Source organism: Kitasatospora sp. NPDC096147 (assembly GCF_044763225.1).
Lineage (GTDB): Bacteria > Actinomycetota > Actinomycetes > Streptomycetales > Streptomycetaceae > Kitasatospora.
In genome coordinates this window covers 1-55127 of record NZ_JBIWFX010000010.1, presented here as the reverse complement: position 1 = coordinate 55127, position 55127 = coordinate 1, and the positions used below count along the sequence as shown (strand labels likewise).

54 protein-coding genes and 1 rRNA gene (1 of these 55 running past the window's edge) are annotated in these 55127 nt (G+C 73.5%); 38 read left to right on the top strand and 17 right to left on the bottom strand.

Translation table 11 applies throughout. From position 1 onward, the window contains the following. The 7 genes from ACIRBX_RS27385 to ACIRBX_RS27355 all read left to right on the top strand — a co-directional run. Nucleotides 1-418, top strand: the 3' portion of a protein-coding gene (locus ACIRBX_RS27385; protein ID WP_402300487.1) for a sugar transferase. The gene continues 1073 nt to the left of window position 1, outside the view; the window shows 418 of its 1491 coding nt (coding positions 1074-1491); its start codon lies off the left edge, out of view; its stop codon occupies nt 416-418. Nucleotides 419-467: 49 nt separating this feature from the next. Next, nucleotides 468-1988, top strand: a complete 1521-nt coding sequence (locus ACIRBX_RS27380; protein WP_402300484.1) for an O-antigen ligase family protein — start codon at nt 468-470, stop codon at nt 1986-1988. After that, the gene (locus tag ACIRBX_RS27375; protein WP_402300481.1) at nt 1985-3664 is read left to right on the top strand and encodes a lipid II flippase MurJ; all 1680 of its coding nucleotides are present in this window, start codon (nt 1985-1987) and stop codon (nt 3662-3664) included. Before ACIRBX_RS27380 ends, ACIRBX_RS27375 begins: the two co-directional genes overlap by 4 nt. Beyond that, the gene (locus ACIRBX_RS27370) at nt 3654-4466 is read left to right on the top strand and encodes a polysaccharide deacetylase family protein (protein ID WP_402300478.1); all 813 of its coding nucleotides are present in this window, start codon (nt 3654-3656) and stop codon (nt 4464-4466) included. The genes ACIRBX_RS27375 and ACIRBX_RS27370 overlap by 11 nt, the downstream gene beginning before the upstream one ends. Then, the gene (locus ACIRBX_RS27365; RefSeq protein ID WP_402300476.1) at nt 4463-5680 is read left to right on the top strand and encodes a glycosyltransferase; all 1218 of its coding nucleotides are present in this window, start codon (nt 4463-4465) and stop codon (nt 5678-5680) included. The genes ACIRBX_RS27370 and ACIRBX_RS27365 overlap by 4 nt, the downstream gene beginning before the upstream one ends. Before the next feature lie 78 nt (nt 5681-5758). Then, complete coding sequence (locus ACIRBX_RS27360) at nt 5759-6508, top strand: lipopolysaccharide biosynthesis protein (RefSeq protein WP_402300475.1); 750 nt, start codon at nt 5759-5761, stop codon at nt 6506-6508. After that, nucleotides 6505-7668 carry a GNAT family N-acetyltransferase gene (locus ACIRBX_RS27355; protein ID WP_402300472.1) on the top strand — a complete coding sequence of 388 codons (1164 nt, stop codon included), beginning with the start codon at nt 6505-6507 and terminating at the stop codon, nt 7666-7668. Before ACIRBX_RS27360 ends, ACIRBX_RS27355 begins: the two co-directional genes overlap by 4 nt. On the opposite strand, the gene ACIRBX_RS27350 is transcribed toward ACIRBX_RS27355, so the two are convergent. Next, nucleotides 7645-8718 carry a glycoside hydrolase family 26 protein gene (locus ACIRBX_RS27350; RefSeq protein ID WP_402300469.1) on the bottom strand — a complete coding sequence of 358 codons (1074 nt, stop codon included), beginning with the start codon at nt 8716-8718 and terminating at the stop codon, nt 7645-7647. The two genes, ACIRBX_RS27355 and ACIRBX_RS27350, sit on opposite strands and share 24 nt — an antisense overlap. A 220-nt stretch (nt 8719-8938) precedes the next feature. Next, entirely contained in the window at nt 8939-9829 is an 891-nt protein-coding gene (locus tag ACIRBX_RS27345) for a neutral zinc metallopeptidase (protein ID WP_402300468.1), read from the bottom strand. A gap of 185 nt (nt 9830-10014) precedes the next feature. Here ACIRBX_RS27345 and ACIRBX_RS27340 point away from each other — a divergent pair, with 185 nt between their 5' ends. The 10 genes from ACIRBX_RS27340 to ACIRBX_RS27295 all read left to right on the top strand — a co-directional run bounded on the left by ACIRBX_RS27340 (nt 10015) and on the right by ACIRBX_RS27295 (nt 17693). Next, complete coding sequence (locus ACIRBX_RS27340; protein WP_402300466.1) at nt 10015-10923, top strand: hypothetical protein; 909 nt, start codon at nt 10015-10017, stop codon at nt 10921-10923. Nucleotides 10924-11112: 189 nt separating this feature from the next. Continuing rightward, nucleotides 11113-12711 carry an ABC-F family ATP-binding cassette domain-containing protein gene (locus tag ACIRBX_RS27335; RefSeq protein WP_402300464.1) on the top strand — a complete coding sequence of 533 codons (1599 nt, stop codon included), beginning with the start codon at nt 11113-11115 and terminating at the stop codon, nt 12709-12711. A 358-nt stretch (nt 12712-13069) separates the two neighbouring features. Beyond that, complete coding sequence (locus ACIRBX_RS27330) at nt 13070-13303, top strand: helix-turn-helix domain-containing protein (RefSeq protein ID WP_402300461.1); 234 nt, start codon at nt 13070-13072, stop codon at nt 13301-13303. A 297-nt stretch (nt 13304-13600) separates the two neighbouring features. Next, nucleotides 13601-14407 carry an enoyl-CoA hydratase/isomerase family protein gene (locus ACIRBX_RS27325; RefSeq protein ID WP_402300458.1) on the top strand — a complete coding sequence of 269 codons (807 nt, stop codon included), beginning with the start codon at nt 13601-13603 and terminating at the stop codon, nt 14405-14407. 205 nt (nt 14408-14612) lie between these two features. Further along, complete coding sequence (locus ACIRBX_RS27320; RefSeq protein WP_402300455.1) at nt 14613-15086, top strand: Asp23/Gls24 family envelope stress response protein; 474 nt, start codon at nt 14613-14615, stop codon at nt 15084-15086. Between the two features lie 25 nt (nt 15087-15111). Continuing rightward, complete coding sequence (locus ACIRBX_RS27315; protein WP_345290762.1) at nt 15112-15303, top strand: hypothetical protein; 192 nt, start codon at nt 15112-15114, stop codon at nt 15301-15303. Between the two features lie 14 nt (nt 15304-15317). Then, nucleotides 15318-15665, top strand: a complete 348-nt coding sequence (locus tag ACIRBX_RS27310; protein WP_402300452.1) for an Asp23/Gls24 family envelope stress response protein — start codon at nt 15318-15320, stop codon at nt 15663-15665. A gap of 40 nt (nt 15666-15705) precedes the next feature. Continuing rightward, complete coding sequence (locus ACIRBX_RS27305) at nt 15706-16203, top strand: DUF6286 domain-containing protein (RefSeq protein ID WP_402300450.1); 498 nt, start codon at nt 15706-15708, stop codon at nt 16201-16203. After that, on the top strand, nt 16200-16823 hold the full coding sequence (locus ACIRBX_RS27300) for an alkaline shock response membrane anchor protein AmaP (RefSeq protein WP_402300448.1): 624 nt from the start codon (nt 16200-16202) through the stop codon (nt 16821-16823). Before ACIRBX_RS27305 ends, ACIRBX_RS27300 begins: the two co-directional genes overlap by 4 nt. A gap of 78 nt (nt 16824-16901) precedes the next feature. Then, nucleotides 16902-17693, top strand: a complete 792-nt coding sequence (locus tag ACIRBX_RS27295) for a hypothetical protein (protein ID WP_402300445.1) — start codon at nt 16902-16904, stop codon at nt 17691-17693. A gap of 20 nt (nt 17694-17713) precedes the next feature. Here the strand turns inward: ACIRBX_RS27295 and ACIRBX_RS27290 are convergent, their stop codons facing one another. The 3 genes from ACIRBX_RS27290 to ACIRBX_RS27280 all read right to left on the bottom strand — a co-directional run bounded on the left by ACIRBX_RS27290 (nt 17714) and on the right by ACIRBX_RS27280 (nt 20719). Beyond that, entirely contained in the window at nt 17714-18475 is a 762-nt protein-coding gene (locus ACIRBX_RS27290) for an SDR family oxidoreductase (RefSeq protein ID WP_402300442.1), read from the bottom strand. A 38-nt stretch (nt 18476-18513) separates the two neighbouring features. Then, a complete protein-coding gene (locus ACIRBX_RS27285) occupies nt 18514-19323 on the bottom strand; it encodes an SURF1 family protein (protein ID WP_402300439.1) in 810 nt (269 codons plus the stop codon). 394 nt (nt 19324-19717) lie between these two features. Further along, on the bottom strand, nt 19718-20719 hold the full coding sequence (locus ACIRBX_RS27280; protein WP_402300437.1) for a DEDDh family exonuclease: 1002 nt from the start codon (nt 20717-20719) through the stop codon (nt 19718-19720). 166 nt (nt 20720-20885) lie between these two features. Here ACIRBX_RS27280 and ACIRBX_RS27275 point away from each other — a divergent pair, with 166 nt between their 5' ends. From ACIRBX_RS27275 to moaA, 4 genes are all read left to right on the top strand, one after another. Beyond that, nucleotides 20886-21929, top strand: coding sequence for a zinc-dependent alcohol dehydrogenase family protein (locus ACIRBX_RS27275; protein WP_402300436.1), 1044 nt, complete (start codon nt 20886-20888; stop codon nt 21927-21929). A 186-nt stretch (nt 21930-22115) separates the two neighbouring features. Beyond that, the gene (locus ACIRBX_RS27270; protein ID WP_402300433.1) at nt 22116-22469 is read left to right on the top strand and encodes a DUF485 domain-containing protein; all 354 of its coding nucleotides are present in this window, start codon (nt 22116-22118) and stop codon (nt 22467-22469) included. Next, nucleotides 22466-24106, top strand: coding sequence for a cation acetate symporter (locus ACIRBX_RS27265; RefSeq protein WP_402300431.1), 1641 nt, complete (start codon nt 22466-22468; stop codon nt 24104-24106). The genes ACIRBX_RS27270 and ACIRBX_RS27265 overlap by 4 nt, the downstream gene beginning before the upstream one ends. Nucleotides 24107-24257: 151 nt before the next feature. Further along, a complete protein-coding gene (moaA, locus tag ACIRBX_RS27260) occupies nt 24258-25247 on the top strand; it encodes a GTP 3',8-cyclase MoaA (RefSeq protein WP_402300429.1) in 990 nt (329 codons plus the stop codon). A 67-nt stretch (nt 25248-25314) separates the two neighbouring features. Here the strand turns inward: moaA and ACIRBX_RS27255 are convergent, their stop codons facing one another. Continuing rightward, a complete protein-coding gene (locus ACIRBX_RS27255) occupies nt 25315-25572 on the bottom strand; it encodes a hypothetical protein (protein ID WP_402300427.1) in 258 nt (85 codons plus the stop codon). Nucleotides 25573-25791: 219 nt separating this feature from the next. Then, entirely contained in the window at nt 25792-26121 is a 330-nt protein-coding gene (locus ACIRBX_RS27250; protein WP_402300425.1) for a DUF3099 domain-containing protein, read from the bottom strand. Between the two features lie 199 nt (nt 26122-26320). Between ACIRBX_RS27250 and ACIRBX_RS27245 the strand changes: the two genes are divergently transcribed. Further along, on the top strand, nt 26321-26587 hold the full coding sequence (locus ACIRBX_RS27245) for a GlsB/YeaQ/YmgE family stress response membrane protein (RefSeq protein ID WP_402300423.1): 267 nt from the start codon (nt 26321-26323) through the stop codon (nt 26585-26587). A gap of 22 nt (nt 26588-26609) precedes the next feature. On the opposite strand, the gene ACIRBX_RS27240 is transcribed toward ACIRBX_RS27245, so the two are convergent. The 5 genes from ACIRBX_RS27240 to ACIRBX_RS27220 all read right to left on the bottom strand — a co-directional run bounded on the left by ACIRBX_RS27240 (nt 26610) and on the right by ACIRBX_RS27220 (nt 33015). Next, nucleotides 26610-27161 carry an RNA 2'-phosphotransferase gene (locus ACIRBX_RS27240; RefSeq protein WP_402300422.1) on the bottom strand — a complete coding sequence of 184 codons (552 nt, stop codon included), beginning with the start codon at nt 27159-27161 and terminating at the stop codon, nt 26610-26612. Between the two features lie 15 nt (nt 27162-27176). Next, nucleotides 27177-28574, bottom strand: a complete 1398-nt coding sequence (locus tag ACIRBX_RS27235; protein WP_402300420.1) for a metallopeptidase TldD-related protein — start codon at nt 28572-28574, stop codon at nt 27177-27179. Beyond that, on the bottom strand, nt 28574-30127 hold the full coding sequence (locus ACIRBX_RS27230) for a TldD/PmbA family protein (protein ID WP_402300417.1): 1554 nt from the start codon (nt 30125-30127) through the stop codon (nt 28574-28576). The genes ACIRBX_RS27235 and ACIRBX_RS27230 overlap by 1 nt, the downstream gene beginning before the upstream one ends. Before the next feature lie 113 nt (nt 30128-30240). Next, nucleotides 30241-31782 (bottom strand): serine/threonine-protein kinase, encoded by a 1542-nt coding sequence (locus tag ACIRBX_RS27225; protein WP_402300415.1) that lies wholly within the window; start codon nt 31780-31782, stop codon nt 30241-30243. A gap of 105 nt (nt 31783-31887) precedes the next feature. Beyond that, complete coding sequence (locus ACIRBX_RS27220) at nt 31888-33015, bottom strand: MBL fold metallo-hydrolase (RefSeq protein WP_402300413.1); 1128 nt, start codon at nt 33013-33015, stop codon at nt 31888-31890. Nucleotides 33016-33389: 374 nt separating this feature from the next. Between ACIRBX_RS27220 and fabG the strand changes: the two genes are divergently transcribed. Continuing rightward, on the top strand, nt 33390-34109 hold the full coding sequence (fabG, locus tag ACIRBX_RS27215) for a 3-oxoacyl-[acyl-carrier-protein] reductase (RefSeq protein ID WP_345290744.1): 720 nt from the start codon (nt 33390-33392) through the stop codon (nt 34107-34109). Between the two features lie 2 nt (nt 34110-34111). Then, complete coding sequence (gene fabI, locus ACIRBX_RS27210; protein ID WP_402300412.1) at nt 34112-34882, top strand: enoyl-ACP reductase FabI; 771 nt, start codon at nt 34112-34114, stop codon at nt 34880-34882. Between the two features lie 226 nt (nt 34883-35108). On the opposite strand, the gene ACIRBX_RS27205 is transcribed toward fabI, so the two are convergent. Further along, nucleotides 35109-35777 carry a FadR/GntR family transcriptional regulator gene (locus ACIRBX_RS27205; protein WP_402300410.1) on the bottom strand — a complete coding sequence of 223 codons (669 nt, stop codon included), beginning with the start codon at nt 35775-35777 and terminating at the stop codon, nt 35109-35111. Between the two features lie 83 nt (nt 35778-35860). Between ACIRBX_RS27205 and ACIRBX_RS27200 the strand changes: the two genes are divergently transcribed. From ACIRBX_RS27200 to ACIRBX_RS27190, 3 genes are all read left to right on the top strand, one after another. Next, nucleotides 35861-37168 carry an MFS transporter gene (locus tag ACIRBX_RS27200; RefSeq protein ID WP_402300408.1) on the top strand — a complete coding sequence of 436 codons (1308 nt, stop codon included), beginning with the start codon at nt 35861-35863 and terminating at the stop codon, nt 37166-37168. 43 nt (nt 37169-37211) lie between these two features. Further along, nucleotides 37212-37334 carry an SGM_5486 family transporter-associated protein gene (locus tag ACIRBX_RS27195; RefSeq protein ID WP_402300405.1) on the top strand — a complete coding sequence of 41 codons (123 nt, stop codon included), beginning with the start codon at nt 37212-37214 and terminating at the stop codon, nt 37332-37334. Nucleotides 37335-37407: 73 nt separating this feature from the next. Then, nucleotides 37408-37938: a SixA phosphatase family protein gene (locus tag ACIRBX_RS27190; protein WP_402300403.1), complete on the top strand. Its 531-nt coding sequence runs from the start codon at nt 37408-37410 to the stop codon at nt 37936-37938. Between the two features lie 142 nt (nt 37939-38080). Here the strand turns inward: ACIRBX_RS27190 and serB are convergent, their stop codons facing one another. Then, on the bottom strand, nt 38081-39331 hold the full coding sequence (serB, locus tag ACIRBX_RS27185; protein ID WP_402300401.1) for a phosphoserine phosphatase SerB: 1251 nt from the start codon (nt 39329-39331) through the stop codon (nt 38081-38083). Nucleotides 39332-39502: 171 nt separating this feature from the next. Between serB and ACIRBX_RS27180 the strand changes: the two genes are divergently transcribed. The 3 genes from ACIRBX_RS27180 to ACIRBX_RS27170 all read left to right on the top strand — a co-directional run bounded on the left by ACIRBX_RS27180 (nt 39503) and on the right by ACIRBX_RS27170 (nt 43804). Then, nucleotides 39503-41887, top strand: coding sequence for an ATP-binding cassette domain-containing protein (locus ACIRBX_RS27180; RefSeq protein WP_402300400.1), 2385 nt, complete (start codon nt 39503-39505; stop codon nt 41885-41887). Nucleotides 41888-42090: 203 nt separating this feature from the next. After that, nucleotides 42091-43164 carry a GAF domain-containing sensor histidine kinase gene (locus ACIRBX_RS27175; RefSeq protein WP_402300780.1) on the top strand — a complete coding sequence of 358 codons (1074 nt, stop codon included), beginning with the start codon at nt 42091-42093 and terminating at the stop codon, nt 43162-43164. Further along, nucleotides 43157-43804, top strand: a complete 648-nt coding sequence (locus tag ACIRBX_RS27170) for a response regulator (protein ID WP_402300397.1) — start codon at nt 43157-43159, stop codon at nt 43802-43804. The genes ACIRBX_RS27175 and ACIRBX_RS27170 overlap by 8 nt, the downstream gene beginning before the upstream one ends. Nucleotides 43805-43873: 69 nt before the next feature. Here the strand turns inward: ACIRBX_RS27170 and ACIRBX_RS27165 are convergent, their stop codons facing one another. Both ACIRBX_RS27165 and ACIRBX_RS27160 read right to left on the bottom strand, forming a co-directional pair. Then, a complete protein-coding gene (locus tag ACIRBX_RS27165) occupies nt 43874-45634 on the bottom strand; it encodes a glycosyl hydrolase family 28-related protein (RefSeq protein WP_402300394.1) in 1761 nt (586 codons plus the stop codon). A gap of 76 nt (nt 45635-45710) precedes the next feature. Then, complete coding sequence (locus tag ACIRBX_RS27160) at nt 45711-46523, bottom strand: hypothetical protein (protein ID WP_402300392.1); 813 nt, start codon at nt 46521-46523, stop codon at nt 45711-45713. Between the two features lie 122 nt (nt 46524-46645). Here ACIRBX_RS27160 and ACIRBX_RS27155 point away from each other — a divergent pair, with 122 nt between their 5' ends. The 6 genes from ACIRBX_RS27155 to ACIRBX_RS27130 all read left to right on the top strand — a co-directional run bounded on the left by ACIRBX_RS27155 (nt 46646) and on the right by ACIRBX_RS27130 (nt 52218). Continuing rightward, a complete protein-coding gene (locus ACIRBX_RS27155; RefSeq protein ID WP_402300390.1) occupies nt 46646-47437 on the top strand; it encodes an ABC transporter ATP-binding protein in 792 nt (263 codons plus the stop codon). Nucleotides 47438-47584: 147 nt separating this feature from the next. Further along, a complete protein-coding gene (locus ACIRBX_RS27150) occupies nt 47585-48007 on the top strand; it encodes an NfeD family protein (protein WP_402300388.1) in 423 nt (140 codons plus the stop codon). 10 nt (nt 48008-48017) lie between these two features. Next, nucleotides 48018-49043 (top strand): SPFH domain-containing protein, encoded by a 1026-nt coding sequence (locus tag ACIRBX_RS27145; RefSeq protein WP_402300386.1) that lies wholly within the window; start codon nt 48018-48020, stop codon nt 49041-49043. A gap of 185 nt (nt 49044-49228) precedes the next feature. After that, a complete protein-coding gene (locus ACIRBX_RS27140) occupies nt 49229-49987 on the top strand; it encodes a sulfite exporter TauE/SafE family protein (protein WP_402300384.1) in 759 nt (252 codons plus the stop codon). A gap of 34 nt (nt 49988-50021) precedes the next feature. Further along, a complete protein-coding gene (locus tag ACIRBX_RS27135) occupies nt 50022-50318 on the top strand; it encodes a 4a-hydroxytetrahydrobiopterin dehydratase (protein ID WP_402300383.1) in 297 nt (98 codons plus the stop codon). Between the two features lie 112 nt (nt 50319-50430). Continuing rightward, complete coding sequence (locus ACIRBX_RS27130) at nt 50431-52218, top strand: PQQ-binding-like beta-propeller repeat protein (protein ID WP_402300380.1); 1788 nt, start codon at nt 50431-50433, stop codon at nt 52216-52218. A gap of 227 nt (nt 52219-52445) precedes the next feature. On the opposite strand, the gene ACIRBX_RS27125 is transcribed toward ACIRBX_RS27130, so the two are convergent. Next, nucleotides 52446-52967: an HNH endonuclease gene (locus ACIRBX_RS27125; RefSeq protein ID WP_402300378.1), complete on the bottom strand. Its 522-nt coding sequence runs from the start codon at nt 52965-52967 to the stop codon at nt 52446-52448. A gap of 274 nt (nt 52968-53241) precedes the next feature. Here ACIRBX_RS27125 and tyrS point away from each other — a divergent pair, with 274 nt between their 5' ends. Further along, nucleotides 53242-54507 carry a tyrosine--tRNA ligase gene (gene tyrS / locus ACIRBX_RS27120; RefSeq protein ID WP_402300376.1) on the top strand — a complete coding sequence of 422 codons (1266 nt, stop codon included), beginning with the start codon at nt 53242-53244 and terminating at the stop codon, nt 54505-54507. 529 nt (nt 54508-55036) lie between these two features. Then, nucleotides 55037-55127 (top strand): 16S ribosomal RNA (locus ACIRBX_RS27115); the annotation flags it as partial.

Genomic DNA, 55127 nt, shown 5'->3' with positions numbered 1-55127 from the left:
CACCGTCCTCAAGTTCCGCACCCTGCGCCCGGCGAACGAGCACGAGTCGGCCACCCACTGGAACATCTCCCAGGACCACCGGATGAGCCCGGTCGGCCACTTCCTGCGCAAGAGCTCGCTGGACGAGCTGCCGCAGCTGTGGAACGTGCTGTGCGGCGACATGAGCCTGGTCGGCCCGCGCCCCGAACGCCCGTACTTCGTCATGCGGTTCGGCCAGGCGTACCCCGAGTACGCCGACCGCCACCGCGTCCCGGTCGGCCTCACCGGCCTCGCCCAGGTCAACGGCCTGCGCGGCGACACCTCCATCGAGGACCGGGCCCGCTTCGACAACCGGTACATCGAGAGCTGGAGCCTCTGGCTCGACGTCAAGACGCTCTTCCGTACCGCCGCCCTCATGCTGCATCCGGACGGGAGCTGACGACCAGGTGGCCCTGACCCTGCCCCACCAGCGGGCGTTACCGGCAGGTTTGACGGAGCGTCAGCTCCGGTGGCTGCGCCGGCCCAGCCTGCTGGCCGCCGCCACCGTGCTGCTGGTCTGCATGCCGACCGGCGAGAAGGACGTCACCGCCGCCGTGCACGTGACGGCCGCCGACCTCGCCTCGCTGGCGCTGGTCGCGGTGACCGGCCTCGCGCTGCTGCGGGGCCGGCTCCCGGCCCTGGACCGCACCGTCGCCGTGCTGTTCGGCGCCGTGGTGGTGGCGGCCGGGGTGGCCACCGTGCACTCCATCGACCCGGCCGCCAGCGTCACCGGCTTCGTCCGGCTGGTGCAGGTGTTCGTCCTGGTGCCGGCCGCCGTGCTCTGCTCCCTGCGGGACCGCCTCGACCAGCAACTCGTGCTCGGCTCCCTGGTGGTGGCCGCCCTGGTGCAGGGCGTGGTCGGCGCCAAGCAGTTCCTCACCGGCACCGGTGCCTCGTACACCGGGCAGCCGATCCGGGCGATCGGCACCTTCGGCGCCCTCGACATCATGGCGATGTCGACCGTGGTCAGCTTCGGCCTGATCGCCGCCCTCGCGCTCGCCCTCGGCGAGCGCGGCCCCGGCGGGCGCCGGGGCCTGCGGATCGCCTGCGCCTGCGCGGCCGGCTTCCTGCTCTTCCCGCTCGCGGTCTCCTTCAGCCGGGGCAGCTGGATCGCCACCGCGGTGGCCGTGACCGTCCTGCTGGTGCGGGCCGACGTCCGGCTCGCCCTGCGCGGCGCGGTGCTCGCCCTGGCCCTCGGCGTGGTCGCGATCGGCGGCCTCGGGCTCGGCGGGGACGGTGTCACCGAGCGCCTCACCAGCATCGGTTCGGTCTCCTCCGCCCCCGACCAGTCGGTGACCGACCGCTACGACCTCTGGGGCACCGCCGTCCGGATCTGGCAGGACCACCCCACCACCGGCGCCGGCCCCAAGGCCTTCCAGCAGCTCCGCGACAGCCACGCCCCGCTCCGGCTCTCCTCCGGCAGCGACGCCGCCGACTCCCAGATCGGCTTCACCCGCGAGCCGCTGCTCTCCCCGCACAACATGTACTTCCTGGTCCTCAGCGAGCAGGGCCTGATCGGCGCCCTCGCCTACCTCGCCCTCCTGCTCACCCTGCTCGTCAACTGCCTGCGCAACGCGGGCCCCGACGGCCGGGCGCCCGGTGGCCGGCGGCCCGGCGGCGGCTCGACCGGGAGTGACCCCGGGGCCGGGGCCGGTGCCGTGGCGGTCGCGGCAGGCGGCTCGCCGGTGGCGGGTGGCGCCGGTGCCCGTTCCACCGCCGGGCCGGCCGCGGGTGCGGCCGACGCCCCGTCAGGCCGCGCGCCGCAGCCCGCCGCAGGCGTCCTTCCGTCCGTCGCCCGGCCCGCCGCGGGCGTGCCCCGCGGGGTCCGGCTGGCGGCACTCGGACTGCTGGTCTGGGTGGTCGTGGACTTCCTCTACGCCGACATCGGCGGGACCACCACCGTGCTCACCTCGGTGATCCTCGGGGCGGCGCTCAAGGCGGCCTTCCCCGGCGAGGCGGCGCGCACATGAGCACCGATCAGCAACTCGCCGTCGCCGAGCTGCCCGCACCCCGGACCGAGAGCACCCCGCCCCGGCGCGACTTCCTGGCCAAGGCGTTCGGGGTCACCGCGCTGCTCACCGCCGCCGGCTCGGCCTTCGGCCTGCTCCGCGACCTCCTGCTGGCCCGCTACTTCGGCGCCAACCAGGGCACGGACGCCTTCCTGGTCGCCTGGACCGTCCCCGAGACCGCCGCGCCGCTGCTGATCGAGGACGCGATGGCCTTCCTGATGGTCCCGGCCTTCAGCCTGGCCCTGGTGCTCCGCGAGGAGAACCCCCACGGGCCGGACCCGGTACGGCAGTTGGTCCGCGCCACGCTGCCCTGGCTGCTGCTGTCGCTGTGCAGCCTGTCGGCCGTCGTCGCGGTCGGCGCACCGCACCTGGTCGGCTTCCTGGCCCCCGGCCTGGCCGATCCGGACCTCGCGGTCACCTGCACCCGGATCACCGCCCTGACCATCCTGCCGTTCGGCGCGGCCGGCTACCTCGGCTCCGCGCTCCGGGCGCACCACAGCTTCACCGCCCCGGCCGGCATCTACGTCGCCTACAACCTCGCCATCCTCGGTGTCCTGCTCACCGGCCACCGGGTCTGGGGCGTACGGTCCGCCGCGATCGGCGTGGCCACCGGCAGCGTGCTGATGGCGGCGGTGCTGGTCGGCCCGTTCCTGAAGAAGCTGCGCGCCGGCAAGCGCCGCAAGTCCCGCCGGGGCACGGCCGGACTGGTGCTGATCCCGCTGGCGATACTGCCGGTGGCGGGCTTCACGCTGACCCGGCAGGCCCAGGTCTTCATCGAGCGCCACCTCGGTTCGGCCCTGCCCCCGGGCACCATCTCGCACCTGAACTACGCGGCCAAGGTCTCCCAACTCGCCATGACCGCCGCCATCCTGATCTGCACCGTGACCTTCCCGGTGGTGGCCAGGGCGCTGGCGGCCGGTGACCTGCGGGCGGCCCGGGACAGGGTGGAGAAGGACATCGGCCAGGCCACCGCCCTGGTCCTGATGGGCACCGCGTTCATGATGGCCTGCGCCCCGTCCGTGGTGGCCCTGCTGTTCGAGCGCGGGGCGTTCACCGCCCACGACACCGCCGCCACCGCCGCCGTGATCCGGGTCTACAGCTTCGGCCTGCCCGCCCAGGCGCTGATCGGGGTGATGGTCCGTCCGTACTTCTCGGTCCGGCCGGTGGTCCGCCGGGCGGACGAGGACCCGGCCAGCTTCCGGGTGACCAGGCTGGACTGGTACCCGGTCGGTGCGATGGCGCTCGGTCTGCTGGTCACCGTCGGCGTCGGCCTGGCGGCCACCCCGCAGTACGGCGGCCTCGGCCTGGCGGCCGGGAACGCGGCGGGCATCACCACCACCGCCGCGCTGCTGATGCGCGGACTGCTGCTGCGCGGGATCGCCATCCGGGTACCGAAGGTGATCACGGGTCAGGCCCGCCTGCTGGCCGCCGCGCTGGGCGCCGTCACGGTCGGCTGGCTGATCGACGGCCTGGTCGCCGATCCGCTGCTGGCCACCCTGCTGGGCGGCCTGGCCGTCCTCGGCGTCTTCACCGCCCTGGCCCTCGCGCTCCGGGCGCCCGAGGTCCGGGGCCCCTTCCTGGCCGTCACCAAAGCCCTCCATCCTTCGCCCGCAGAAGGGAAGCCCCATGGACGTTGACTCCGCTCAGCACCTTCGCCTGCCGGCGCAGGCCCGCTCCGGCCGGCCGAAACCCCCGGCCGGAATCGGTCGGACCGCCCCGTGGATCCTGATGTACCACTCGGTGGCCGACGAGGAGGAGGACCCGTACCTGCTCACCGTCAGCCCGAGCCGGTTCGCCGCCCAGATGGCCTGGCTGCACCGCACCAACCGACGCGGTGTCAGCGTCGGCGAGCTGCTCCGGGCCCGCGCGGCCGGCCGGGCCGACCGGCTGGTCGGCCTGACCTTCGACGACGGCTACGCGGACTTCGCCCGGCACGCCGTCCCGGTGCTGCACCAGTACGGCTTCACCGCCACCGCCTACGTGGTGCCCGACCTGCTCGGCACCGAGAACGGCTGGGACATCGAGGGCCCGCGCAAGCAGCTGCTCACCGTCGACCAGGTGACCGAACTCGCCCGGGCCGGTTGGGAGATCGGTTCGCACGGCCTCGGCCACCGGGCCCTGCCCGGCCTGCCCGCCGACGTGCTGGCCGACCAGACCAGGGAGAGCCGCCGGGCCCTGGAGGAGCTGGTCGGCGGTCCGGTCACCGGCTTCTGCTACCCCTACGGCGCGGTCGACCTGGCGGCCACCCTGGCCGTCCGGGACGCCGGGTACGACTACGCCTGCGCGATCGGACACAGCGGGCTCACCGGCCGCTTCGCGCTGCCCCGGAGCTACGTCGGCGACCGGGACGGCGCGTGGCGGCTGCGGGCCAAGCGCGGCCGGCACCGGCTCCGCGACGTGGTCACCGGGCTGCGCCGCCCCCGGAGGGCCGCCCGGTGAAGGTGCTGCACGTGATCACCGGCCTGGCCTCCGGCGGCGCGGAGCGCCAGCTGGAACTGATGGTCCGCCACCTCCCGGCCCGCTACCGGTGCGAGGTGGCCACCCTCACCAACCCCGGCAGCGTGGCCGAGGCGCTGCGCGCCGACGGCGTCACCGTGCACGACCTGCGGATGCGCGGCAACCGCGACCTCGGCGTGCTGCCCCGCCTCACCGGCCTGATCCGGCACGGCGGGTACGACCTGGTGCACACCCACCTCTACCGGGCCATGCTCTACGGCCGCCTCGCCGCCCGGCTGGCCGGGGTCCGCCCGGTGCTGGCCACCGAGCACTCGCTGCACGCCACCGTGATCGAGGGCCGCCCGGTCACCCAGGGCGTCAAGTCCCTCTACCTGGCCGCCGAACGCCTCGGCACCACCACCGTCGCGGTCTCCCGGCAGGTCGCCGCCACCCTCGCGGACTGGGGCGTCCCGGACCACCGGGTCACCCTGCTGCCGAACGGCATCGACGCCGCCCGGTACGCCCTGCCCACCGCCTCCCGGCTCGCCCTGCGGCAGAACCTGCGGGCCGAGCTCGGCCTGCCGCAGACCTCCTGGGTGGTCGGCGCGGTCGGGCGGCTGGTGCCGGGCAAGCGCTTCGACCTGCTGGTCACCGTGCTCGCCGAGCTGAGCCGGCTGGCCGCCGAGTACCCCGCACTGCGGGAGCCCTGGCTGCTGCTGGTCGGCGCCGGGCCGGAGCGCGAGGCCCTGCTCCGGCAGGCCGCCGCGCTGGGGGTGCGGGAGCGGGTGGTGCTGGCCGGGGAGCGCGGCGACGTGCCCGAACTCCTCACCGCCGTCGACGCCTTGGCCGCCCCGTCGGCTGAGGAGACCTTCGGCCTGACCGTCCTGGAGGGCCTGGCCGCCGGACTCCCGGTGCGGCACAGCGCCTGCCCGGCGCTGGACGAGCTCCCGGCGTCCGCCGCCCCCGAGGCGGCCCGCCTCCCGCAGACCGCCGCCGCGTACACCACCGCCCTCTGCGAGCTCTGGTCCCGCCGCAGTGCCCCCCTGCCGATCCCCGACGCGGTCCGCCACTACGACATCGCGGCCATCGCGGAGCGCCTGGCCCTGACGTACGACCGGACGCTGGAGCACCACGGGTCCGGGGCCGGGACGCCCGCGGCCGTGCCGCACGGGCGCGCGGGGGAACAGCAGCACGAGCCACCGGTTCGCCGAATCTGATCCAGCTCTGGCCCGCCGCCCGGTGCGCGCCGTTCCCCGCGCCCGGGCGTGGCCACTCGCCCGACAAGGAGTACCCACATGTCCGTACTGAGCCGAGCCCGCCGTTGGTGGCCGATCGCCGTCGCGGTGCCGCTGGGCGCCGTCGCGGGAGCCGGCTACGCCGTGGTCGCGCACCCGAGCTACGCCGCCAACTCCTACGTGGTGGTGGTCCCGCAGGGGCCGGGGGAGAGCGCCACCGCGGTCAACTTCGCGCAGGCGTACGGCCGGCTGGCCGGGCAGCCGCAGGTGCTGGCCGGGGCGGTCGCGGAGACCGGACGGTCCGTCACCGAGCTGGAGCAGCAGGTCCGCGGCACCACCTCCCCGGACGCGCCGGTGATCGAGATCACCGGCACCGGGCGGCGGGCGGCCGACGCGGCCCGCTCCGCCGACGCGGTCGCCAAGTCGCTGATCGCCTTCGCCAACACCAGCAGCAAGGAGACCGGCGTCCGGCTGGTCCCGCTGGCCACCGCCGCCGAGCCGGACCGCCCGTCCACCCCGTCCACCACGCTGGACATCGCGGTCGGCACGGCCGGCGGGCTGCTGCTCGGCGCGCTGGTGATGATGACCCGCCGCCCCCGCCCGGGCACCGCCGAGCCCGAGCAGCCCGCCACCCCCGCCGCTCCGGCCGCCCCCGCCGAGGACTCCGAGCGCACCGTGGCGCTCTCCCTGGAGGTGCCCAAGCGCCGGGCGGAGGCTGCCGAGAAGGCCGACGCGAAGGCCGATGCGAAGGCCGGCGGGGCCGACCAGGCCGGCGCCAAGGAACCGCAGCAGGCGGGGAGTCGGCGATGACCATCGAGATCTCCGGCATCAGCCTCCCCAGCCAGACCGGCTCGGGTCAGCCGCGCTGGCGGGCCGAGATCCGCCGCGAGGACGACGCCCTGGAGCAGTTGGCGGCCGAGTGGGACGAGCTGGCCGCCCGCTGCTCCACCGCCACCCCGTTCCAGGCCTCCTGCTGGCTGGCCTCCTGGTGGCGGCACTACGGCCGGCCGGGCGGGCTGGTGCTCGTGCTGGTCCGCCGGGACGACCGGCTGGTCGGCGCGGTGGCGCTGCAACGCCGGGGCCCGTTCGGGGGGTTGACCAACCTCGGGGCGGGCCTGGTGGACTTCACCGACGTGCTGCTGGACGACTCCTGCGCCGACCGCGCTGCCGCCGAACTGGCCGCCGCCCTCCCACTGCACCGCCCGTGGCACTCCCTGGAGCTGCGCGAGGTGCACCCGGAGGCCGCCGTCCAGCAGGTGTACCGGCACTGGCGCGGTCGCGGCCACCGCTTCACCGACTCGCTCTGCCAGTACCTGCCGGCCGTGCCGATCGCCGAGGTGCTCAAGCGGCTGCCGGGCAAGACCGCCCAGCGCAGCCGGGTGAAGCTGCGCAAGATCGCCGAGGCCGGGGTCGAGGTCCGCGCCGTCGCCGTCGAGGAAGTCCCGGAGACGGTGCGGGAGTTGCTGGCCCTGCACTTCGAGCAGTGGGCCGATCGCGGGGTCACCCCCGAGCACCGGACCGAGCGGTTCGCCGCCCACCTGACCGAGTCCACCCGGGGCCTGGTGGCCTCCGGCCGGGCCGCGCTGCACCGCTTCGTACTGGACGGCGAGGTGGTGGCGGTGAACCTGGTGCTGCTCTGCCCGTCCTTCGGCGGCCTCTACATGTACGGCGCCACCCCGGCGCTGCGCGAGCGCCTCGACATCGCCGGGCTGCTGTTCGGGGCGGCCCTGGACGAGGTGCGGGCGGCGGACATCCCGGTGCTCAGCCTGCTGCGCGGCCAGGAGCCGTACAAGCAGCGCTGGCGCCCGGACCAACTGGCGAACCAGCGGCTGGTGCTGGGCCCCGGCCGGGTGGCGCCCTGGGCGGTCGCCCGGGCCGCCCGGGTCCGGGTCCGGCTGGCGCTGGTGCACCAGCTGCGGACCCGGATGCCGGGGCTGAAGCGGGTGCTACTGGCCCGGATGCGCGGCTGACGGCGCGGTGGCGCCCTTGGAGCCGGTCATCAGCTCCTTGAAGACCCGGCTGGAGCGCGGGTTCCGGTCGCACTGCCAGAAGCCGTGCGGGCAGTAGTCCGTGACGGTCTGGTAGGCGGTGTCGTGGGTGCGGATCCACTCGACCATCCGCCGGACGAACTCGGGGTTGTCGCCGTTGTGGAACAGCCCCCACTCCGGGTAGGAGACCGGCTTCCCGCGCTTGGCGGCGAACTCGACCTGGTCCTGCAGCCCGTAGGGCTCGGAGACGAACTCGTCGAACGTGGCGCCGGCCGGCTGGTCGTAGCTGTCCATGCCGATGATGTCGACCACGTCGTCGCCGGGGTAGCACCTGGTCCACGGGATGGCGTCCAGCCCCCGGGTCGGGTTGAAGTCGAACCTGAAGTGCTGCCCCGGCACCGAGCGCATCACCGTCACGATCCGCCGCCAGTACGCCTTCCAGGCGGTCGGGTCGGGCTTGCAGCGGCTGGTGTAGGTGATGCCGTTCATCTCCCACCCCAGGGTGAGGATGGTGTCGTGGCCGCCGAGCGCGACCAGCTTGCGGGCCAGCTTGAGGAAGTGCTGGTCGAACTCGCCCTTGTTGCCCCGGGCCAGCAGCCTGGCCACCTCGGCGTCCGGGGTGTCGTTCTCGTTCGGCACCAGCATCGGCACGCCGAGCACCAGCTTGCGCTGCGGGTCGGCCAGCTTCCACTGCGACCAGAGGCCGAGCACCACCGTCTCGCCCTCGACGTCGCTCCAGCCGTTCCCGGCCAGGTAGGTGTGGCCGACCTGCATGTTGGCGCCCTTGAGCCAGGTGGCCATCCGGGCGATGTTGGGGATGTAGTTGTCCCAGGAGCCGACGAAGGCGCCGAACGGCGGCTCGTGCAGCGCCCGTTTGACGTTCGGGCGGGGGGCCGCGCCGCGCGGTTCGATGGCGTCCGAGGAGAGCGAGGCGTGCCGCTCGGTCTGGCTCAGCGGGGTGCCGGCGGGGACGCTCGCGGTGGTCACCAGCAGCAGCGCGGCGGCGGCCAGCGTGAGGCGGCCGAATCGCATGGGTCTTCTCCTCGGGAGGCGTGCCGGGGCCCGGGCAGGCCCGTAGGCACGACGGTAATCCCACAGACCGTCAGAAAAGCCTCATGTCACTCGATAGTGGTAGGTCGCGGACGCGCGTCCGGACGGTCCAGCCGAAGGAGTCACCCGCCGCCGGGGCACCGGGCTGACGGGCGGTCAGCGCGCGGTCGGCGGTCGGCGGTCCGGGTCGCCGCCGGGCCGATCAGCCGAAGGTGTTGCACTTGGCCATGTCGCCGGTGCGAAAGCCGGTGGTGAACCACTGCTGACGCTGGGCCGAGGAGCCGTGGGTCCAGCTCTCCGGGTTCACCCGGCCCCGGGCCTGCTGCTGGATGCGGTCGTCGCCGACCGCGGCGGCGGCGTCCAGGCCGGCCGCGATGTCGGCGTCGGTCAGCGAGGTGATCAGCGGGCGCCCGGTCGCGGCCAGCGGCGTGCGGGTGGCGTTGTACGCCCAGACCCCGGCGTAGCAGTCCGCCTGGAGCTCCAGCTTCACCGAGCCGCTGTCCGCGCCCTGCCGGTCGTTGCCCACCTTCTTCATCTGCCCGGTCAGGTTCTGGATGTGGTGCCCGTACTCGTGCGCCACCACGTACGCCTCGGCGAATGGGCCGCCCTTGGCCCCGAAGCGGGTGCTCAGCTCGTTGAAGAAGCCGAGGTCGAAGTAGGCCTTGCGGTCGCCCGGGCAGTAGAACGGGCCGACGGCCGAGCTCGCGGCGCCGCAGGCGGTGGAGACCTGGTTGGTGAAGAGCACCGTCTGGGCGGGCGAGTAGGCCCCGGCCCGCCGGGTGAACTCCTGCCGCCAGAAGTCCTGCACGCTGTTCACCACGCCGACGATCCGGCAGTCCTGCCGTCGGTTGGCGTCCGCGCCGGTCCTGCAGGTGTCGTCCACCTCGTTGGCCGTGGTGGTGCCGGCCGTGGTGGTGCCCGCGCCGCCGTCGCTGAGCCCCACGCTGGCCGGGTCCACCCCCAGCAGCAGGGCCAGCACCAGGCCGATCAACCCGACCGCCCCGCCGCCGATCGCGGCCTTCCCGCCGCCCGACATCCCGCGCCGGTCCTGGACCTGGGAGGTGTCCAGATCCGCCTGGTCGTCAAACTGCATCGAGTACCACCTCTGTAACAGTCCGTCGGGTGACAGCAGTCGCACCCTAGCCGTGGCGAGGGACGCCCGCCCGCCGAGAACCCCAGGTCCGCCGGGGTCGGACGACTTCCGGAAGTCGCCGGCACATCCGCCGCGCGCGTCGGGTCGAGCTGACGGGGCGGGCCCGGCCCGGGTAGCCTCCCACCGTGTCCTGGAAGCCGCCTGTCCCCGTCCGACGATCCCTGCTGCCCGCCGCCGCCGTCCTCGTGGTGCTCGGCGCGGGTGCCGCCGCGCACGCCAACAAGCCGGTCCCGTTCGGTGACGTCCTGGTCAAGCCGGGTGCGGTGGACGCCAGCCCGGTGGGCGCGCAGTCCCGGGCCACCGGTGCCCTGGAGCTCAAGGTCGGCCCCGGTCTGGAGGCGTACGACCGGCTGACCGACGAGCACCTGTGGTCCTACCGCCGGGAGGGCGCGACCGCCCTGCACCTGTCGATGGTCGGCGAGAACGCGGTGGTGGTCTGGGACGACGGCATGGTCACCTCGGTGCGGCCCGCCGACCACGAGGTCCGCTGGCACCGCGCCGTCCCCGGCCTCGCCGAGTGGCTGGCCGGCACCGACCTCAAGGACGCCGGCACCCGGACCGAGAGCGCGAAGCTGGCCACCGCGGTCCGCCGGGCCGCCGCCGCGCTCCAGCCGGTGAACGAGGCGGACGGCGGCTGGGTCGCCGTGGTGACCCCGGCGCTGACCATGGGCTTCCGGGAGGCCGACGGCGATCTGCGCTTCAACTCCCGCCCGCCGTCCGGCTGTTCGTACGACCCGATGCGGGCCGTGCACACCGACTTCGCGGTCCTGGTACCGCGCTCCTGCGTCGGCACCACCAGCGCCGGCGGCCCGCTGCCGGGCGGGGTGACCGGCTTCAAGCTGAACGGCCGGGGCTTCCAGCTCGGCGCCGGCCCGGGTGTGGTGCTGCGCCCGCTCGACGAGCAGCGGGTCTCCATCGAGGACGGCCCGGTGCTCGGCACCCGGGTCTACGACACCCGCCACGCCGCCCCCGAGTCCGCCTGCACCTCGGACTTCGCGGCCCTGCACCCGCGCCCCAGCTGCCCCACCGGCTGACCCGCCCCCGGCCGTGGCCGGTGCCTCGGCCGCCCGGCGCCACCCGCCCCGGAGGTTAATCCTTCGGGGCCACTCCGGGCTGCCGGTAGACTGGCCCGCATGGCTGTTCCCTCCCGGCATTAGCGCGCGCAGCGCCCGCCAGATGCCCGCCGTCCGCTGCCCCCGCCACGTCCAGGAGTACCCACAGCCATGATTGCCGCCAACGCGCTCGAACTGCGGGCCGGTGCCCGCGTCCTCATCGAGTCCGCCTCCTTCCGGATCGCCCCCGGCGACCGGATCGGCCTGGTCGGCCGCAACGGCGCCGGCAAGACCACCCTCACCAAGGTGCTGGCCGGCGAGGGCCTGCCGGCCGGCGGCACCGTGACCAGCTCGGGCCAGGTCGGCTACCTGCCGCAGGACCCGCGCACCGGTGACCTGGACGTGCTCGCCCGGGACCGCATCCTCTCCGCCCGCGGTCTCGACACCGTGCTCAAGAAGATGCGCGAGAACGAGGAGCGGATGGCCAACGGCAAGGGCGCCACCCGCGACAACGCGATGAAGAAGTACGCCCGGCTGGAGACCGAGTTCCTCACCAAGGGCGGCTACGCCGCCGAGGCGGAGGCGGCCACCATCGCCGCCGCGCTCGGCCTGCCGGACCGCATCCTGGGCCAGGAGCTGCACACCCTCTCCGGTGGTCAGCGCCGCCGCGTCGAGCTGGCCCGGATCCTCTTCTCGGACTCCGACATCCTGCTGCTCGACGAGCCGACCAACCACCTCGACGCCGACTCGATCGTCTGGCTGCGGGACTTCCTGAAGACCTACAAGGGCGGCTTCATCGTCATCTCGCACGACGTCGACCTGGTCGAGACGGTCGTCAACAAGGTCTTCTACCTGGACGCCAACCGCGCCGCCATCGACATCTACAACATGGGCTGGAAGCAGTACCAGCAGCAGCGCGAGGACGACGAGAAGCGCCGCAAGCGCGAGCGCGCCAACGCCGAGAAGAAGGCCGCCACCCTCAACGCCCAGGCCGACAAGATGCGGGCCAAGGCGACCAAGACGGTGGCCGCGCAGAACATGGCCCGCCGCGCCGAGAAGCTGCTCTCCGGCCTGGAGCAGGCCCGGGTCTCCGACAAGGTCGCCAAGCTGCGCTTCCCGGACCCGGCCCCCTGCGGCAAGACCCCGCTGACCGCGACCGGGCTCTCCAAGTCCTACGGCTCGCTGGAGATCTTCACCGACGTCGGCCTGGCGGTCGACCGGGGCTCGCGGGTGGTCATCCTGGGCTTCAACGGTGCCGGCAAGACCACCCTGCTGCGGATGCTCGCGGGCGTCGAGGAGCCGGACACCGGCGAGGTGATCCCGGGCCACGGTCTGAAGATCGGCTACTACGCGCAGGAGCACGAGACCCTCGACCCCGAGCGGACCGTGCTGGAGAACATGCGCTCGGCCGCCCCGGACACCGACCTGGTGCAGATCCGGAAGATCCTCGGCTCCTTCCTGTTCTCCGGCGACGACGTCGACAAGCCGGCCGGGGTGCTCTCCGGCGGGGAGAAGACCCGCCTCGCGCTGGCCTCGCTGGTGGTCTCCTCCGCCAACGTGCTGCTGCTCGACGAGCCCACCAACAACCTGGACCCGGCCAGCCGCGAGGAGATCCTCGGCGCGCTGCGCACCTTCGCCGGAGCGGTGGTCCTGGTCACCCACGACGAGGGCGCCGTCGAGGCGCTCCAGCCGGAGCGGATCATCCTGCTCCCGGACGGCGTCGAGGACCTCTGGAGCCCGGCCTACCAGGACCTGGTCTCGCTGGCCTGACCGGCCGACCGAGCGGCCGGAGTAGACGCCCGCTCCCATATCCGACGTAGAAAAGCCGGTCTCTGACGGAATCCGGGAATGGGAGACTCCCGGATTCCGTTTGAGGAGTTCCACTCGTGTGCGGGCGATGTTCACGCCCCTGTCCGCCCGTGCTGATCAGCTCTTTCGCCCTTCACCCGATCCCCTCGTGTGCAGCCCGAGGGGGCGCGAGCACTCTTGGTGAGCGCCCTTGTGCGCTGCGATCACGACCGGCAGACTGCGCTTTCCCGGTATCGACCTTGTCGAATGGGTGGCCAGGAGCCTGGCTATGGGTGATCATGGGAATCTGACCGAGCAGCACAGTTACGAGGAGGCACGGGTGGCCGAGACTCTGAAAAAGGGCAGCCGGGTGACTGGTGCCGCGCGTGAGAAGCTCGCGGCCGATCTGAAGAAGCAGTACGACTCCGGAGCCAGCATTCGCGCGCTCGCGGAATCGACCGGCCGTTCCTACGGCTTCGTGCACCGCATGCTCAGCGAATCCGGGGTCAATCTCCGGGGCCGTGGCGGTGCCACGCGGGGCAAGGGCAAGGCTGCTGCGGCTTCCGGTTCCTGACGGACCGTCAGTCCAGGTGGTCCGGCCGGGCAGCGCCAGTTGACCCGAGCGCCAGCAAGTCCGTAGCACCACGCAGCTCCACGCCACAGGCGTCACCACTCAGCTCCAGACGAATCGGCGGCCGGAATCCCGGACCGCCGATCGTCGTTTTTCCGGGCCCGCCCGGGGTGTGGTCGAAGGGGCGCCGAAGGTGCTCCGGCAAGCCGGCCGACGGCGTCGGAAAAGGGGTACTGTCCGGCGCTCCGGGTTTTTGTTACTCTCCGGTAGCCAGTCACCCCGCCGCCGGAGGTACCGCCCATGACCAGCCCCGCCGCCGACCTCGACCAGCAGCTCCTGGAGCAGGCCGGCGTCCGGTTCGAGCTCGACGGCGCCACCGCCGTGGTGACGCTCTGCCGTCCCGAGCGCCGCAACGCCCAGTCGCCCGCCATGTGGCGGGCGCTCACCGCCATCGGCCGCAGCCTGCCCGGCACCGTCCGGGTGGTCCTGCTGCGCGGCGAGGGTCCGTCCTTCTCCGCCGGGCTGGACCGGGCGATGTTCACCCCCGAGGGCATCCCGGGGGAGCGGAACTTCCTCCAGCTCGCGGCGGCCGACGACAAGGACCTCGACGAGACCATCGCCTCCTACCAGGAGGCGTTCACCTGGTGGCGCCGCCCGGATCTGATCTCGATCGCCGCCGTCCAGGGCCACGCGGTCGGCGCCGGCTTCCAGCTGGCCCTCGGCTGTGACATCCGGGTGGTCGCCGAGGACGTGCGCTTCGCCATGAAGGAGACCTCGCTCGGTCTGGTCCCCGACCTGGCCGGTACCAAGCCGCTCGTCGAACTGGTCGGCTACTCCCGGGCGTTGGAGATCTGCGCGACCGGCCGCCAGGTCGGCGCGGAGGAGGCGGTGGCCACCGGCCTGGCCAACCTCGCGGTCCCCGCCGCCGACCTCGACGCCGCCGTCCGCGACCTCGCCGCCGCGCTGCTGGCCGCCCCGCGCAGCGCCGTCATCGAGACCAAGGCCCTGCTCCAGGGTGCCGCCGGCCGCGACTACGAGGAGCAGCGCACCGCCGAGCGGGCCGCCCAGGCCCGCCGCCTGCGCGACCTGGCCGGGATCGGCGACTGATCCGGCGCACCGTCAGGGCCCGCTCCCCGGTTGGGGGGCGGGCCCTTCGGCATGTGGTGCGGCGGCGCGGTGGTGTGGTGCGGCGCTCCGGCGGGGCGGGCTCCGCTTGGGCCGTCCGGTCGTCCTGGCGGGCATGGTTCGTGGCGGAATGTCAGAGTTGGCCTGGTCTGCGATATAGCTGGACCCGTACCGCGAGGAGCCACTGATGCCCGAGAGCCCGACGCCCGCCGCCCTGGCGAAGAACGACGCCGCGAAGCCCGCCGCCGCCGAGGAGCGCGGCCGTACCGCGCTGGCCGTCGGCGTGGTCGAGAAGATCGCCGGAATGGCCGCCCGGGAGGTGAACGGTATCCATGCGCTGGGGTCGGGCTTCTCCCGGACCTTCGGCGCGATGCGGGACCGGGTGCCCGGCGGCAAGTCCAGCGTGGGGCGCGGCATCAAGGCCGAGGTGGGGGAGAAGCAGACCGCCATCGACATCGCGCTGGTGGTGGAGTACGGCGTGGTGATCCCGAAGCTGGCGGCCGAGGTGCGGGCCAACATCGTGTCGGCCGTGGAGAAGATGACCGGCCTGGAGGTGGTCGAGGTGAACATCGCCGTGAACGACGTCCACCTGCCCGACGAGCCGGACGAGGACGAGGAAGAGCCCGAGGCCGACAGCGGCCGTCGGTCCAGGGTGCAGTAGACCGGAGAGCGGAGGGTGAAGGCGGATGAATCTCGGCCTGATCGGGCTGGTGGTGGGGATGGCCCTGGGCTTCGCCGGGTACTTCGGCGGGTTCGCCGCCTTCCTCCTGGTGGCGGCGCTCGGCGCGGTCGGCTTCGTGGCCGGCCGGCTGATCGACGGTGACCTGGAGCTCGGTGACCTGAGTGAGCTGCTGCGCGGCCGGGACCGGCGCCGTTGACCACAGCGGGTGGGGTGGCGGCGACCGTACCGGCGGTCGAGCGCGGGCAACTCCGGATCGCCGACCGGGTGTTCACCCGGCTGGCCGCACGGGCGGCACGGCAGGCGCTGGCCGAGGACGCGGCGGCCGGCAGCGTGGTCGGCGGCGGCGCTGTCACTGGCGGCACGGTGCGGCGCACCGCCGTCTCGGAGCTGCACGGTGCCGTCCGGCTGACCGTCGGGGTGGAGCTTCCGTTCCCGGCCGATCTCGCCGCGCTGGCGGAGCGGGTGCGGGCCGCCGTGCAGGAGCGGCTGACCGAACTCACCGGCCGCTCCGTCGGCGAGGTCGTGGTCGTGGTGGAACGGCTGGTGCCGCGTGGCTGAGCAGCTGACGGCGGATCAATCCCACTCCAGGGTACGGCGGTTGCGTTCGGACCGGACCTTCTGGGCGGGGCTGGTGGTGGTGGCCGGCCTGGTGGCCGGCGGGGCGCTGCTGTACGACGCGGCGGCGGTCCGGGCCGGCGGTACGGCCCGGGCCTGGCGCTCGGAGACCGCCGACGAGCTGGCCCGGCGGCACCTGGACGATCCGGTGGTGCTGATCGCCGCCGGGGCCGCCCTGCTGCTCGGCGGGTGGCTCCTGCTGCTGGCCCTGACGCCCGGTCAGCGGCGCTGGCTGCCGCTCGGCCGGCCGGGGGCGGTGATCGACCGGGCCGGGGTCTCCGCCCTGGTCGCCCGGTGGGCCGAGCGGATCGACGGGGTGGACTCCGCCAAGGTCCGCACCGGGCGGGGCTGGACCGTGGTGCGGATCGACGGGGACGCCGAACCGGCTTCGGTGGAGCGGGAGTTGCGGGCCGAGCTGGCCAGGGTGCCGCTGGCCGGGGCACACCGCCTGGACGTCCGGACCGGACGGAGGCGCCGATGAGCCGGGGCACGGTGAACCGCGCGATCCTGCTGCTGGCCGGAGTGGCCCTGCTGGCCGGCGGCGTGCTGGTGCTGGCCGGTGGCCTGGACCTGTACGGGCGGATCGGTTGGACCCCGCCGTCGCGCTGGCCGCTCACCTCCCCGGACCAGCCGGTGTTCAGCGACGCCTCGCGGACCCGGTGGACCGGCGAGGGCTGGTGGTGGCCGGCACTCTTCGCGGTGCTCGGGCTGACGGTGGCCTGCGGCCTGTGGTGGCTGGTCGCCCAGGTGCGTCGCAGTGGTCCCGCCACCGTCGCACTGCCGGTCACCGCGCCCGGCCTCAGCCTGCGGCTACGCACCCGGGCGCTGGCCGACGCGGTCGAGACCGAGGCCATCGCGCTGCCCGAAGTCGCCCGGGTACGGGCCCAGTTGACCGGCCCCCCGAAGCGGCTGCGGCTGCGCGCCGCCGTCCGCCTGACCCCGGACGCCGACCCGGCCGACACCCTGGAGCAGTTGCACAGCGGCCCGTTCGCGCACGCCCGCAGCACCCTGGCCCGTGAGCTGCCGGCCGAGCTGCGGGTGCGGGTGGTCCGTCCGCCCGCCCCGCCGCGCCGGGCGGCAGCCAGGCCCCGGGTGACCTGAGGACGCCCTCTCGCCGGGGGCGCCCGGCCCGGCTACCCTGCGGTCCAGGTGATTGGTCGTCTGCGGACGGGGGAGCCGATGACACGGGGCAGTGGCGGGCAGGAGCCGGTGGGGGACGAGGAGGCCGACGGCGGGGCCGGGGAGGGGGAGCGCCGGCCCGACCAGGCCGACCGCCGCCGTGAACAACTGGTGCTCTGGCTCGGGGTGGTACCGGTCCTGCTGAGCGTCCTGGCGTGGTTCGGGTTCGCCAGCTGGGACCAGGTCACGGAGCGGCTGATCGGTGGGGGCGGGTCCTCGGCGCCGCAGGCGGTCGTGACGACACCGGCCCCCGCACCGCCCGTTCCCGCCCCGAAGCCCACGCCCACGCCCGAGCCCGAGCCCACGCCCGAGCCCACGCCCACGCCCACGTCAGGGCCCAGCCCTTCGCCCGAGACCGACCCCAGCCCCGTCCCCAGTCCGAGCCCCAGCCCCGGGCCGACCCGCAAGCCGGTCCCGGCCGTGCGGTGGCAGGGCAGCCTGCTGCTCGACGACGGACACGACAACGGGCTGGCGGTGACCGGTTGGTCGCTGGACACCGTCCCGCCGCACCGGGCTCCGATGGGCGACATCGGCCTGGCCTGTGCGCTGGTCTGCGAGCCGGGGCAGCTCGTCGGGAAGGCCTTCGTGCCCTGGACCGGTGCGGCGCCCCCGGGGTTCGACGACTGCGCGGACCGGTTGGACAGCCAGCTGGGGCAGCGGACGGCCGACGTGCGGCCGGGGTCGGTGGTCTGCTTCGGCACCGAGGACTTCCGAGCGGGCTTCCTCAGGGTGGCCTCGGTGGGCGGGGGCCGGACGAAGCTGGACGTCACCGTCTGGGAGCGTCCCGGCTGACCCCGCCCGAACCGTGGGCGTCAGAGGCTGCGCAGGGCACCCCCGTCGACCGGGATCATCACGCCGGTCAGGTAGGAGGCGGCGGGGGAGAGGGCGAAGGCGGCGACCTTGCCGAACTCCTCCGGGGTGCCGTAGCGGCCGAGCGGGATGGTGGCGGCGGCCCGCTGCTGGGCGGCGGCCGGGTCGCCGCTCAGGGCGTCGAGCTCGCGCAGGCGGTCGGTGGCGATCCGGCCGGGCAGCAGGCCGAGCACCCGGATGCCGCGCGGGCCGAGCTCGTCGGCCAGCGACTTGGCGGCCATCGCCAGGCCAGGGCGCAGCCCGTTGGAGATGCCGAGGCCGGGCACCGGCTGGCGGACCGAGGTGGAGAGCACGAAGGCGATCACGCCGCCCTCGGTGAGCGAGGCGGCGGCGGTGCGGGCGATCCGCAGGGCGCCGAGCACCACGGACTCGAAGGCGGACTGCCACTGCGCCTCGGTGGTCTCCAGCACCGTCCCGGCGGCCGGGCCGCCGACGCTGACCAGCACGCCGTCCAGGCGGCCGTACTCGGCCACCGCCGCGTGCACCAGCTGGGCCGCCGTGCCGGGGTCGGCGTTGTCGGCCGCCACGCCGTGCACCCGGCCGGGGGCGTCCAAGGCGTGCACCGCCGCGTCCACCGCCTCCTTGGTACGGCCGCTCACCACCACCCGGGCACCGTCGGCGAGCAGCTCGCGCGCCGTGGCGAAGCCCAGGCCCCGGGTCGCGCCGGTGACCACGTACACCTTGTCCTGCAGTCCGAGATCCATGGGCACATCCTGCCGCACGACGGGGGTCGGACGGAGCGTCAGGTGGTGACCGGCTCCGGGGTGCCGGCCACCCCGGCCGCCGCCTTGGCGGCCTCGGCGGCGCGGTCGCGGGCCTCGCGGCGGGCCAGCACCACCATGCCGACCGGGAGCATGCCGGCGAACAGCCACCACTGGACGGCGTAGGCCATGTGCGCGCCGATCGAGGAGTGGTCGGGCTCGGCCAGCAGGGTGGGCGCGCTGCCCTGGGCCGGGGTGGAGGCGGTGAGCTCCAGGAAGCCGCCGAGTACGGGGGTGCCGAGGCGTTCGGCCTGCTCGTGGCTGTCGATCACCTGGTACTGACGGTCCGGCAGCTTGCCGCGCTTCTTGGTGCCGAGGCTCTCCGCGCTCTCGTCGCCGCGCAGCCGCCCGGTGGCGCTCACCTGGCCGGTGGGCGGGGCCGGGACGGTGGGGTAGCTGGTGGCGTCGCCGGCCGAGTCCACCCAGCCCCGGTTGACCAGCACGGTGCCGGCGCCGTCGGCGAGGCGGAGCGGGGTGATCACGAAGTAGCCGATGCTGCTGCCGCCCGGCTCGGTGCGGTTGCGGATCACGAACTCGGCCGCCGGGTCGTACACGCCGGTGGCGTTGACGGTCCGCCAGGTGAGGTCCTTCGGCACGGCCGCACCCGGGCGGGAGAGGGTCTCGAAGGGGACGGCGGGAGCGGTCAGGCTCTGCGCGATCAGCTCGTTGCGGGCGACCCGGGCCTCGTGGCGGTGGTACTGCCAGAAGCCCAACTTGACCATGGTCGGGACCAGCAGCAGCACGAGGAGGGCGATGAAGGCCCAGCGCCGGGACAGCAGAAAACGGTACACATCGGCAAACTACGCGCCTTCACACGGCGGAGTCACACCGGGGTCGGGGGTGGGGTGGTGCCCTGCGGGCGGCTTGGGGTGGGGAGTGGGTGAGGGGCGGGGCGTCCCGCTGGGGTCGGGGGTGGGGTGGTGCTCTGTGGGTGGTTTGGGGCGGGGCGAGGGGGCGGGCGAGGGCGACGGCTCCGGCTGCGCACCGCGTCCGGGTCCGCCGCCGGGGCCTCGGCAGGCGCCGCGGCCGGGACGGCGGCCGGCAGGTCGGCCGGCGCGGCAGTCGGCGGCGGGGCGGTCTCCGCCGGGGCGTGGGGAAGCGCGCGCGGGGGCGGGAAGTGACGGGGGGTGAGGTGGGGGCAGGCCGTCCGTCGTCCGCGCCCCCGTGCCCCGCGCTGACCGCAGGTCAGTCCGCGTCGTGCGCGGCGACCTCGCGGAGCAGGTGGAGGAAGGCGTCCTCGCCGATCACCGGGGTGCCGTACTCGCGGGCCTTGCGGGCCTTGCCGCTCCAGCTGCCGGCCTCGTTGGTGACCAGCAGGCTGGTGAGCCGGCTGACCGAGGAGGCGATGTGCAGGCCGGCCTCGATCGCGCGGTCCTCCAGCAGCTCGCGGTCGGTGGCGGTGTCCCCGGTGATGGCCACCCGCATGCCCTGCTTCAGCGGGCGGCCGTCCACCCAGCGCCCCGGGTTGGGGTAGGGGCAGGCGGGCCGCTTGCGGCTGGGGCGGTAGGAGGAGCCGTACGAGCGCGAGGAGCCGGCCGGGGCCGGGGTGTCGTCGAAGTCGGTGACCGCGACGCAGGTGGTCAGCGGCAGCGGCACGCCGAACTCGCGGGCCAGCCGGAGGCTGGGCCGGAAGGCCTCGGCGAGCACCCGGGCGTCGTCGAGCGCGTTGTGCGCCTGGCGCTGGTGCACGTCGAAGTGCGCGGCCAGGCTGGCGAGCTTGCCGTTGGGCAGCGGCAGGCCGAGGTCGCGGGAGAGCACCATGGTGCAGATCCGCTGCTCGACCGGGGCGCGCAGGCCGGCCCGGGAGAACTCGCGGGAGATCATGTTCCAGTCGAAGAGCGCGTTGTGCGCCACCATGACCCGGCCGGCCAGCCGGGCGGCGAACTCCCCGGCCACCTCGGGGAAGGTGGGGGCGCCGGCCAGTGCCGCGCTGGTCAGGCCGTGGATCCAGGTCGGGCCCGGGTCCCGCTGCGGGTTGACCAGGGTGTACCAGTGGTCGGTCACCTCGCCGTGCGCGTCCAGTTGGTAGACACCGGCCGAGATCACCCGGTCCTGCCGCCCGAGACCGGTGGTCTCGACGTCGACCACGGCGAAGCCGGGGGCCTCCGGCAGGGTGTCCGGGGTGCGCTGGGCCGGGAACGACGGGGCCCAGAGGGGCTCGTCGTCCGGGGGCTGGATCGCGTACATGAGGAACCACTTTAGGGCCGCACGCCCACACCGGTCGCCGGACCCTCCCTCCGGGGCCCGTGAACCGCCCGGAAAGTGGCGTATCCGACACCAGGAATACCGTGGAGGTGGCAGAACGTCCTACCGGACGGCACCACCAGAACACCAGCACGAAGGAAGACCCCTCATGCGCGCCACCGTCATCCACGGCCCCCACGACATCCGGATCGAGGAGGTGCCGGATCCGAAGGTCCAGCACCCGACCGACGCCGTCGTCCGGGTGCTCAACGCCTGCATCTGCGGCAGCGACCTCTGGGCCTACCGAGGGGTGGCGAAGCGTCAGCCCGGCCAGCGGATCGGCCACGAGTTCCTCGGCATCGTCGAGGAGACCGGCTCCGGGGTGTCCGGCCTGGCCGCCGGTGACCTGGTGGTGGCCCCGTTCATGTGGTCCGACGGCGTCTGCGACTTCTGCCGGGACGGCCTGCAGACCTCCTGCCCGCACGGCGGCTTCTGGGGCGAGCCCGGCTCCGACGGCGGCCAGGGCGAGGCGGTCCGGGTGCCGCACGCCGACGGCACCCTGGTGAAGCTGCCGAAGGACGCGGCCACCGACCAGGCCCTGCTGCCGCACCTGCTCGCGCTCTCCGACGTGATGAGCACCGGCCACCACGCCGCGCTGGCGGCGGGCGTGACGCCCGGCGCCACGGTCGCGGTGGTCGGGGACGGCGCGGTCGGCCTCTGCGGGGTGCTGGCGGCGCACCGGCTCGGCGCCGGGCGGATCATCGCGCTCGGCCGGCACGAGGCCCGGACCGCGATAGCCCGGAAGTTCGGCGCCACCGACGTGGTGGCCGAGCGCGGCGAGGCGGCGGTCGAGGCGGTCCGCGAGCTGACGGGCGGTCAGGGCGCGCACGCCGTGCTGGAGGCGGTCGGCACCGAGGAGTCGATGACCACCGCGATCTCGATCACCCGGGACGGCGGCGGGGTCGGCTACGTGGGCGTCCCGCACGGCGGCAGCGCGGGCGTGGACATCGGCCAGATGTTCAACCGGAACGTCCGGCTCGGCGGCGGCGTCGCCCCGGCCCGGGCGTACATCCCCGAGCTGCTGGCGGACGTGCTGAACGGGCGGATCGAGCCCGGCCTGGTGTTCGACCGCACGGTCGGCCTGGACGAGGTGCCGGAGGGCTACCGGGCGATGGAGGACCGCGAGGCGCTGAAGGTCCGGATCTCCTTCTGACGCCCACTCAGGAAGGCGGTGCCGCACGGCGGCACCGCCTTCCTGACGTTGTGGCGGCGATCTACGGCACGGGGTCTGTCGTGCCCACCTCCGCAGGCCCTAGCATGCAGCGGCATCCGCGACTGTGACGCCCCTCACGTCCGTTCGTTCCCCACTGTGCCGCCGACACATCACAGGAGCCGCCGAGTGGAAACCCCATCGACCCCCGAGGGCACGCCCACGGAAGTCCAACTCATCGAACAGAGCGAGGAGTTCGCCGCCCTGAGGAGGGCGTTCCGGGGGTTCGTCTTCCCGGTCACGGCGGGCTTCCTGCTCTGGTACCTGCTGTACGTGCTGCTCTCCAGCTACGCGCACGACTTCATGGCGATCAAGCTGTTCGGCGCGGTCAACATGGCCCTGCTGCTCGGCCTGCTGCAGTTCGCCTCCACCTTCGGCATCGCCGCCTGGTACGCCCGGTACGCGAACCGCCACCTCGATCCGAAGGCCACCGCGATCCGCGAGGGCGCTGCGGCCGCGAACCCCCGGGAGGCCGGCGCATGAACGCCCAGGCAGTCACCTCGCTGGCCGGCACACCGTTGGCCAGCGCCGCGACCGAGCACCGCGGCCTGACCATGACGCTGTTCGGCCTCTTCGTGCTCGCCACCCTCGGCATCACGATCTGGGCCGGCCGGCAGACCAACGACGCCGCCGACTTCTACGCCGGCGGCCGGGGGTTCACCGGCTTCCAGAACGGCCTGGCGATCTCCGGCGACTACATGTCCGCCGCCTCCTTCCTCGGCATCGCCGGAGCCATCGCGCTCTTCGGCTACGACGGCTTCCTCTACTCGATCGGCTTCCTGGTGGCCTGGCTGGTCGCCCTGCTGCTGGTGGCCGAGCCGCTGCGCAACTCCGGCCGCTACACCATGGCCGACGTGCTGGCCTTCCGGATGCGGCAGCGCCCGGTGCGCACCGCGGCGGGCATCTCCACCATCGTGGTGTCGATCTTCTACCTGCTGGCCCAGATGGTCGGCGCCGGTTCGCTGGTCGCCCTGCTGCTCGGGGTGAGCGGGGACGGCGCCAAGCGCTGGACCATCGTCGCGGTCGGTGCCCTGATGGTGATCTACGTGGCCATCGGCGGCATGAAGGGCACCACCTGGGTGCAGATCGTCAAGGCGGTGCTGCTGATCGCGGGTGCCGGGCTGATGACCGTGCTGGTGCTGGCCAAGTTCGACTTCAACATCTCCCACCTGCTCCAGGCCGCCGCCGACAAGGCCGGCAAGGGCTCGGCATTCCTGGAGCCCGGGCTCAAGTACGGGGTCACCGGCACCACCAAGCTGGACTTCCTCAGCCTGGGCCTGGCCCTGGTGCTCGGCACCGCCGGCCTGCCGCACATCCTGGTCCGCTTCTACACCGTGCCCACCGCCCAGGTGGCCCGGAAGTCGGTGCTCTGGGCGATCGGCATCATCGGCGGCTTCTACCTGATGACCCTGGCGTTGGGCTTCGGCGCCGCCGCGCTGGTCGGGCCGAAGGACATCAAGGCGTCGAACGCCTCCGGCAACACGGCGGCCCCGCTGCTCGCCGAGTTCCTCGGCGGCGGAGCCGGTACGACCGGCGGCGCGATCCTGCTGGCCGTCATCTCGGCGGTCGCCTTCGCCACCATCCTGGCCGTGGTGGCCGGCCTCACCCTGGCTTCCTCGGCCTCCTTCGCCCACGACCTGTGGGCCAACGTGATCCGCAAGGGCAAGGCGGACGAGAAGGAGGAGGTCCGGGCGGCCAAGCTGGCCGCGATCGGGATCGGCGCGGTGGCGATCGTGCTGAGCCTGTTCGCCGACAAGCTGAACGCCGCCGCCCTGGTGGCGCTGGCCTTCGCGGTGGCCGCCTCGGCCAACCTGCCCACCCTGCTGTACTCGCTGTTCTGGAAGCGGTTCAACACCACCGGCGCGGTCAGCTCGGTCTACGCCGGTCTGATCAGCTCGGTCACCCTGGTGTTCTTCTCCACGGTGGTCTCCGGCGGCAAGAACTCGCTCTTCCCGCACAGCGACTTCCACTGGTTCCCGCTGGAGAACCCGGGCCTGGTCTCCATCCCGATCGGCTTCCTGGCCGGCTGGCTGGGCACCGTGCTCTCCCGGGAGAAGGCCGACCCGGCCAAGGCCGCCGAGCTGGAGGTCCGCTCGCTCACCGGCCTGGGCGCGCACTGAGGAGCACACTGGACACCTGGCCCAGTGACGACCGGTCGGTCCCGCCCACCGGATGTGCACGCGGCCGTGGGCGATCACGGCGTTAAGCTGGCCCGGCCCGCCGTCACCGGCGGCCGGGCCAGTCACGCTCCAGGGAAGGAGGCCGGGCTCCGTGCTCCTCGACACCTACGGCCGGCAGGCCGTGGACCTCCGGGTCTCCCTGACCGACCGCTGCAACCTCCGCTGCACCTACTGCATGCCCGAGGAGGGCCTGCAGTGGCTCGGCAAGAGCGACCTGCTGACGGACGAGGAGATCGTCCGGCTGGTCACCCTCGCGGTGCGCGAACTCGGCGTCCGGGAGGTCCGGTTCACCGGGGGCGAGCCGCTGCTCCGTCCCGGCCTGGTGTCCATCGTGACCGCCTGCGCCGCGCTGGAGCCCCGTCCCGAGATCTCGCTCACCACCAACGGCATCGGTCTGGCCCGCACCGCCGCCGCGCTGAAGTCGGCCGGGCTGGACCGGGTGAACGTCTCGCTGGACACCCTGGACCCGGAGCTGTTCCACACCCTGACGCGCCGTCACCGCCACCACGACGTGCTGGCCGGCCTGGCCGCCGCCGAGGCCGCCGGGCTCACCCCGGTGAAGCTCAACGCGGTACTGATGCGCGGGGTCAACGAGCACGAGGCCCCCGACCTGCTCGGCTGGTGCCTGGAGCGCGACTACCAGCTGCGCTTCATCGAGCAGATGCCGCTGGACGCCCAGCACGGCTGGGACCGCACGCGGATGGTCACCGCCGGGGAGATCCTGGAGCGGCTGCGCACCCGCTTCGCGCTGACCCCCGAGCCCTCCGCCGCCCGGGGCGCCGCCCCGGCCGAGCGCTGGCTGGTGGACGGCGGCCCGGCCACCGTGGGCGTGATCGCCTCCGTCACCCGCCCGTTCTGCCGGGCCTGCGACCGCACCCGGCTGACCGCCGACGGCCAGGTCCGCAACTGCCTGTTCGCCACCGGGGAGACGGACCTGCGCACCGCGCTGCGGAGCGGCGCGGGCGACGCCGAGCTGGCCGCGCTCTGGCGGGCCGCGATGTGGGGCAAGAAGGCGGGCGCCGGGATCGACGACCCGGACTTCCACCAGCCGGACCGGCCGATGTCGGCGATCGGCGGCTGACGGCACGGGCTCCGGTCGGCGGCACGGGGGCCGACCACGGCAGACCCTGCGGGTGGCTGACGGTCGGTCAGTCCTCTTCGGGGTCCTGCCAGTCGGCGAGGGCGACGATCTCCTTCAGGAAGCCGCGGACGCCGAGGAACTGGCCCAGACTCTCCCGGTGGTCCTCACAGGCGAGCCAGGTCTTCTTCCGGTCCGGGGTGTGCAGCTTGGGGTTGTTCCACACCAGCACCCACCGCGCGGGCTGCCGGCAGCCCTTCGCCGAGCACACCGGCGGGCCCTCCGGGCCGTCCGCCGGGCCGAAGAGGTTGATCGAGGGGCTGTCCATGGAGCTGCCGTTCCCTGTACCCGAGCACGACGACGCCGGGCAGCCACGGGGGGAGCCGCCCGGCGTCGGTCTGTCGCTCCGACGGGGGATGCGGAGCGCGTACGCAGTATGTCACGGTCGACCGGCCGCGTGGCTAGGTCCGCCGAGATTAATCTGAGCTTGTTCTGAGCTTTCTGTCGGGCAAATCGGCTGATCAGTCGTCAAACCGGGCAGGAAACCTCAGGCCTTCTTCTGGTCACCGCCGCCGCCGGAGCCGCCCGGGCCCAGCATCAGGGGGGTGTCGGCCGGCACCGCGAAGGTGCTCGGCAGGCCGGGGGCCTTCTCCCGCCCCGCGTTCGCGATCAGCACCGCGAAGTACGGCAGCAGCACCGCGCCGGCCAGTGCGCCGTAGGCGACGAAGCGTTCCACGTCCCACATCACCACCGCCAGCAGCACGCAGAGCGTGCGCGCCAGCATCGAGATCACGTACCGCCGCTGCCGGCCCCGGACGTCCTCGCTCAGGCTGCTCCGAGCCCCGGTGATCCGGAAGACCTCGTCCCGCTTGCTCATGCCACTAACCACCCTCGTCGGCCGCCGCACTCCGGCCCGGTGCGGCGGTATTCACGGTACGCCCGCTCACGCCCGCCCAGGAGGGTGGGGCACGGGATTGGCCCACCCGGGGTGCGGGTGGGCCGGGAGGGGCAAAAACTGTGATCCACGGGAGGAGCACCGCCGAGGGTCGGCGGCCTGCGGCCTCCGGGAGCTGACTATGTGGGCGATCATCTCGGCACTGATCGAGGGTCTGATCCTGGGCGGCATCGCCCGGTTGCTGATCCCGGGGAAGCAGGACATCCCGCTCTGGCTGACCATGGTGCTCGGCATGGTGGGTGCGATCATCGGGAACCTGATCGCCCACCTGTTCGGGGTGGCCGACACCCGGGGCTTCGACTGGTGGCGGCACGCCTTCCAGCTCGGCGCGGCCGTGCTGCTGATCGTGGTGGTGGCGCCGGTCTGGAGCTCCCGGAAGAGGAGTTGACCGGCGCCACCGCGCAGCGGCCTCAGCGGGCCAGCCGCCCGAGGTGGCCGGGCGGGACGGCGTCGGTGAGCCAGACGCCGTTCGCGGAGATTCGGAACTCGTGTCCGGCCGCGTGCAGCGCCGCCGCGTCGACCGTGAGCACCACCGGACGGCCGTGCCGGGACCCGACCCGCACGGCCGTCTCGGTGTCGGCCGACAGGTGCACGTCCTGACGGCTCATCGGGCGCAGGCCCTCGCGGAAGATCGCGTCCAGGTGGGCCCCGGTGGTGCCGTGGTACAGCACCGCCGGGGGCACGGCGGCGGCCAGACCGAGGTCGACCGCCACCGAGTGGCCCTGGCTGGCCCGGATCGCCGAGCCGTCCTCCGAGTAGGCGAAGCGCTTCTTGTTGTTGACCGCCACCACGTGGTCCAGCTCGTCCCGGGTGATCCGGGTGCCCTTGCGGCCCAGGGCGGTGAGCAGCGTCTGCACCGGCACCCAGCCGGCCTCGTCCAGGGTGATCCCGATCGAGGCCGGATCGTGCCGCAGGACCCGGGAGAGGGTCTTGGAGATCCTGACGCTGCGCTTCTCGTCCATCGTTACGGCAACTCCTCAGCTCGCCTGGCTGACCGAGCTCATGTTGAAGTCCGCCACCCGGACCGGCGGCATGGCCGCCCGGGTGAACCAGTCGCCCCACTCGCGGGGCAGGCAGGGCTCGGTCTTCCCCGCCTCGGTGATGCGGCCCAGCAGGTCCACGGGGGACTCGTTGAAGCGGAAGTTGTTCACCGCGCCGACGACCTCGCCGTTCTCCACCAGGTAGACGCCGTCCCGGGTGAGCCCGGTGAGCAGCAGGGTGGCCGGGTCGACCTCGCGGATGTACCAGAGGCAGGTCAGCAGGAGGCCGCGCTCGGTCCGGGCGATCATCTCGTCCAGGGTCGGGGCGGCGTCCTGGTCGGCCGTCTCCAGCACCAGGTTGTCGATCGCCGGGGTGAGCGGCAGGCCGGTCAGGCCGGCGGTGTGACGGGTGGTCAGCAGGTTGGCCAGCTTCCCGTCCTCGATCCAGGCGGTGGCGGTCAGCGGCTGCCCGTTGTCGAACACCGAGCTGTCCCCGCCGGAGGAGTGCGCCAGCACGAACGGCGCCGCCTCCAGGCCGGGCTGCGCCGGGTCCGAACGCAGGGTCAGCGGCAGCTCGCTGAGCCGCTCGCCGATCCGGGTGCCCCCGCCGGCCTTGGAGAAGACCGTCCGGCCCTCGGCCGCGTCCCGGCCGCCGGACGACCAGCTCAGGTAGACCATCAGGTCGGCCACGGCGGTCGGCGGCAGCAGGGTCTCGTACCGGCCGGCCGGCAGGTCGATCCTCTTGCGGCCCCAGCCGAGGCGCTTGGTGGCCTCGGCGTGCAGGGCGGCGACGTCCACGTCGGTGAAGTCCCGGGTGGCGGCGCCGACCCAGGAGGAGGCCGACAGGTCCTCGGTCTTGGCGTTCAGCTCGACCGTGCCGGTCGGCTGGTCGTGGCGCAGCCGCAGGCCGGTGGAGGTGCCCAGGTAGCTGGAGACCACCTCGTGCCGGGCGAAGCCGTAGAGCAGCTGGCCCTCCCGGCGGGCCCGGGCGAAGGCCTCGCCGAGCGCCGGGGCGAAGGCGGCGAAGACCTCGATCGAGGTCTCGGCCGGAGCCGCCGTGAAGTCGGCCGACGGCTCCCGGGCCGGCAGCAGCGGCTGGGCGTCCTCGGCCGGGCCGGCCTCGCGGGCGGCCGACTCGGCGGCCCGGACCAGCGCCTCGACCTCGTCCAGGGTGACGGCCTCGGCGGCCACCACGCCGGAGGCGGTGCCCTCGGCACCGGCCACGGTGGCGATCACGGTGAGCCGGCGGCCCTTGGTGACCCCGTTGGTGGTCAGGGCGTTGCCGGCCCAGCGCAGGTTGGCGGTGGTCTCCTCGTCGGCGATGACCACGCAGCCGTCGGCCTGCGAGAGTTCGAGCGCGCGCTCGACCAGTTCGTGCGGGTGGACGATGGGCATCAGTGACCCGCCTCCTGCTGGGTGTTGAGCACGTTGACACCGCGGAACAGCGCGGACGGGCAGCCGTGGCTGACCGCCGCGACCTGGCCCGGCTGGGCCTTGCCGCAGTTGAAGGCACCGCCGAGCACGTAGGTCTCGGGGCCGCCGACGGCGCTCATCGAGCCCCAGAAGTCGGTGGTGGTGGCCTGGTAGGCGAAGTCCTTGACCTGGCCCGCGAGTTCACCGTTGCGGATGGCGTAGGCGCGCTGGCCGGTGAACTGGAAGTTGTACCGCTGCATGTCGATCGACCAGGAGCGGTCGCCGACGATGTAGAGGCCGTTCTCCACCTGGGAGATCAGACCCTCGGTGCTCGGCCCGCCGGCCACCGGCTGGAGCGAGACGTTCGCCATCCGCTGCACCGGCACGTGGCCGGGGGAGTCGGCGAAGGCGCAGCCGTTGGAGCGGCCCAGGCCCTTCAGCCTCGCCATCGCCCGGTCCAGCTGGTACCCCGTCAGGACGCCGTCCTTGACCAGGTCCCAGGACTGGGTCTGCACGCCCTCGTCGTCGTAGCCGATGGTGGACAGGCCGTGCTCGGCCGTCCGGTCACCGGTGACGTGCATCAGCTCGGAGCCGTACTTCAGCGAACCCAGCTTGTCGAAGGTGGCGAAGGAGGTGCCCGCGTACGCGGCCTCGTAGCCCAGCGCGCGGTCCAGCTCAGTGGCGTGGCCGATCGACTCGTGGATGGTCAGCCAGAGGTTGGACGGGTCGATCACCAGGTCGAGGTGGCCGGCCGTGACGCTCGGGGCCTTCATCTTCTCGGCCAGCAGGCTCGGCAGGTCGGCCAGTTCGGCGTTCCAGTCCCAGCCGGTGCCGAGCAGGTACTCCCAGCCCCGGCCGACCGGCGGCGCGATCGAGCGCATCGAGTCGAAGGCGCCGGTGCGCTCGTCGACCGAGGTGGCCTCCACCGTGGGGTGCAGGCGGATGCGCTGCTGGGTGGTGACGGTGCCCGCGGTGTCGGCGTAGAACTTGTTCTCCTGCACCGTCAGCAGGCTCGCCGAGACGTGCGAGACGCCGTCGGCGGCCAGCAGCCGGCTGCTCCACTCGGCCAGCAGCGCGGTCTTCTCGGCGTCCGGCACCTCGAAGGGGTTCACCTCGTACGAGGAGATCCAGGTGACGTCCGCGTGCACCGGCTCCTCGGCCAGCTCGACCAGGTCGGTGCCGCCGGCCGCCCGGCTGATCCCGCCGGACAGCTTCGCCACCGCGACGGCCTGCTCGGCCACCCGGGCGGCCGCCTCCGGGGTCAGGTCCACCCCGGCGGCGAAGCCCCAGGCACCGTCCAGCAGCACCCGGACGGCGAAGCCCAGCTGCACCGTGTCGGAGGAGCCGGCCGGGCGGGCGTCGCGCAGCCGCCAGGAGGCGGAGCGCACCCGCTCCAGCCGGAAGTCGGCGTGCGAGACGCCGAGCTGCTTGGCCCGGCTCAGCGCGGCGTCCGCCAGGGTGCGCAGCGGAAGGGCGAGGAACAGCGGGTCGACGGCGCGGCCTGGGGTGGGGCCGGCGCTGGGCGTCGGGGGCATCGGGCTCCCTGGGTCGGGGGACGATCGGAGGGTCGGCGGTGCCCCGGCACGGGGCACCCCGTACCGCATCATGGACTGCCAGGCGGTTGGGGGCCAGCAGATTTAACGACGGGTCAGCCGAGGTCGATCGAGCGGTTGACGTTGTCGTAGACGGTGCGGGCGGTGGCGTCGTCGGTCTTCGGGCGGACGAACCGGAAGGTCAGGTGGAGCAGCCGGCCGTCCCGGACCAGGTACTGCTCGGTGGCCTCGTTGACCGGCTCGTAGCCGATGCACGGGTACTCGTCCTCGGCCCGGGTGCTGTAGCGGTACTTGATCACCGAGGCGTCGAGGTCGCCGTGCAGCTCGGACTGCGGGCCGTGCACCGTCTCCACGTGGAAGTACTCCGGGACGGGCTTACCGTCGCCGCAGAAGGTGCCCTGACCCTTCATCAGCAGCTCCAACCGCTCCCGGGCGTACTGCTCGGCCCCCTTGGCGGCCTTCCCCTCGTCCTTGACCCCGATCTGCACCCGGCTGTCGGGGGAGGCCCAGTTCGCCTCCTCGCGGCCGAGGGCGGTGCTGTAGTCCGCCGGTACCGCGATGCCGAGGCCGAGCCGCTCGTGGCTGTGCGCGGTGTAGCCGTCCGGGACGCTCCGCGGGGCCGGCGGGCCGTCCGCCAGCCGCCAGGCACCGAGGCCGGCCGGGACCGCGACGGCGAGCACGCCGAGGCCGATCGCGAACCGGCGCAGCCGCCGGTCGGACCAGCGGCGCCTCGGCGTGGTGCCGCGCAGCGGGAGGGTCGGGGTGACCACCTCGGTCGGGGTCGGGGGTGTCGTCGTCGGCGCGGGGGCGGGACGGGCGAACAGGCGCTCCGCCTCGGCCGCGCTCGGCCGGCGTTCCGGATCCCGGGTCAGCAGTGCGGTGATCGCGCCCGTCAGCGGCCCGGCCCGGCGCGGCTCGGGCACCGGATCCTGGACGATCGCCACCAGGGTGGCCTCGGCGGACTGCCGCCGGTACGGGTGCACGCCCTCCAGGGCCTCGTACAGCACCAGCCCGAGTGCCCACAGGTCGGCTGCCGGGCCGGGGCGGCGGCCGGCCGCCCGCTCGGGGGAGAGGTAGGGCACCGAGCCGACCAGCAGGCCGGTCCTGGTCAGGTCCACCCCGCCCTCGACCTGGGCGATGCCGAAGTCGGTCAGGACCAGCTCGCCGGCCGGGGTGCGCATCACGTTGGCCGGCTTCACGTCCCGGTGCACCACCCCGGCGGCGTGCACCGCGGCCAGGGCGGCGGCCAGCTGACGGCCCGCCGCGGCGGCCTCGGGCACGTCCACGGTGCCCCGGGCCAGCCAGCTCTCCAGGCTCTCGCCCTCGATCAGCTCCATCACCAGCCACGGCAGGCCGTCGACCGTCTCGATGTCGTGCACCCGGACCACCCCGGGGTGCCGGATCGCGGCGGCGGCCTGTGCCTCCCGCTCCATCCGGCGGCAGAGCTCCGTCCGCTCCCGCTCGCCCACCCCGGGCGGCAGGGTCGGCTCCTTGACCGCGACCTGACGGTGCATCCGCTCGTCGTCGGCCCGCCACACGGTGCCCATGCCGCCCCGGCCGAGCCGCTCGCGCAGCCGGTAGCGGCCGGCCAGCAGGGTGCCGGGCGTGGTGCTGGACGTTCCCCCGAACTCGTTCATGCCCGCCATCCTGGCCTGTCCGCCCCGGGGCTGTCGCCACCCGGGGCGGACCGACCGGAGGTCAGGTGACCGAGGCCGACTGACCGGAGCCCGGCTGACCGGGGGTCAGGCCACCGACTCCCACCAGCCGTCCAGCTCCGGCGGGCTGTCCACGTCCACCCGCTGGCCGGGGCGCGGCACCGCGACCGGCACCGCGTGCTCCTTGGCCGCCACCAGCAGCCGCTCCACCGGCTCGGCCCACGGGTGCAGGCCGAGGCGGAAGGTGCACCAGTGCACCGGCACCAGCAGCCCGGCCCGCAGCTCGCGGTGCGCCCGGACGGCGTCCTCCGGGGTCATGTGGATGTCGGCCCAGGCCGGGTCGTACGCGCCGATCTGCACCAGCGCCGCGTCGAACGGGCCGTGCTGCTCGCCGATCCGGGCGTAGCCCTCGAAGTAGCCGGAGTCCCCGGTGTAGTAGACCTTCCGGGTCGGACCGGCGATCACCCAGGAGCCCCAGAGCGTGGTGTTCCGGGTGGTGCCGCGGCCGGAGAAGTGGTGGGCCGAGGTGAGGACGACGGTCAGGTCCCCGAGGGTGCAGGTCTCGTCCCAGTCCAGCTCGATGATCCGGTGCTCCGGCACGCCCCAGCTGCGCAGGTGCCCGCCGATGCCGAGCGGCACGGCGAACGGCGCGGACTGACTCCGCGTCAGCCGCTGGACGGTCTCCATGTCCAGGTGGTCGTAGTGGTCGTGCGAGATCAGCACCACGTCCACCGCCGGCAGGTCCTCCAGCTCGACCGGCACCGGGTGCAGCCGCTTCGGGCCGACGTGCTGGGAGGGGGAGCAGCGCTCGCTCCAGATCGGGTCCAGCAGCACCCGGCTGCCCTCGATCTCCACCAGCGCCGAGGCGTGGCCGAACCAGGTCAGCTGCACGCCCTCGGCCGCCTCCACGTGCGGACCGCCCTCGAAGCGGGCCAGCGGCACCGGCCCGGTCGGCAGTCCGTCGCGCTCGAACAGCATCCGCCGGACGGTGCCCGCGTCGGGGGAGCCGACGGAGTCCCGGGCCAGCTCGGACGGGGCGTTGTGGAAGACGCCGTCCCGGTACTGCGGGGAGTTCCGCACCCGCGGGTCGGACGGGTCCGGCCGGCGTCCGAAGGCCACCGGGACCTTGCGGAAGGTCCAGGCGGCGGCGCCGGCCCCGGCGGTCAGGGCGGCCAGCAGCAGGGTCTTGCGGACGCCCGATCGTTCCTTGCTCATCCGGATATACGCTCTCTCGGTCCGTGGCGGCGGGCCGAGTCGACGGCGGCCCACGAGGGCAACGGCGGCGACCGGGCCGGTTGTTCCCGTTCCGCCCCGTTCCTCCGGTGGACCGGCGGGTCCGCCGCGCGCCGGGTGGCCGCTCGGTAGCGGTACGTCAGCACCGGGTGGCCGGGTCCGGTCGCGCATTGTCGGAATGCGACAGTTCGGGCCGGGTGGACCTGTGGGAGCTCGATTCGTCGCTGGCCGGAAGCGACCGATAGCGTCACACTGCGTACGCGCGCACCGCGTCGCGCACCGCGAACCGCCGCGGCCCACCGCACTCCACGTGCCGGTCCGGGGCCGGCGGTCAACCAAGGAGAAGAGGTGTGTCCGTGAGCCGCTCGGTTCTCGTCACCGGAGGTAACCGGGGCATCGGTCTTGCCATCGCCCTGGCCTTCGCCGAGGCGGGTGACAAGGTCGCGATCACCAGCCGCTCGGGCGAACTGCCCGAGGAGCTGGCCAAGTTCGAGGCCATCGCCGTCCGCTGCGACATCAACGACGCCGCGCAGGTGGACGCCGCCTTCACCGAGGTCGAGGCCGCCCACGGCCCCGTCGAGGTCCTGGTCGCCAACGCCGGGATCACCAAGGACACCCTGCTGCTGCGGATGTCGGAGGAGGACTTCACCTCCGTCCTGGACACCAACCTCACCGGCACCTTCCGGGTGGTCAAGCGCGCGTCGGCGAAGATGCTGCGCGCCCGCAAGGGCCGGGTCGTCCTCATCTCCTCGGTCGTGGGCCTGCTGGGCTCCCCGGGCCAGGCCAACTACGCCGCCTCCAAGGCCGGCCTGGTCGGCTTCGCCCGCTCGCTCGCCCGCGAGCTGGGCTCCCGCAACATCACCGTCAACGTGGTCGCCCCCGGCTTCGTCGACACCGACATGACCGCGGTGCTCAGCGAGGAGCGCCGCAAGGAGATCGTCGCGGGCGTGCCGCTGGGCCGCTACGCCACCCCCGGCGAGATCGCCTCTACCGTGCGCTTCCTCTCCTCCGACGAGGCCGCGTACATCACCGGAGCCGTCATTCCCGTCGACGGCGGATTGGGCATGGGTCACTGAACATGAGTGGAATCCTCGAGGGCAAGCGCATCCTGATCACGGGTGTGCTGATGGAGTCCTCCATCGCCTTCCACACCGCGAAGCTGGCCCAGGAGCAGGGCGCCGAGGTCATCCTCACCGCGTTCCCCCGCCCCAGCCTCACCGAGCGCATCGCCAAGAAGCTGCCGAACCCGGTCACCGTGCTGCCGCTCGACGTCTCCAGCGAGGAGGAGCTGGCCGGCATCGCCGACAAGGTCCGCGAGGCCGGTCTGCCGACCCTGGACGGCGTCGTCCACTCCATCGGCTTCGCCCCGCAGGACGCCCTCGGCGGCAACTTCCTGCACACCCCGTGGGAGTCCGTGGCCACCGCCATGCACGTCTCCGCGTTCTCGCTCAAGTCGCTCACCACGGCGCTGCTCCCGCTGATGCAGGACGGCGGCGCGGTGGTCGGCCTGACCTTCGACGCGCAGTACGCGTGGCCGCAGTACGACTGGATGGGCCCGGCGAAGGCCGCCCTGGAGGCCACCAGCCGCTACCTCGCCCGGGACCTCGGCCCGCGCAACATCCGCTGCAACCTGGTCTCGGCCGGTCCGATCGGCTCGATGGCCGCCAAGTCCATCCCCGGCTTCTCCGACCTCGCCGCCACCTGGGAGCACCGCTCCCCGCTCAAGTGGGACCTCTCCGACCCGGAGCCGGCCGGCCGCGGCGTCGTCGCCCTGCTCTCCGACTGGTTCCCCAAGACCACCGGCGAGATCGTCCACGTCGACGGCGGCCTGCACGCGATCGGCGCCTGACGCTCGGTCAGCGGACCGACTCGGGTCGGCCGGAACAGGGGCGCGAGGCTCTGTCGACATGCGGCTCCGCCGCGTGGGCGCGAGTCCTGTGCACCCAGGTCAGCCGGAACAGGGGCGCGAGGAACTGCGCGGAGCGGGAGAAGTGAAGCTCGGCTTCTTCCGCGGCGCGCAGTTCCTCGCGCCCCTCTGGGTCGTGCGTGGCCACCCTCGTGTGAAGCCCCGGCCGTCAGGTGTCGCCGCACATCCCGATCGCCCGCCCGGCCTCGACCGAGGCCTTCGCGGGGTCGCGGTCCCGCACCGCCGCCAGGATCCCGTCGTGGCTGACGTACCGTTCGGCGATCAGCTCCGGCCCGACGTCGTACCGCAGGTGAGCCCGCGTCACCTCGCCGAGGTCGGCGTACACCGCCGCGAGCACGTCGTTGTGGGCGGCGGCCACCACCGCCTGGTGGAACGCGGCGTCGGCCTGGATGAAGTCCTCCGTCTCACCGGAGTGCCACGCCGTCTCCCGCCGCTCCAGCGCGGCGCCGATCAGCTCCAGGTCGCGTTCGCTCCGCCGGGCCGCCGCCAGCCCCGCCGCCGAGGTCTCCAGCACCGACCGAAGCTCCGCCACCTGCTCCTGGTCGGCGTCCGCGAAGCGACGGTGCATCACCCCGGCCAGCTCGCTGGTGGCGAGCACGTAGGTGCCCGAGCCCTGCCGGATGTCGAGCAGCCCGTTGTGGGCGAGCGCCCGGACGGCCTCGCGGACGGTGTTCCGGGCCACCCCCAACTGCTCCACCAGGGCCGCCTCCGTCGGGATGCGTGATCCGACCGGCCACTCGCCGGAGGTGATCTGGGCCCGGAGCTGGGCGATCACCTGGTCGGAGAGCGGCGTGCGGCGGGTGGTCGACAGCGCCATCGGACTCCCTGTCAGTTTCATGGGCGGACCCGGACAGGATACCGGGGTGCCCAAATTCATCCCATCATTCTATGATGGGGCGCATGCCGACCGCCAAGACCACCGCAGCCGGGCCCACCACCCCGGCCGCGGGCACCGCCCCCCGCCCCGCCACCAGTGCCGCCACCGGCACCGCCGGTGCCGCCACCAGCGCCACCGGCCGCCGTCTCGGCTGGCTGCTGGCCCTCGCCGTCGCGGTGGCCGCGCTCAACCTCCGCCCGGTGGTCACCAGCCTCGGCCCGATGCTCAAGGAGGTCCGGGCCGACCTGCACATGGGCGGCGCGGTGGCCGGCCTGCTCGGCGCCGTCCCCTCGCTCTGCTTCGCGGCCTTCGGCCTGGCCGCCCCCGCGCTGGCCCGCCGGTTCGGCCCGGTCCTGGTGGTCACCGCCGGGCTCGGCGCCATCGCGCTCGGCGTGCTGTCCCGTTCGTTCGCCGGCGGCACGGCGGTCTTCCTGCTGCTCAGCGCGGTCGCGCTGGCCGGCGTCGCGGTGGCCAACGTGCTGATCCCGGTGGTGATCAAGCGGTACTTCCCGGACCGGGTCGGCCCGATGATCGGTCTGTACTCGATGGCGCTCTCGGTCGGCACGGCCGCTGCCGCCGCCCTCACCGTCCCGATGACCAAGGCGTTCGACACCACCTGGCGGGTCGGTCTCGGCATCTGGGGCCTGCTCGCGGTGGCCGGCCTGGGCCTCTGGCTGGTCACCCTGCTGCTGCGCCGCGACACCCGCCCCGCCGCCGCTGCCGAGACCGCCGCCTCGGCCCCCGCCGCCAAGCTGCCGATCACCCGCAGCCGCACCGCCTGGGCGCTCGGCGCCTTCTTCGGCCTCCAGGCCACCAGCGCGTACGCCACCATGGCCTGGCTGCCCACCATCTACCGGGACGCCGGGGTCTCCGAGAGCGCCTCGGGCGTGCTGCTCGCGCTGGTGATGGCGATCAGCGTGCCGGCCTCCTTCATCCTCCCCAACCTGGCGGCCAGGCGCGGCGAGCAGGGCCTGTTCGTGGTGGTGCTGGCCCTGTGCGGGATCGCCGGCTTCACCGGCCTCGCCCTCGCGGCGGGCACCCTCCCGTGGCTCTGGGCCACCCTGGTCGGCCTCTCGATGTGCGCCTTCCCGCTCGCCCTCACCATGATCGGCCTGCGGGCCCGCACCCCCGGCGGCGTCACCCAGCTCTCCGCCTTCGCCCAGAGCCTCGGCTACCTGATCTCCATCCCGGGCCCGATCCTGGTCGGCACCATCTACCAGAGCACCGGCGAGTGGTACCTGCCGCTCGGCTTCCTCGCCCTGCTGCTGCTCCCGCAGATGGTCTTCGGCATCCGGGCCGGCAAGGCCCGGCACGTCGAGGACGAGGGCTGACCCCGGGGACGGGCGGCGCCGTTCGGAGTGCGACACTCCTTCCATGCCCGTCCTCGAACCGAACCCCCCGAACGGCCAGAAGAAGCTGCTCCAGCTGCTCGGCCTGATCGCCGCCCTGGTCGTGGTGATCTCGATCATCGCCAGCTACGCCAACGACATGGGCTGACCCCGCCACCCCCAGGGGTGGTGGGCACGGGGAGCGCCGCGCCCGTCCGGGGGTTTTCTGGAAAGCTCTGGGTATGAGCGCCGACACCCTCCGAAGGATCATCGTCCTCCGCCACGCCAAGGCCGACTGGCCGGACGGCGTGGACGACCACGAGCGGCCGCTGGCCGACCGGGGCCGCCACCAGGCCCCGGACGCCGGCCGTTGGCTGACCGACTCCGGCATCAACCCCGACTACGTGCTCTGCTCCACCGCCCTGCGCACCCGGGAGACCTGGAAGCTCGCTGCCCACGAGCTCCCCAAGCGTCCCCGCAGGACGGTCTACGAGGACCGGATCTACGAGGCCAGCCCCGGCGAGATCATCGCGGTCCTCCAGGAGACCCCGGACGACCACCACGACCTGATCCTGGTCGGCCACAACCCCGGCGTCCTCGGCCTCACCCAGGTCCTGGCCGGCGACCAGGGCGACCCCGAGGCCCTCACCCGCCTCTCCCGCGGCGGCTTCCCCACCGCCGCCATCGCGGTCCTCTCCTTCACCACCCCGTGGAAGACCGTCGAGCCCGGCATCGCCCGCCTCGACACCTTCCACACCCCGCACGAGGACTGACGCGACGTCAGGGGCCCCGACCGCAACGCGGCCGGGGCCTCCGGTCTGCCGGGCCACTCGTCGGTGGCGGGAGTGCCGACGGGGTCCGGCCGGCGAGCGCGTGCGTCCCTTCCGCTGCTCCCTGCCCGGACCCCGCCGGGAGTCACTCGTCGTCGGTGGGGGTGCCGTCCAGGGCGTCGGCGGCCTCGACCTCTTCGCGGGTGATGCCGAGGAGGTAGAGGACGGTGTCGAGGAAGGGGACGTTGACGGCGGTGTCGGCGGCCTCGCGGACGACGGGCTTGGCGTTGAAGGCGACGCCGAGGCCGGCCGCGTTGAGCATGTCGAGGTCGTTGGCGCCGTCGCCGATGGCGACGGTCTGCTCCAGCGGGACGCGGGCCTGCTCGGCGAAGCGGGCCAGCCAGCGGGCCTTGCCGGCCCGGTCGACGATCTCGCCGGTGACCCGGCCGGTGAACTTGCCGTCGACCACCTCGAGGGTGTTGGCGGCGGCGTAGTCGAGGCCCAGCTGCTCGACCAGGTGGTCGGTGACCTGGGTGAAGCCGCCGGAGACGATCGCGACCTGGAAGCCGAGCCGGCGCAGGGTGCGGACCAGGGTACGGGCGCCGGGGGTGAAGCGGACCTCGGTGCGGACCTTGTCGGTGACGGCGGCGTCCAGACCGGCCAGCAGGGCCACCCGGGCGCGCAGCGACTCGGCGAAGTCCAGCTCGCCCGCCATCGCGGCGGCGGTCACCTTCGCGACCTCCTCCTCGCAGCCGGCGTGCGCGGCGAAGAGCTCGATCACCTCGTCCTGGATCAGGGTGGAGTCGACGTCCATCACCACCAGCCGCTTGGCGCGGCGCTGCAGCCCGGCCCGGACCACGGCGATGTCCACCCGCTGGGCCGCGGCCTCGGTGACCAGGACCGAGCGCAGCTCCTCGGTCGGCACGCCGGAGACGGCGAGCTCGACGGCGGTGACGGGGTACTTGGCGAGCCGGAAGACGCGGTCGATGTTGCCCCCGGCGTCGGTGATCCGGCCGGTCAGGGCGGCGGTGGCGGCGGCGGTCAGCGGGTGGCCGAGCACGGTGACGTGCGAGCGGCCCTCGCGGCGCGGGGCGTTGTCGCCGGTGCCGGAGATGATCTCGGCCTGGAGCTTGAGCTCCTCGGCCCAGCGGTGCACGGTGGCGCGCAGCGCGCCCTCGGTGCCGGGGCCGCCCTCGGGGGTGGCGATCAGGGCGCAGAGCGTTATCCGCCCCCGGGTGACCATCTGCTCGATGTCGATGACGTCCACGCCGAACGCGCCGAGCGTGCTGAACAGTCCGGCGGTGATGCCGGGACGGTCCTTGCCGAAGACCTTGACCAGCAAGGTGCGCTCATCGTCGTACGACCGGGGCAGCGGGGGGAGGGGCGCAGCGTTCATGGTGCCTCCCACGCTACCGGGCGGCCCGGTCGGGCCCGCACCGGCGTCCGCCCTCTGGACCAACGGGCGGACGAACGGTGGGCGAACAGTGACCGGCTGGTAGTGCCCGGGCCGGGGTACTGGAAGGATGGCGGCCCGTCAGGGTCGGTACCGGTGGGGGGACTGCGGCAAGTGGCACAGCTCGAAGTGGTGGTCGACGGCCGGCGGGTGCCGCTCGACCCGGCACGTACGTACACGGTGGGCCGCGATCCGGCGGCCGATCTGCGGATCGACGACGCCCGGGTGTCCTGGCGGCACGCCTCCATCGCCCTGCAGGGCGGCGCCTGGCAGTTGACCGACCACGGCTCCACCAACGGCACCTACCACCGTGACCGGCGGGAGGGGCTGATCCCGCTCCAGCCGGGCACCGAGGTCAGGTTGGGCAGTGCGGCCAGCGGGCCGCTGCTGAGCTTCGCCGCACCGCAGGTGCCCTGGCACGCCGCCGTCACCAAGCGCGGCGAGACTCCGCAGCAGGCCTTCCCGGCCGCCGCCTTCCCGCGCCAGGAGCCGCCGACGGTGGTGCGCAGCCTGGCCGCCTACACCCGCACGATCAAGCTGGGCCGGGCGCTGGACAACGACGTGGTGCTGACCGACCTGATGGTCTCCCGCCACCACGCCGAGCTGCGCCAACTCCCGTCGGGGGAGTGGGAGGTGATCGACCTCGGGGCGAACAACGGGGTCTACCTGAACGGCCTGCCGGTGCAGCGGGCCCGGCTCACCGAGCGGGACCGCCTGACCGTCGGCCGGTCCAGCTTCGCGCTGGTCGGCGGCCAGCTCCAGGAGTACGTGGACGACGGTGCGGTGACCTTCTCGGCCCGCCACCTCACGGTGGAGGTGGAGCACCAGGGCACCCGCCGCACCCTGCTGAACGACGTGGGCTTCACCGTCCCGGAGAAGTCCCTGGTCGCCGTGGTCGGCCCGTCCGGCTCCGGCAAGTCCACCCTGCTGCGCGCGCTCACCGGCCACCGCCCGGCCGACGCCGGGCAGGTGCTGTACGACGGGCGGGACCTCTACCGGCAGTTCGCCGAACTCCGGGCCCGGATCGGCCTGGTGCCGCAGTCCGAGATCCTGCACCGCGAGCTGACGGTGCGCACCGCGCTCAAGTACGCGGCCGAACTGCGCTTCCCCGGGGACACGGTGGCCGCCGAGCGCGAGCGCCGGATCGAGGAGGTGCTGTACGAGCTGCGCCTGGACCAGCGGGCCGACCAGCGGATCAGCGCGCTCTCCGGCGGCCAGCAGAAGCGGGTCAGCGTCGCGCTGGAGCTGCTCACCAAGCCCTCGCTGATCTTCCTGGACGAGCCCACCTCGGGCCTGGACCCGGGCATGGACCGCGAGGTGATGCAGACCCTGCGGACCCTGGCCGACGACGGCCGCACGGTGCTGGTGGTCACCCACTCGGTGGCCGAACTCGCCCTCTGCGACCGGGTGCTGGTGCTCGCTCCGGGCGGCTCGGTGGCCTACTTCGGGCCGCCCGCCGAGGCGCTGTACTTCTTCGGCTACCCGAGCTGGGCCGACGTCTTCCAGGCCTTCGAGAACCACCCCGGCCACGACTGGGCCGGCCGCTACCGGGGCTCCCCGCACCACCAGGAGTACTCGGCCGACTCGATCGCCACCCCGCTGCCGGCCCTCCCGGTCGCGGCCGGCCGGGCCGGGGCCGAGCCGCCCCGGCCGCGCTCCTGGGGTGCGCAGCTCTGGACCCTGGTCCGCCGCTACCTCGCGGTGCTCGGCACCGACCGGGGCTTCCTGGCCCTCTCGCTGCTGCTGCCGCTGGTGCTCGGCGGGGTGAGCGCGGTGATCCCGGACGCCTGCGGCCTGGTCGCCTGCGAGGGCCCAGGCCCGAAGGCGGTGAACGGCGGGGCCCGGATGATCCTGCTGGTGCTCGCGGTCGGCGCCTGCCTCTCCGGGGCGGCCAACTCGGTCCGCGAGCTGATCAAGGAGCGGCCGATCTACGAGCGGGAGCGGTCCACCGGGCTCTCCCGCTCCGCCTACCTGACCTCCAAGGTGGTGGTGCTCGGCGCGGTCAGCCTGGTGCAGGGCGGCCTGATCTCCGCGATCGGCTTCGGGGTCCGCGAACTCCCGTCCGAGGGACTGCTGTTGACGGGTGCCCCGGCGCTGGAGCTGGCCATCGGGGTGACCCTGCTGGGCTTCGTCTCGATGATGGTCGGCCTGGTGATCTCCGCCCTGGTGCGCACCGCCGAGAAGACCATGCCGCTGCTGGTGATGTTCGCCATCGTCCAACTGGTCTTCACCGGCGCGGTGTTCCAGCTCTACGACGAGCCCGGCCTGGAGCAGTTCGCCTGGCTGATGCCGGCCCGCTGGGGCGTCGCGGCCGGCGCCACCACCCTGGACCTGGGCCGGATCTCGCCGACCGCCCCGGACCCGGACGGCCTGTGGGCCCACTCGGCCGGCCAACTCGCCGTCAACTGGCTGGTACTGGTGGTCTTCGCGGCCCTGCTCGGCCTGCTGCTGGCCCGGCTCCAGCGCCGCCACGAGCCCGAGGTGATGCAGCGCGGCTGAGGACCTCCGGAGGTACCCACCGCCCGGGACCGGGACCATCGACCTACACCCGATGCCTCATGCCCACCCCCCGGTCCCGGCGGTAGCGTGGCCCCATGCCGGAACCGTCCGTCCAGTCACCGTGTGACCAGCAGCCCTGCGACCAGCCCGCCTGCGACCCGAGCCTCAGCGGCATCGAGGCGGTCAGCAGCGCCGTGCTGGCGATGAGCCGTCACCTGGAGGTCCGCGAGGTGCTGCGGCGGATCACCGCCGAGGCCCGCACCCTGCTGGGCGCCGAGTACGCCGCCCTCGGGGTGCCGGACGACCACGGCGGCTTCGCCCAGTTCGTGGTGGACGGGGTCAGCGACGAGCAGTGGAAGGCGATCGGCCCGCTGCCCCGCCAGCACGGCGTGCTCGCCGCGATGCTGCACCGGATGGACCCGACCCGGCTGGACGACGTCCGGCACGCCCCCGACTTCGAGGGCTGGCCGAGCGCCCACCCCGACATGAAGGACTTCCTCGGCGTCCCGATCGTGGACGGCACCGAGATCCTGGGTGCCGTCTTCCTGGCCAACAAGGACGGTGGCTTCACGGCCCACGACGAGGAGCTGCTGCGCATCCTGGCCGCACACGCCGCTATCGCGCTGGGCAACGCCCGGCTCTACGAGCGCAGCCGCGAGCTCACCCTGGCCGGTGAGCGGGCCCGGATCGCCCACGACCTGCACGACGCCGTCTCGCAGAAGCTGTTCTCGCTCCGGCTGACCGCCAAGGCCGCCGCCAAGCTGGTCGACCGCGACCCGGCCCGGGCCCGCGCCGAGCTGGCCGAGGTGGCCCGGCTGGCCGCCGAGGCGGCCGACGAACTGCGCACCGTGGTGGTCGAGTTGCGCCCCGCCGCCCTGGACGAGGACGGCCTGGTGCCGACCCTGGCCTCCCAGGTCCAGGTGCTCGACCGGGCGCACACCGCCGCCGTCCGGTTCACCGCCGACGGGGTCCGGGCACTGCCCCCGGCCCAGGAGGCCGCGCTGCTCCGGGTGGCCCAGGAGGCCCTGCACAACGCGCTGCGCCACTCCGGCGCCGGGGCGGTCGAGGTCACCCTCACCGGCACGCCCGGTCGGGGCGCCCGGCTGCGAGTGGCCGACGACGGCAAGGGCTTCGACCCGGACGCCGTCCGCCGGGCCGGCCGCCACCTCGGCCTGGTCTCCATGCGGGACCGGGCGGCGGCCGTCGGCGGCACGCTGTCGCTGGAATCCGCCCCCGGCCGGGGCACCGTCATCGAGCTGGAGGTCCCCGGTGCCTGACACCACGTCACCGATCCGCGTGCTGCTGGTGGACGACCACCAGGTGGTCCGGCGCGGCCTGCGCACCTTCCTGGAGGTGCAGGACGACATCGAGGTGGTCGGCGAGGCCGCCGACGGCGCCGAGGGGGTGGAGCGGATCCTCGCGCTCGCCCCCGACGTGGTGCTGATGGACCTCAAGATGCCCAAGGTGGACGGCATCGAGGCGCTGAAGCTGCTCCGCGAGGGCGGCTCCACCGCCAAGGTGCTGATCGTCACCAGCTTCACCGAGCAGCGCACCATGGTGCCCGCGCTGCGGGCCGGGGCCTGCGGCTACGTCTACAAGGACGTGGACCCGGAGGCACTGGCCGGCGCGATCCGCTCGGTGCACGCCGGCCACGTCCTGCTCCAGCCGGAGCTGGCCACCGCCCTGCTCTCCGACGACACCCCGCGCGCCCCGCAGGGCCGGGGCGGCAGCCTGACCGACCGCGAGCGCGAGGTGCTCTCGCACATCGCGGACGGCCGCTCCAACCGCGAGATCGCCCGGGCGCTGCACCTCTCCGAGAAGACTGTGAAGACCCACGTGAGCAACATCCTGATGAAGCTCGACCTGGCCGACCGCACCCAGGCCGCCCTCTGGGCGGTCCGGAACGCGGCCGGCTGACCTGGCGTCAGGTCGATCGTCAGGCAGGTCGTCAGGTCCGGTCGTCAGGTCCGGGCGTCAGGTAGGTCGTCAGGCCGGCTCGACCACCAGCCAGGCCACCACCGAGGCGTCCCCGGCCGTGCCGCGCACCCCGAACGACACCCCGGCGGTCCGCGCCGCGACGTACGCCACCCCCGGGGTCGCGCTGGTGCCGGCCACCGACTGGGCGGTCAGGAAGACCCGGCTGCGCGCCGTCACGGCGGTGGTCGGCACCGTCACCTCGGCCGTCCCGTTCAGCGTCAGCGTGCCCATCCGGGCGCTGCCGCCGCCCTCGCCCACCCGCAGGCCCTGACCCACGCTCAGCGCCTGGTCGGTGCGGAGCACCCCGGGCCCGCCGCGCTGGAGCACGGTGTCGGCCGCCCCGGCCCCGTCGCTCCACTCCATCCGGCCGGAGACGCCGAGCGCGAAGCGGCTCCGGGCCTCGCCGGCCACCGCGGCCTTGAGGACGTTGCTCGCGGCGGTGCCGGTCTGCAGCCGGACCAGTGGCTGGTTCACGTTGGAGCCGCTGTTGTCGAGCGCCAGCGCCGTCCGGTCGTCCTGCGCCACCGCGACCCCGTAGGCGGCGCTGGCGCCCCAGCGGTTGCGGTCCGCGCTCACCGGCGCGGAGGTCGGGCCGGTGGCCAGGCCGAGGCCCGGGTCGATCCGCAGCAGCGCGTTCCCGCCGCCGTCCAGCACCGGGGCCTCGGCGGCCTGCAGGTAGCCGCCGGAGACCGAGACGAAGGAGGAGCCCTTCACCGACAGGCCGTACTGCGGGGAGGAGGTGCCCGCGCCGCCGTCGTCGGTGCCGGGGAAGACCGCGAGGCCGGTGACCACCACCGGCAGGGTGCTGCCGGTCACCTGCAGCCCGGCGTACCCGCCGCTCCCGCCACCGCCGTTGCGGCCGTCCCGACGGAGCATCAGGCCGTTGAAGGCCAGCGGTCCGGTGCCGGTGGCCGTCACCAGGACGCCGCTGCGCGCGTTCCGGTCGGTGGACAGGGCGGTGGCGGAGCAGCCGCCGGCCCCGTTCCCGGTGGTCCAGGCGCCGGTGAACTCGAAGCCGTGCATGCCGTTCCACTCCGCCCGGCAGCTGACGAAGTGCGAGTTGGCGGCGTTGTTGACGTAGAAGCCGCTCTTGCCGCAGCCGATCGCCTCCAGGTCGATCCAGGTGCAGTCGGTCATCGAGAGGTTGAAGCCGAAGCCGCCGCAGGCGTTCGCCACCACCCGGGTGCCGCGCCAGCTGTAGGCGATGCCGGAGGGGTTGTAGGCGGCGGTGACGCCGTTGCCGCCGACCTTGAAGACCGCCACGTCCTGGAGCACCACGCCGTGCACGTAGCCGTCCGCGCGGATGCCCGCCACGGTGTTCCCGGCCGGCAGCCGCGAGCCGTCCACGGTCAGCTCGGTGAGGCGCTGCTCGTTGCTCAGCACCGGGTAGCCGCCGGTGGCCTGGTCGACGAACCGGATCACCGCCGGGCCGGTGAATGAGGCCAGCGGCCGGATCGCGCTGGCGAGCAGGTCGAGGTGGGTGCCGTGGCTGCCGCGCAGCGTCACGCCGGGCGGCACCACCAGCGGCACCGAGGTGGCGTAGACGCCGGGCGGCAGCAGCACCACCCCGCCGACCGGGCAGGCGGCCAGCGCCGCGTTGATCCGGTCGGCGTCGTCGGTGGTGCCGTCACCGGCCGCGCCGTGGTCGGCCTTCACGTCGATCCACGGTGCGGCTCCGGCCGCGGCCGCAACGGCCGGCGGGGCGGCGGCCAGGCCGGCCGCGCCGGCTCCGGCCGCCGCGAACAGGAGCGTGCGTCGGGTCGTGCGCATGGAGGTCCCCCCGGAGGTGAGTGGTGGTCGCCGGGAGTCTGCCACGCGGACCTGACGTGGTGTCAGCGCTTCCGGCTCAGCCGCGCTCGTCCACCAGCGCGTTGTACGCCGCTGCCTTGGCCCGTCGGGTGGTGCGGCCCAGCGGGGCCAGCACCTCCCGGCGGGCGGCCATCTCGGTGGCGGAGACGGCCGCGCCGTCGCCGTGCCCGAGGGCGATCCAGAGCAGTGCGGAGATCTGCCGGGCGGACTCCAGCACCCGGACCGCCCGGGGCGGGTAGCCCGGCGCCAGCAGCTCGGTATGGCCCCGGCGGCGCCACTGGTCCAGCGCGCGCAGCGCCTGCGGGCCGGCGCCCGCCACGTCGAGCTTGGTCAGCATCAGGGTGGTCTCGCGCAGCCCGTCGGCCAGCTCCCGCTCCGCCTCGTCCAGGGAGGGCACGTCGGCGGGCGGGGCGTCGTTCACCGCCGAGCAGCGCCAGAGCACCCGGACCCCCTGGTCACCGGCCGGGCCGTAGACCTCCACCTCGGGGACGAAGCCGATCGGCAGCCCGACCGCGAGCACCGCCTCGCCGGCCACCATCGCGGCGTCGTTGAACCCGGCCGGGCCGGTCAGCCCGAGCGGATGGCCGGAGACCGGCAGGGCCAGCCGCAGCCCGGTCGCCCCGAGCACCCGGAGCCGGCCCAGGGCCCAGGTCAGCCCGTGCAGCTCGCCGTCGGCGTCGCCGGGCAGGCCGGTCACCCGGTGGCTGTCGTCGGCCCCGGCCACGGCGGTGGCCGCGTGGTCGGGGGAGGTGTGACCGGTCAGCAGCGCGTTGCCCCACGCTGCCAGGCGCCCGGAGCGCGGCTCTTCGTACGGATTGTCGGCCGGATTGTCGGCGGCGAAGGCAGGCATCGGGCCAGCCTACGGAAAGTGCGGCCACCCGCGTGGCGTAGGTTTGGACAGCAATCCCGAGGGCCCGGCGCCCGGGGCCCTCGGACACCGCCGATTTTTCTTGCTTTGGGGAAGGCGTAGGCATGAGCGACGTGCTGGAACTGGTGGACGTATCCGTGGTCCGGGAGGGTCGCGCGCTGGTCGATCAGGTGTCCTGGTCCATCGCCGAGGGCGAGCGCTGGGTCATCCTCGGCCCGAACGGAGCGGGCAAGACCACCCTCCTCCAGGTCGCCTCCACCTACCTGCACCCCACCGCCGGCTCGGCCGCCGTGCTCGGCGAGAAGCTCGGCGAGGTCGACGTCTTCGAGCTGCGCGCCCGGATCGGCCTGGCCTCCGCCTCGCTGCTGGACAAGCTCCCGCCGCAGCAGACCGTGCTGCAGACCGTGCTCACCGCCGCCTACGGCATGACCGCCACCTGGAACGAGCAGTACGAGCACACCGACTCGTACCGGGCCCTTGCCCTGCTCGACCGCCTCGGCATGTCGGCCCTGGTCGAGCGGAAGTTCGGCACCCTCTCCGAGGGCGAGCGCAAGCGCACCATGATCGCCCGCGCCCTGATGACCGACCCCGAGCTGCTGCTGCTGGACGAGCCGGCCGCCGGCCTGGACCTCGGCGGCCGGGAGGACCTGATCCGCCGTCTGGGCGCGCTGGCCCAGGACGAGTACGCCCCGGCGATGGCGATGGTCACCCACCACGTGGAGGAGATCGTCCCCGGCTTCACCCACGTGCTGATGATCCGTCAGGGCAAGGTGCTCACCGCCGGCCCGATCGACACCGAGCTGACCGCCCGCAACCTCTCGCGCTGCTTCGGCCTGCCGCTCACCCTGGAGCGCCACGGCGACCGCTGGGCCGCGCAGGGCCTCCCGCTGGGCTGAACCCGTCCGGCTGAACGCCGCTGCACGGGGCGCTGAACGCACGGAACACGGACCGAATCGGAGCCGGTCGCACAAGCGGCCGGTTTCCGCCCGTCCACCTGCGGGAACTTTCCGCCGGGAGAGACCTCACCTCCCTAGGATGGACCCGTGGACAGCTGGATCTGGTGGCTCCTGGCCGCCGTCGGACTTTGCATACCGCTGGTGCTCACCGCCATGCCGGAGTTCGCCATGTTCGCCGTCGGCGCCGGAGCGGCGGCCGGGGCGGCGGCGCTCGGGGTGGGGTTGCCCGGGCAGGTCCTGATCTTCGTGGGGGCCTCGGTCGCCCAACTGGTGTTCGTCCGGCCCATCGTGCAGCGGCAGTTGAAGAAGGAGCCGCAGCTGCGGACGGGCATCGAGGCGCTCACCGGGGCCACCGCCATCGTGCAGGAGCAGGTCGACGGGCAGGGCGGGCGGATCAAGCTGAACGGCGAGATCTGGTCGGCCCGTGCCCTGCACCCCGGCAGCGTCTACGAGCCGGGCCAGCAGGTCGACGTCGTCGAAATCCAGGGCGCCACCGCCCTGGTCGTCTAGGGGAGAACGCGTGGAACCCGTCCTGATCGTCCTGATCGTCCTGGTCGTGGTGGCCTTCATCGCACTGATCAAGACGATCCAGGTGATCCCGCAGGCCAGCGCCGCGATCGTGGAGCGCTTCGGCCGCTACACCCGCACGCTGAACGCCGGTCTGAACATCGTCGTCCCGTTCATCGACCGGGTCCGGAACCGGATCGACCTGCGCGAGCAGGTCGTGCCCTTCCCGCCCCAGCCGGTGATCACCCAGGACAACCTGGTGGTGAACATCGACACGGTGATCTACTACCAGGTCACCGACGCCCGGGCCGCCACCTACGAGGTGGCCAGCTACATCCAGGCGATCGAGCAGCTCACCGTCACCACGCTGCGCAACATCATCGGCTCGATGGACCTGGAGTCCACCCTGACGTCCCGTGAGGTGATCAACGCGGGGCTGCGCGGCGTCCTCGACGAGGCCACCGGCAAGTGGGGCATCCGGGTCAACCGGGTCGAGCTCAAGGCGATCGAGCCGCCGACCTCCATCCAGGACTCGATGGAGAAGCAGATGCGCGCCGACCGCGACAAGCGCGCCGCGATCCTCACCGCCGAGGGCGCCCGGCAGGCCGCCATCCTCCGGGCCGAGGGTGACAAGCAGGCCGAGGTGCTCAAGGCCGAGGGTGAGGCGCAGGCCGCCGTGCTCCGCGCCGACGGTGAGGCCGCCGCGATCCGGACCGTCTTCGAGGCGATCCACGACGGCGACGCCGACCAGAAGCTGCTCGCCTACCAGTACCTGCAGACCCTGCCCGAGCTGGCCAAGGGCGACTCCAACAAGCTGTGGATCATCCCGAGCGAGGTCGGCGACGCGCTCAAGGGCCTCGGCGGCGCCTTCACCGGCCTGACCGGTGGGACCAACCCCGCCCCGGCCGCCGCCCAGGTGCCGGTCGACCGCCCGTCCGTCCCGCCGGCCGGCGGCCCGCGCCCGGTCGACATCGACAAGGGCACGGCGCGCCCCCGGGTGGAGCCCAGCCGCGAGTACCCCAAGCTCGACCCCGAGTAGGACCCGAACAGTTCGCGGCACGCCGACGGGCCCGTTCCCCCCACCGGGGGAGCGGGCCCGTTCGCGTACCGGACGCCCCTGGCCGCCGGTGCCCGCCCTGATGCATGATCAGCGGACGAATCGTCCGGACGTCCGGCTGCGAGCACCTCACGGGCCGTGGACCGGACCAGGGAGGGGTACACGCAATGACGCTCTGGGAGGACCTCGCGGTCCTGCTCGCCGGGGTCGCCGCCGGGACCATCAACACCGTGGTCGGCTCCGGCACCCTGATCACCTTCCCGGTGCTGCTCGCCTTCGGCGTGCCACCGGTCACCGCCAACGTCTCCAACACCATCGGCCTGGTGCCCGGTAGCCTCAGCGGTGCCATCGGCTACCGGGAGGAACTCAAGGGCACCGGCGGCCAGTTGGCCCGGCTCGGCACCGCCTCGCTGCTCGGCGGCCTGCTCGGCGCCTGGCTGCTGATCCGGCTGCCCGGCTCCGCGTTCGACGCCATCGTGCCGGCGCTCATCCTGCTCGCCCTGGTGCTGGTGGTGATCCAGCCACGGGTGGCCCGCGCGATGGCCGCCCGGAACCGGGACGGCGCACCGCGCGGCATCGGCCCGGTCCTGCTCACCGGCGTCTTCCTGGCCGGCGTCTACGGCGGCTACTTCGGCGCCGCCCAGGGCGTCCTGCTGATCGCCCTGCTCGGCATGCTGCTCCAGGACCCGATGCAGCGGCTGAACGGCATCAAGAACGTGCTCGCCCTGATCGTCAACGGCGTGGCGGCGGTCTTCTTCGTCTTCACCTCGGTGATCGACTGGTGGGTGGTCGCCCTGATCGCGGTCGGCTCCGCCGCCGGCGGCCAGCTCGGCGCCAAGGTCGGCCGCCGGCTCTCGCCGCTCGCCCTGCGCTGCCTGATCGTGGCCGTCGGCCTGGTCGCGGTGACCCGGATGCTGCTCACCTGATCCGACCGGGCCGCCGCGCCCGTAGCCTGACGGCATGACCGATCGCACCCTGCTGACCGAGGCCCAGCTCTCCGACGGCCTGGCCGCCCTCCCGGACTGGACCCGGGAGGGCGTCAGCATCGTCCGCACCGCCGAGACCGCGAGCTTCCCGACCGCCATCGCGGCGGTGGACCGGGTCGCCGTGGACGCCGAGGAGCTCGACCACCACCCCGACATCGACATCCGCTGGCGGACCCTGCGCTTCGTCCTCTCCACCCACAGCGCGGGCGGCCTGACCGGGCTCGACCTCGCCATGGCGGCCCGCATCGACCAGGCGCTGCGCGCCCTCTGACACCCCGTCGCACGCCTCCCCTATGCCCGGATACGTGCCGGTTCCGGGCGGGATGCCCCCGGGGGCGTGAGATGCTGGCCCCCGCACCACGCACGTCGGACGGACGGATCGCATGGCCCAGGACTACTCCGGCACCGCCGGGCAGGACCCGGTCGGCTACGACTACCAGCCGGGCTGGTACCCGACCCAGGAGCAGCAGCAGTACCGCCCGCAGGAGGCGTACGCGGGCCAGCCGTACTACGACCCCTCGCCGTACGCGCCGACGGACCATCAGGCGTCGCCGCCCTACGGGGAGGCGCCGGCCTTCGAGCCGACCCCGATGTTCGAGCCGACCCCGGCCTTCGAGCCCGAACCGGTCGTCACCCCGGACATCCCGGCGGCTGCCGCCGCCCTCCCCGCCCAGGGGCGGCGAGCGGCCCGTGCCGCCGCGAAGGAGGGCAAGGGGGCCCGGACTGGCAAGGACGGCAAGTCCGGCAAGGACGGCAGGTCCGGCAAGGCGTCCGAGCCCTCCGGAGCCTCCTCCGGCCCGGCCGGTTCACCCGTCGACCGCGCCCGGTCGTTCCTCGCCGGAGCCCTCTCCGGCGAGCACGCACCCGGCAAGCGCGCCCTGATGATCCGCACCGGCGCGGGCGTCGCCGCCCTCGGCGTGCTGATCGCCGCGGCGCTGACCGTCACCGGTGACCAGGAGGACGAGGCCACCGCCGCCGGTCCGGCCGCCGCTGCCCCCAAGACCTTCAACGTCGCGCACACCAAGACCTGGACCGCCCAGCCCGTCGCCGCCCCGCCCGCCGGAGCCGACGACACCCTGCTCGGCAGCTGGATCACCGCCGACACCCTGGTCCGCGCCGACTCCACCGGCGTGCACGCCTACGCGCTCGCCGACGGCAAGCCCGCCTGGACGGTCACCCCGCCCGCCGACGGCGCCGTCCCCTGCGGCCTCTCACCCTCCGTCAACTCCGAGGGCCTGGGCGCCGCCCTGTTCCGCCCCGCCGCCGACCCGAAGAGCCCCTGCTCACTGCTGGCCGCCGTCGACACCAGGACCGGCAAGAACGTCTGGACCAAACCGGTCTCGGACGCCAAGGAGAACTACACCGCGCACGCCTCGGTGCTGGCCGACCGGATCGTGGTGGTCGGCGAGGACCGGGCCGCCGCCTGGGCCGCCGCCGACGGCAAGGACCTCTGGGCGTACGCCGGCCAGGGGCAGTACTGCTCGCTCAGCGGCACCGCCGCCGGCAGCCGGGTGCTGCTGCACAGCACCTGCGCCGACAGCAATCCGGCCGACCAGGCCGTCGCGCTCAACGCCGCCGACGGCAAGGTGCACTGGTGGCGCGGCCTGAACAACCAGCCCAAGACCGTCACCGTGCTCTCCGCCGAACCGGCCGTGCTGCTCACCACCGGCGCGACCCCGGCCGACGACCGGATCTTCGCCTGGGGCGACAGCGGCGACCCGGCCGCCGAGATCCCGGTCACCACCGACGCCGGCCGACTGGAGGCCACCCGGGGCGCGCTCTCGCCGACCCCTTCGGTCTTCTTCCAGGACCAGACCCTGGCCACCACCCTGGTCCCGCCGAACGGCGGCCAGCCGGTGGCGGTCGCCTACGACCTCACCACCGGCAAGCAGCGGTGGCACACCCCGGTCACCGAGAAGGGCAAGACCGCCCCGATCGGCCTGGCCGACGGCGCGCTGCTGCTGGCCACCGACGAGCGGCTCGACCAGCCCGCCCACCTCAGCCGCTACCTGCTCACCAACGGCAGGGCCACGGCCGGCGGCGGCTTCGCCCAGGGCACCGGCTCGCTGCTCACCTCGGGACGGTTGCTGACGGGCGGTGGCAAGGTCGTCGCGGTGCCGGAGCACTCCACGAACTTCGGCCTCGCCACCGCCTTCCAGGCCAAGGGCTGAGCCCCGGCCCGGGAGCCCGGGGGCCGACGGTCCGTCAGCTCCTCCCGGGCATCACTGGCGGGCCGACCAGTCCCCCGACCGGGTCGGCCCGCCAGGGCTCGATGCGTCACTCCTGACGCGTTGTCACTCCGACCGCCACGGCGGGTCGCTCGGCAGGCCGCCCCCGGACGGCCCCGGACGGCGCCGGACGGCGCCGGACGGCGCCGGTCGGCCTTGGTCGGCCCTGGTCAGGCGACCGCCATCGCGGCGGCCGGCAGCCACGGGGCCAGCTCGGCCATGTCCGAGCCGCGCAGCCCGAGCGCCAGCATCAGGGTGGCCTCCGGCGTCGGCTCGAACGGCTGCCGCAGCAGCTTCATCCCCGCCTGCTCCGGCGTCCGGTCGGCCTTCCGCTGGTTGTCCTCCGGGCAGGCCGCCACGGTGTTCATCCAGGAGTCGGCCCCGCCGCGCGACTTCGGCTGCAGGTGGTCCACCGTGGTGGCCCGCCGCCCGCAGTACGCGCACAGGAACTGGTCCCTGGCCAGCACCCCGCGCCGCGACCACGGGGCCCGTTGTCGGAACGGCACCCGTACGTAGCGCTGGAGCCTGATCACCCGGGGCACCGGTACGGACACCCCCGAACCGCGCACCATGCCGAGCGGATGCGCGTGCTCCACCACCGCCTTGTCCTGCAGTACCAGCACCACGGCCCGCTTGAGCGACACCGTCGTCAGCGGTTCGTAGCTCGCGTTCAGCACCAGCGTGTTGCGCACCTCGGGCCACCTCCCTGCGGACCGTGCCCGACGGCACGCCCGTCCAGAACCTGTCCGCCGGTTGGCGGTACTCCACTGTGAACGGCGTGCCCCGCCGCGAACAACGGAATTTCCACGGCTTGGCGAGGGGTTCACCGCCCCGTCACCCGGACGCTGAGGAAACCCGCTGGCCCGGACCGCGTAGGCTCTTGCACGCTGGAGCCGTACCGCCGCCGGGCCCCACCGAACGGACCCGAGGACGCGGCGGACGCCCGACCGAAGGAGAAGCGTGACCGTGACGGACATCGTCGACGAGCTGCGGTGGCGAGGGCTGATCGCCCTGTCCACCGACGAGGACGCACTGCGCAAGGCGTTCGCGGACGGCCCGGTCACCTTCTATTGCGGCTTCGACCCGACGGCCCCCAGCCTGCACCTCGGCAACCTGGTGCAGATCCTGACCATGCGCCGCATCCAGCAGGCCGGCAACCTCCCGCTCGGCCTGGTCGGCGGTGCCACCGGTCTGATCGGCGACCCCAAGCCCACCGCCGAGCGCGTCCTCAACGACCCCGAGACGGTGGCCGCCTGGGTCGAGCGCCTGCGTGGCCAGATCTCGCGCTTCCTCGACTTCGAGGGCGAGTACGCGGCCCGCATGGTCAACAACCTGGACTGGACCTCGGGCATCTCGGCCATCGGCCTGCTGCGCGACATCGGCAAGTACTTCCGGGTCAACAACATGATCGCCAAGGAGGCCGTCTCCCGACGGCTCAACTCCGAGGCCGGCATCTCCTACACCGAGTTCAGCTACCAGGTCCTCCAGGGCATGGACTACCTGGAGCTCAACCGCCGCTACAACTGCACCCTGCAGACCGGCGGCAGCGACCAGTGGGGCAACCTCACCGCCGGCACCGACCTGATCCGCAAGGCCGACGGCAAGTCCGCACACGCCCTGGCCACCCCGCTGATCGTCAAGGCCGACGGCACCAAGTTCGGCAAGACCGAGTCCGGCACCATCTGGCTCGACCCGGAGCTCACCAGCCCGTACGCCTTCTACCAGTTCTGGCTGAACGCGGACGACCGGGACGTGGCCAACTTCCTGCGCATCTTCTCCTTCCGTTCGAAGGAGGAGGTCGAGGAGCTGGAGCGGGAGACCGCCGAGCGTCCGCAGGCCCGCCTCGCCCAGCGCGCCCTGGCCGAGGAGCTCACCACCCTGGTCCACGGCGCCGAGCAGTACGAGCGCGCGGTCGCCGCCTCGAAGGCCCTCTTCGGCCAGGGCACCCTGGCCGACCTGGACCCCGCCACGCTGGCGTCCTCCCTGGCCGAGGTCCCGAAGGCCACGGTCACCGAGCTGCTCCCGCTGGTCGACCTGCTGGTCGAGTCAGGCTTGGCCCCCAGCCGGTCCGGCGCCCGACGCACCATCAAGGAGGGTGGCGCCTACCTCAACAACGAGAAGGTCGCCGACGAGGAGGCCGTCCCGGCCGAGTCCGATCTCCTGCACGGCCGCTGGCTCGTCCTGCGGCGCGGCAAGCGCAACATCGCGGCCATCGAGGTCGCGCCGGCGTGACGTGCGCCGCCTGGCTGAAACCACATGGTGGTTGAGCAGCCACTTCACCACCGAGGGGCCGGATCGAGCCAGATCCGGCCCCTCGTGTTTGACCCGGGCCGGGCGTTGCTCTAACGTAGTCCGAGTTGCCCCGAGGGCCGAGCGGAAACTCCCGAATCGAATTCGAGAGCGGAAAAGCGGCCCGAGAAACTCTGATAGAGTTCGGGAGAGCCGAAAGGCCGAAGCGAAGTCGGAAAGCGAAACTCCGGAAAACGGAGCGGAAAACATCTGATAAGCTGAGAACACGAAAGACAGAACGAAGCGCCCGGAGGGCCTGCCGGAAGGCAGACCGAAGGAAGCCACCGTTCCTTGAGAACTCAACAGCGTGCCAAAAGTCAACGCCAGATATGTTGACATCCCCGGCCGAGCTTGCTCGGTTGGAGATTCCTTTTGAAGTAAAACACTAGCGAGGACGCAGTGCGCAGGGCCACCCTATTCCGGTGGTTGCTGTGCCGCTCAACGCGGGTGGTTGCAGGATGACCTGCAGACATTCACGGAGAGTTTGATCCTGGCTCAGGACGAACGCTGGCGGCGTGCTTAACACATGCAAGTCGAACGGTGAAGCCCTTCGGGGTGGATCA

Excerpts from the sequence above, each read along its gene's own strand:
- ACIRBX_RS27375 (WP_402300481.1), top strand. The coding sequence starts at position 1,985 with ATGAGCACCGATCAGCAACTCGCCGTCGCCGAGCTGCCCGCACCCCGG.
- ACIRBX_RS27370 (WP_402300478.1), top strand. The coding sequence starts at position 3,654 with ATGGACGTTGACTCCGCTCAGCACCTTCGCCTGCCGGCGCAGGCCCGC.
- ACIRBX_RS27360 (WP_402300475.1), top strand. The coding sequence starts at position 5,759 with ATGTCCGTACTGAGCCGAGCCCGCCGTTGGTGGCCGATCGCCGTCGCG.
- ACIRBX_RS27355 (WP_402300472.1), top strand. The coding sequence starts at position 6,505 with ATGACCATCGAGATCTCCGGCATCAGCCTCCCCAGCCAGACCGGCTCG.
- ACIRBX_RS27350 (WP_402300469.1), bottom strand. The coding sequence starts at position 8,718 with ATGCGATTCGGCCGCCTCACGCTGGCCGCCGCCGCGCTGCTGCTGGTG.
- ACIRBX_RS27345 (WP_402300468.1), bottom strand. The coding sequence starts at position 9,829 with ATGCAGTTTGACGACCAGGCGGATCTGGACACCTCCCAGGTCCAGGAC.
- ACIRBX_RS27335 (WP_402300464.1), top strand. The coding sequence starts at position 11,113 with ATGATTGCCGCCAACGCGCTCGAACTGCGGGCCGGTGCCCGCGTCCTC.
- ACIRBX_RS27325 (WP_402300458.1), top strand. The coding sequence starts at position 13,601 with ATGACCAGCCCCGCCGCCGACCTCGACCAGCAGCTCCTGGAGCAGGCC.
- ACIRBX_RS27320 (WP_402300455.1), top strand. The coding sequence starts at position 14,613 with ATGCCCGAGAGCCCGACGCCCGCCGCCCTGGCGAAGAACGACGCCGCG.
- ACIRBX_RS27315 (WP_345290762.1), top strand. The coding sequence starts at position 15,112 with ATGAATCTCGGCCTGATCGGGCTGGTGGTGGGGATGGCCCTGGGCTTC.
- ACIRBX_RS27300 (WP_402300448.1), top strand. The coding sequence starts at position 16,200 with ATGAGCCGGGGCACGGTGAACCGCGCGATCCTGCTGCTGGCCGGAGTG.
- ACIRBX_RS27295 (WP_402300445.1), top strand. The coding sequence starts at position 16,902 with ATGACACGGGGCAGTGGCGGGCAGGAGCCGGTGGGGGACGAGGAGGCC.
- ACIRBX_RS27290 (WP_402300442.1), bottom strand. The coding sequence starts at position 18,475 with ATGGATCTCGGACTGCAGGACAAGGTGTACGTGGTCACCGGCGCGACC.
- ACIRBX_RS27280 (WP_402300437.1), bottom strand. The coding sequence starts at position 20,719 with ATGTACGCGATCCAGCCCCCGGACGACGAGCCCCTCTGGGCCCCGTCG.
- ACIRBX_RS27275 (WP_402300436.1), top strand. The coding sequence starts at position 20,886 with ATGCGCGCCACCGTCATCCACGGCCCCCACGACATCCGGATCGAGGAG.
- ACIRBX_RS27265 (WP_402300431.1), top strand. The coding sequence starts at position 22,466 with ATGAACGCCCAGGCAGTCACCTCGCTGGCCGGCACACCGTTGGCCAGC.
- ACIRBX_RS27255 (WP_402300427.1), bottom strand. The coding sequence starts at position 25,572 with ATGGACAGCCCCTCGATCAACCTCTTCGGCCCGGCGGACGGCCCGGAG.
- ACIRBX_RS27250 (WP_402300425.1), bottom strand. The coding sequence starts at position 26,121 with ATGAGCAAGCGGGACGAGGTCTTCCGGATCACCGGGGCTCGGAGCAGC.
- ACIRBX_RS27245 (WP_402300423.1), top strand. The coding sequence starts at position 26,321 with ATGTGGGCGATCATCTCGGCACTGATCGAGGGTCTGATCCTGGGCGGC.
- ACIRBX_RS27240 (WP_402300422.1), bottom strand. The coding sequence starts at position 27,161 with ATGGACGAGAAGCGCAGCGTCAGGATCTCCAAGACCCTCTCCCGGGTC.
- ACIRBX_RS27235 (WP_402300420.1), bottom strand. The coding sequence starts at position 28,574 with ATGCCCATCGTCCACCCGCACGAACTGGTCGAGCGCGCGCTCGAACTC.
- ACIRBX_RS27230 (WP_402300417.1), bottom strand. The coding sequence starts at position 30,127 with ATGCCCCCGACGCCCAGCGCCGGCCCCACCCCAGGCCGCGCCGTCGAC.
- ACIRBX_RS27225 (WP_402300415.1), bottom strand. The coding sequence starts at position 31,782 with ATGAACGAGTTCGGGGGAACGTCCAGCACCACGCCCGGCACCCTGCTG.
- ACIRBX_RS27220 (WP_402300413.1), bottom strand. The coding sequence starts at position 33,015 with ATGAGCAAGGAACGATCGGGCGTCCGCAAGACCCTGCTGCTGGCCGCC.
- fabI (WP_402300412.1), top strand. The coding sequence starts at position 34,112 with ATGAGTGGAATCCTCGAGGGCAAGCGCATCCTGATCACGGGTGTGCTG.
- ACIRBX_RS27205 (WP_402300410.1), bottom strand. The coding sequence starts at position 35,777 with ATGGCGCTGTCGACCACCCGCCGCACGCCGCTCTCCGACCAGGTGATC.
- ACIRBX_RS27200 (WP_402300408.1), top strand. The coding sequence starts at position 35,861 with ATGCCGACCGCCAAGACCACCGCAGCCGGGCCCACCACCCCGGCCGCG.
- ACIRBX_RS27195 (WP_402300405.1), top strand. The coding sequence starts at position 37,212 with ATGCCCGTCCTCGAACCGAACCCCCCGAACGGCCAGAAGAAGCTGCTC.
- ACIRBX_RS27190 (WP_402300403.1), top strand. The coding sequence starts at position 37,408 with ATGAGCGCCGACACCCTCCGAAGGATCATCGTCCTCCGCCACGCCAAG.
- serB (WP_402300401.1), bottom strand. The coding sequence starts at position 39,331 with ATGAACGCTGCGCCCCTCCCCCCGCTGCCCCGGTCGTACGACGATGAG.
- ACIRBX_RS27175 (WP_402300780.1), top strand. The coding sequence starts at position 42,091 with ATGAGCCGTCACCTGGAGGTCCGCGAGGTGCTGCGGCGGATCACCGCC.
- ACIRBX_RS27165 (WP_402300394.1), bottom strand. The coding sequence starts at position 45,634 with ATGCGCACGACCCGACGCACGCTCCTGTTCGCGGCGGCCGGAGCCGGC.
- ACIRBX_RS27160 (WP_402300392.1), bottom strand. The coding sequence starts at position 46,523 with ATGCCTGCCTTCGCCGCCGACAATCCGGCCGACAATCCGTACGAAGAG.
- ACIRBX_RS27155 (WP_402300390.1), top strand. The coding sequence starts at position 46,646 with ATGAGCGACGTGCTGGAACTGGTGGACGTATCCGTGGTCCGGGAGGGT.
- ACIRBX_RS27140 (WP_402300384.1), top strand. The coding sequence starts at position 49,229 with ATGACGCTCTGGGAGGACCTCGCGGTCCTGCTCGCCGGGGTCGCCGCC.
- ACIRBX_RS27135 (WP_402300383.1), top strand. The coding sequence starts at position 50,022 with ATGACCGATCGCACCCTGCTGACCGAGGCCCAGCTCTCCGACGGCCTG.
- ACIRBX_RS27130 (WP_402300380.1), top strand. The coding sequence starts at position 50,431 with ATGGCCCAGGACTACTCCGGCACCGCCGGGCAGGACCCGGTCGGCTAC.